The following is a 57,671-nucleotide window of genomic DNA, read 5'->3' as shown; positions in this document are numbered from 1 at the left end:
CTGGAACAGCAACCACTCGCGCTGGATCACGCTATAGGGCACGAATACGCTCAGGCGTGACATACCGGCCAGCTCCGGTCGGTTCGCCGGCGGCCGGAAGCCTGCCTGGAAGCCGATGTTGATCCCCAGCACGCTGCCGTCACTGCCGATCAGCGGCCCGCCGGACATGCCCTTCGCAATAGCCGCGTCGTGCACGCCGTAGCGTTCGCCGCTGGCGGAACCGTCATCGACGAAGGGCACCGGCCAGACCTTGCCCCTGCTGCTCATCGGAATCAGCAAAGAACTGCTGCCCAGCGCCGTGACCACCTCGCCTGCGCGGAACTGGCGCCATTGCGGCAGGGCACCGTCAGCCTTGTGCGCGATGAACAGCAGGTCGCAGCCGGTGCTGCAGCGATAGGCCTGGTTGCGCAGGAAAGGCGTATGAGCGGCGGTCACGGCGTAATCGGCATTCCATTGCACCGCCGAGGCGACGATGAAGCCCGGAATCGGTGGTCCGGAGAGGACAGTGAAGTAGCGCTCCGTCAGGCGGCCATCGGTTTCCGGTGAGACCCAGCCGTTGCAGCCGGCGAGGGAACACAGCAACAAAATTCCCCACAGATTCTTCATGTGAAAGCTCTCCTCTTTTGTGGGAAAGCTAACTTCTAATCCAGGAAATTTCTTATATAAAAATAAGATTCTTACTTGCGATATTTCATCGGTAATTATCTTGAATAATGAAAACTTCCTACAGTTAATTGCGTAGGAAGTTAAATATGTAAAGGGTCAAGTAACTTCTCTGTTGATTTTAATGTATTCAGATGAATGAGAGCTCTATCGCTAAACACAATCTTCCGACGAACGGGTACGAAGCTTTCGCCAATCTTTCAATCTCAGTAAATATGGGCCTTTCAGCCATTTTCTGATTGTCGAGCCGAGGCTTTTACACATAGGGTTACAAATCAATCGCCCATCCAGTGCCTGCCTGCCGCGGATGGGGATCATCGATTTCCCTGCCGGGAAGTCCCCCGTGTAACAGCCCTGAGTGATGTTCTTATGGCCTCGAACAACTCCAAAGCCAAAGCCGTCTTCCGTGTGGTGAGTGGCAACTTCCTCGAGATGTATGACTTCATGGTGTATGGCTTCTATGCCACCGCCATTGCCAAGACCTTCTTCCCCGGCGATGACCCCTTCGCCTCCCTGATGCTGTCGCTGGCGACCTTCGGCGCCGGCTTCCTGATGCGCCCGCTCGGCGCCATCTTCCTCGGCGCCTATATCGACCGCCACGGTCGCCGCCAGGGTCTGATCATCACCCTCGGCCTCATGGCCATGGGCACCCTGCTGATTGCCTTCGTCCCGGGCTATGCCACGCTCGGAGTGGCGGCGCCGCTGCTGGTGCTGTTCGGCCGGCTGCTGCAGGGCTTCTCCGCGGGCGTCGAGCTGGGCGGCGTGTCGGTGTACCTGGCGGAAATAGCCCCCCCCGGCAAGCGCGGCTTCTTCGTCAGCTGGCAGTCGGCGAGCCAACAGGTCGCCGTGGTCTTCGCCGGCCTGCTGGGAGTGATCCTCAACCACTGGCTGAGCCCGCAGGACATGGGCGAATGGGGCTGGCGCGTGCCCTTCTTCGTCGGCTGCCTGATCGTCCCGGCGCTGTTCATCATCCGCCGCTCGCTGGAGGAAACTCCCGAGTTCCAGCAGCGCAAGCATCGTCCGACCCTGAGCCAGGTGCTGCGCTCCATCGGCCAGAACTTCGGCCTGGTGCTGGCCGGCACCGCCATGGTGGTGATGACCACCGTGTCCTTCTACCTCATCACCGCCTACACCCCGACCTTCGGCAAGAACGAACTGCACCTGTCGGACTTCGACAGCCTGCTGGTGACCATGTGCGTGGGCCTGTCCAACTTCATCTGGTTGCCGCTGATGGGCGCGGTATCCGATCGTATCGGGCGCAAGCCGCTACTGCTGGCCGCCACCGTGCTGGCGCTGGCCACCGCCTACCCGATGCTGTCCTGGCTGGTGGCCGAGCCGAGCTTCGCGCGCCTGCTGGAAGTGGAGCTGTGGCTGTCCTTCCTCTATGGCAGCTACAACGGCGCGATGGTCGTCGCGCTCACCGAGATCATGCCGGCGGACGTGCGCACCACTGGCTTCTCCCTGGCCTACAGCCTGGCGACAGCGACCTTCGGCGGCTTCACCCCGGCGGTCTGCACCTGGCTTATCCACACCCTGGACAACAAGGCTGCGCCGGGTATCTGGCTCAGTGGCGCGGCGGCCCTCGGCCTGCTCGCCACGCTGGTGCTGTTCCGCAAAGGGGCCGCTAGAACAAGGCAGGGATTCGCCGCTCTGGAATCGTCCAGCACTTGATCCAATCGAGCGGGGAAATGAGGTTATCGTCGGTCAAATAAGGTAGAAAATTCCAAGAATAGGGTGTGAATGTCCTGAAACGTTCCTGCGCGCCGGGATAGCCGGATTCTGCGTGATAGCTTTCCGACTTCTTTGCCGGCGCCGCTTCCTGACGGGCCGGCTTTCGTCTTTTCGAGGTCGATTCGGGATGCCTATCAGCCATCTTCACAAGGAATTTCTGCCTGCTGCTCATGGCGCCCCACCCTCCCTGCGCCGCCAGGGCAGGTCGACGGTCAGTGAGCGGATGCCTGCGGATAGCCTGCTGCTGAGTGTGATTATTCCTGCCTATAACTACGCCCGGTTGTTGCCGCGCGCCCTGGCATCGGTGATGAGTCAAGCCGACCTGCGGGTTGAACTCATCGTCGTGGATGACGGCTCCAGCGATGACACGCCGGCCCTGTTGCGCGAAGCCCAAACGCTCTATGGGCCGTCCCTGATCGTGCTTCAGCAGGCTAACGCCGGTGCGGCGTCGGCGCGCAATCACGGGTTGCGGACCTGCCGCGGCAGGCATGTGCTGTTCCTTGATGCCGACGATGAACTGTTACCCAACGCCGTGGCGACCGTCCTCGATATCCTGGCAGCACGTCCCTCGCTGGACCTGCTGTTGGGCGGCAACATCAAGTGCGATCCCGACGGCCGCGAGAAGCGCTTCATGCCCGGCAGCCTGGCGAGGCAGCCGCGGCAACGGCTGAAGGACTATCTGCTGTTCAAGCGTATCGCCATCGGCCACGGTTACATGGTCGCCAGTCGCAGGATGCTGCAGACCCGGTGGTATCCGGAGCATTTCCGCTGCAACGAGGACGTTCCCGTCTTCGCTTACCTGCTGGCCCATGGGCAGGTCGCCAGTGTTCCGTTCGCGCTGGCGCGCATACACAAACACCCGGGCAGCCTGCGCCATCAACTGGCCGCCGACCAGGAAATGGACCTGCAACTGGTGGACGAAGTGTTTATGGGGTTGCCGGAGAATTGCCTCGATCTGCGTTCCCGCTATTGCGCCCAGCGAAGTCTGTCGCTGTTCCGCAGCGCCTGCCTGGCCGGCAAGCGCGACGCGGCCCGTGGCTATTACCGGCGGGCTTTGAGCCAGGATCTTCGCCAGGCATTGCGCCTGACGTACCTGAAAAAGGCTCTGCGTCTCTGGCTGGCACGCTGATGTCGGTCCTGGTGCTGACCGCCGAGAAGAGGCTGCCTGATCTGACGGGGTTCTATCGCTCGCTGGGCAGCCTGCTGGAACTCGATATCCACCGGCTGGACAAGGCACAGCAATCGAATCTGCGCCGGACCCTGCGAGTGATCGATCTCGATCGTTACTCACGCGTTCTGCTTGACCTGCCTTTCCGCCAGGTGCATCGCCAATGGCGGACGTTGCGTCGGCTGCCGGGCTTACTGATCTACGACGAGGACGCCTGTCAGAACTACCTGGCCAACTCCCGCTGGCACGGTGCATTCAGCCAGCTTTATCGGCGCGTGCCAAACGCTCAGGTGGTGGTGACCGGTGCCCGGATCGCCGAGCGACTGGGCGAGGAAGGATTCGATGCGCACTGGTTGCCGAAGGGGTACGACTCGCAGCAGGTGTATTTTCAGGCCGGCGAACGAGATATCGAGCTCGGCTTCATCGGCCGGACCTCCAGCAAGGTCTACAGCGGTCGGCAGGAGCTGCTCGCGGCACTGGCTGCAGAGGAGCACCTGCAGATGTTGCGGACCGAGCCCGGCGCAGACTACCGCGCCGCCCTGAACCGCATCCGCTTCTTCATCAGCGCCGACGTCGGCCTGGGCGAGTACATGGCGAAGAATTTCGAGGCCATGGCCTGCGGCTGCGTTTTGCTGGCCTGGCGCCAGGGTCAGGAAGAGCAACGACTCGGCCTGGAGCACGGGCGTCACTTGCTGCTGTATTCGAGCCTCGCCGAACTGCGGGATCACCTTTCGCGCTTGCGCGGCGACCCGCGCTGGGCTGCGGACATCGCCGATCAGGGCCGGGCCTGGACAGAAGCCCGGTACAGCTACGCCCACATGGCCGCCTGCATGGCAAAACTGCTGATGGATCCCCGCCCGTTCAAACCTGCGGTCATCCGTTCCTCCTGGTGGCGCAGCCTGATACGCAGAGCAGTTCTGAGACCGATATGACCGAAGAATCCCCGATGAACGAACCTCTGGTCAGTGTGATCATCGCCTCATACAACCACGGACCCTACATAGAGGCTTCCATCGCGAGCGTCCTGGCGCAGACTTACCCCCATATTGAGTTGTTGGTCGTTGACGATGGTTCGAGCGATGACAGTGTGCAGCGAGTCCGCCGGCTGCAGGCTCTCCACGGATTCGATTTTCAGGTGCAGGCCAACCAGGGGTTGTCGCGGACGCTCAACGCCGCCATCGCCAGGGCCCGGGGAGGCCTGATCGCCCCGTTCGGGTCGGACGACGTCATGCTGCCCGGGCGTATCGCGGCCCAGGTCGCCTATCTGGCGGACAAGCCCGACGTCGGCATCTGCGCCTGCGGCATCCAGGAGATCGACGCTCAGGGCGCGAATAGAGGACAGGCACAGTGCCATGGAAACCGGCGTCTGGACTTCGAGGATGTCTTCCTCGATCGCAAAAAGGGCGCACCTGCGCCTACGCTGTTGTTCCGCCGCGAGGCGCTGGAGCGGGTGGGAGGCTTCGATCCCGCCATACGCCTGGAGGATCTGCTGATCGAGTTGCGTATCACCCGGGCGGGTTACTTCATCGATGTGCTGGATGAAGTCCTCGCCCTTTACCGGGTGCATGGCGATAACACGTACCTGAACTACCGCTTCATGACTCAGAATATTCTGCAGACCTATGCTCAGTTTGCAGACCATCCGGCGTACGAAACGGTACGCCTGCGTTTCCTGCGATCCATGGCCCTCAAGTGCGCTCGCCGGGACAAGGCACTGGCGCGCGAGCTGCTGGCGAAGCTGCCTCTGCAGGCCTGGAATTCGAAGGCGATCCGGGCGCTGCTGCGCCTGAAGTTTTCCCGCTGATCGCCTTGCTCTGGCGGGCAATCCACAAGCCAGCCAGCATCGCCAGGGGTATCCAGATTAGGAACCAGTGCTCTTTCGGTCGCGAGATGAAGGAGCCCCCCTCGGTCATGCCAGCTGTGAGGCCGAACACCAGCAAGGCTGAAACTCCGCGGACCCTGGCGCATTGGCGCTCGCGAATGCAGTAGGCCAGTGCCACGCCGTACATCAGCGTCCATAGCGCCCAGCCCGCCAGGCCGCCGCAGATGAGGACAGCCAACTGGATGTTGTGAGGTTCGGCGAACGCATCGGGAATGTCTTCAAGCTTGATGCGGATCGGATGCTCCAGACCGTGGCCGAACCAGGGCGATTCCTGGAATTGCCGTAGGGCCTCGCTCCAGATCTGCGGGCGGTAAGAATAGCCTCGCTGCAGCAACGTTTCGGGATGAATGCAGAACACCGCTGCGCTTGCGCAGGCCACGCAGGCCAGCAACAGCAGGCTCTTTCGATTGACATCGAGCAGGGTCAGCCAGAGCAGGGTGACGGCCAGCCCGACCAGGGGTGTCCGCGATCCGGTGGCCAGGATCAGCATCGACAGGATCAAGACCGAGGTGATCGGAATCAGCGGAAGCCTACGTTGATCGGAGAGCCAGCTGGCCAGCCACCACGCTGTGAAAAAACCATAGACATGGGAGGTCAGCAGCGGGTTGTAGAGTGCGCCGTACCCTGCCAGGCGGACCTCCGGGATGCCCTGCTGGAGCAGGTTGTAGTTGCTGTGCAAGAACCATAGCAGCGAGCCCAGAGCGCACAGGCTGCTGGCCAGGGCGGCCAGTTGCGTGGACCTTGTCAGAGCGTCGGAGGAGCGTTGTGTGAGCAGCGCACAGAGGGAAAACAGCAGAAAGATGTACAGCGGGCGCTTGATGATCCCTGCGACCGAGTTGTCTGTGTCGCTCCATTGCAGCGACAGCATCATGTAGGCGGAGAACGCGAGGAAACACTGCACCAGCGGATTGCGCAGCAGGTCGAGCACGGACTGCGGACGACACAGCAGGGCGACGAAGGTGGGAAGCGCGACCAGCAAGTAATAGAGCTTGTGGTAGTGGGTACGATCGGAGGTCCAGAACATTCCTGTCAGCAGGCAGAACCAGCCGAAGGGAAGAATGAAGCCTGTCAGCCAGGCAAAGGTCGTATTTGCGAGCGAGGGGCGTAAAAGGGGCATCGGGTGGGGTTTTCCGGGCGCGGCCATCTGCGCAGGGAGGCGATTGAGACGTTGGCAGGTGCCAGGGTTCGTCGGCTGATGACCTGGGACTGCGCCGCAATCGAAGCGAATCCGCGGGACGGGTGGGCAGACAAAATGGATTGCCCGGAGCCGGACGCCGAGAGTACTGATCCTGTGGGCGCGCGGGCGCCTAGCTGGAGTGCTTGGGAATTTTCTGGCGAAAGATTCGTCTGGAAGGCTGCGACGTTCTGCCCCAGCACGCTTCCGGGCAGCATTGACATAAGTCAGGCTCGACCGGCACTTGCAGGAGAAGGATAGGGTCATCCCAATCCCTCTTCGCCAGCGGAGAACGCGTCATGATGACCCACACCACCGCCGAGCTCGCAGCCCTCGGGGCTGTTGGCGCCGATCACTGGATAGAAACCCTCGACGACGGCAGCCATGTGCTGATCCGCCCGTTGCGCGCGGAAGATCGCGAGCGCGAGCGCCTGTTCCTCGAACGCCTGTCCCCCATGACCCGCAAGTTCCGCTTCCATGGCGAAGTGAAGATCGACGACAAGTTGCTCGATCGCCTCATGGACGTCGACTACCAGACCACCATGGCCTTCATCGCCCTGACCCATGTGGATGGTGAACTGCGCGAAGTCGGCATCAGTCGCTACGCGGCTGTGGATAACCAGCAGTGCGAATGCGCGGTGACCGTCGCCGACGAGTTCAAGCAACTGGGTCTTGGTCTGGCGCTGATGCGCCACCTGATCGACGTGGCCAAGCGCAACGGTTTCCACCAGATGTACTCGATCGACTCGTCCATGGACCGCGACATGCGTGACATGGCCCGCGAACTGGGCTTCCGCGCGCAGGTCGACCCGGACGATTCCTGCCAGGTCATTCGCCGCCTCGCACTCTGAAGTCTGAAGGCAATCCGACGGGGTTTCAGCCCCGTCGGCGCCACAGCGCCAGGCCCAGTAGCACTGCCAGCAACACCGCGCCCAGCGCCGCCAGCGGATAGACCATATCGTCATCCAGCAGCGGCTTCTCGATGCGCAGATAACCCTCGTCCTTGAACAACTGCTTCGCCACGTCGTTGGCGTGGGCCAGGCTGACCTTCGCCAGGCGCTTGTCCTCGTCCGGGAACTTGCCGTCGTCGAAGTCCGCCAGTGCGCCCCAGTAGTAATCCGCCAGTGTCGAATTGCCCGGCGTGCTCCAGGCCAGTTGAGCCCGCGCCACGCGCTGGATGCGGGCGAAGCGCTGAGGGTCGAGGCCGTCGTGGCGGATCTTCTCCACCAGCTCCCTCAGGGCCTTTTGCGCCACCTCCTGCTCATCCCGCTCGACATTCGCGTTGAGGCTCATGAAGCCCTGGTTGGCCCAGGCGGTGCGTTCGCTCCAGGGACCGTACGACAGCTCGCGGCGTACGCGCAGCTCGGTGTAGAGCGCATCGTTCAGGTAGGCCTGCAGCAGGTCCAGCGTGGCGCCGTCGGCATCCTCGGGCTCGGGGAATATCCAGTGCAGGACAGCGCTCTCGCCGAACAACCCGGTGGTCAGGTTTCGCTGGCGCTCGGCGCCTTTCTTCATCTGCGGCAGGTCGCGGCGCTCCGGCGTGTCGTGATCGACGAGAGCGCCATAGGTGCGTCCCAGGTAGACCGGAAGGCGCGGGTCGAGGTCGCCGACGATGATCAGGGTCATGTTGCCGGGGACGTACCAGTCCTTGCGCAACTGCTCCAGCTGGGCCTGGGTGAGGTTATCCACAGGCGCGCGCTCATCGCAGGACAGCCCCAGCTCCACGGCCAGCTGTTCCTGCCCGGCGCGGCTGACGTTCTGGTGATCCAGCCAGCGCTGCAGGTGCGAATAGTGGCCGCCGTCCTCGCGCACCAGCACCTGCTTGGCGGAGGCGATCTTGCGCTGGTCGAGCTGGGTGCGGGTGATGATTTCCAGCAGCAGGTCCAGCACCTGGCGTTGGGTGGCGGCGGGGGATTCGACGACGAAGGCGGTGTCACCCTCGCTGGTATAGGCGTTCCACTGACCGCCCAGGGCCTGCATCCGCGCTTCCAGGTCGGCCTCGTCGCCGCCGTCCAGGCCACTGAAGAACAGGTGTTCCATCAGGTGCGGCAGCTGCCGGTCGCGGCAACTGAAATCGCTGAAGCCGACGCCGACGATCAGGCGGATCGACACGTGGCCCTTCTCGCCGGTGGGCTTGAACAGCACGCCCATGCCGTTCGCCAACTGGTAGGCCTCGACCGTCTGTCGCTGGTCCGCATGGGACCAGGCGCTGAGCAGCAGGGACAGCAGGGGGACGAACAACCAACGCATGAGCGGTGTGCCTGAACGCAAAGCCGTGAGGATAGCGGATTGACCGGCGCGAACCCACCGCGTTCAACCTTTGTCGGGTGGCATCTTCGGTCATGGACGCTGGCTTGCTAGGTCACTGTCGCTGTCGGACCACGACACTACGCTCAGATCATCTAACCTCAGTGATGGACCCGTCGTTCGTTCCGCGCGGAGCGATCTGGAGGCTACATGCGTGTCCTGGTTACCGGCGCCGCGGGAATTCTCGGGCAGAGTCTGCTCAATGAGCTTGCCGTCCAGCATCTGGACTGGACGCTCATTGCCGCCGATATGCAACGGATCAAGTCCCAGGGCCTGCGGCCGAACATCGAGCCGGTAACGCTGGACCTCAGCGTGGCCGCCAATACGCGGGCCTGCGTGGAACACTGGAAGCCCGATGCGATCGTGCACCTGGCCGCGGTGGTGAATCCGCCGCGGGAGATGACGCCGCAGAAGCGCCATGCCATCGAGGTCGGTGGCACCCGCGCGCTAATCGAGGCGGCGCGGGACACCGGCGTCCAGCAACTGATAGTGACCAGTTCCGGCGCCGCTTATGGATTCCACCGCGACAACGCCGAATGGATCGACGAATCGCATCCGCTGCGCGGCCATCCCCACCTGCTCCACGCCCGCTGCAAGCAGGAGATCGAGCAACTGCTGGCCAACGCACGGGAGCGTTATCCACAGCTCAAGCAGCTGATTCTGCGCCCTGGCACCATCCTTGGCCGGCGTGTGCATAACCCGCTGGCCGAACTCTTCGCCCGCCCCACCCTGGTGGGAGTGCTGGGACATCGCAGCCGCTTCGTGTTCATCTGGGACCAGGACGTGGTGAACGTGATCCGCCAGGGACTGGAGCGCGGCAGTGAGGGCATCTACAACCTCGCCGGCGACGGCGCTTTGTCCATGCGCGAGATCGCCGGCCTGCTCAACAAACCTTACCGGTCCATGCCGGCAAGCTTGATGCGCGTGGGCTTGGGACTCCTCAAGCCGCTGGGGCTGTCGCGCTTCGGGCCCGAACAGGTGGACTACCTGCGCTACCGGCCGGTGCTGGACAACCGTCGGTTGAAGGAAGAGTTCGGCTATGAACCGCGCTATTCCAGCCGCGAGGCTTTCCTGGCCTATCTCGCGGCGCGTGGCCCGCACGGTTGATTCCCAAGCTGTGTAAAACCTGTAGATAAGTCTGTTGAAAAGCCTGTGAGCCGCCCACTGGGATCGGCCCTGACGGCGCTCGTCAGTTCTCCGCCTGGCGCCGCCGCTGGCGGTACTCGCCCGGCGTCAGCCCCGTCCAGTGGCGGAAGGCGCGGAAGAACACGCTGGGCTCGGAATAACCGAGCAGGGCGGCGATGTCCGTGGCCGGCAGGTTGCCTTCCCCCAGGTAGCGCTCCGCCAGTTGCCGCCGGGTATCGGCCAACAGCTGTTGATAACTGCTGCCTTCCTCCGCCAGCCGGCGCTGCAGCGTGCGTTCGCTCAGGCCCAGTTCGCTGGCGACAGCGGCACGGCCGGGTTCGCCGCGGGTCAGTTGCTCGCCGAGCAGGGCAACTACCCGCCCACTGACACTGGCGCTGGGCAGGCGGGCGAGCAAGCCCTCCGCGTGCTGGCGCAGCAGGTCGCGCAGTGGTGGGTTGGCCTGCGGCAATGGAGCGTCGATGAGCGCACGGGGTAGGCCCAGGGCGTAGTCCGTTGCTTCGAAGTACAGTGGGCAGTCGAAGGCTTTTTCGTAGTCCGCGAGGCTTTCCGGCTGACTGTGCATGAAACGGCAGCCGGCCAGTTGCAGACCGCTGAGCAGGGCGCGCAATTGCCGCGACCAGAACCCCAGCAGCGCCAGCGCGCGGGCACGGGTGGCCGGCGCCTCCGGGTTCAGCGGGCGGTAGCTCACCCAGATGATCTCGGCCTGGGCCTCGATGGTTACCTGGCCGCCCTCTCCCACCAGGCGCTGGTAGCGCATGGCCGATTCGAGGGCGTCACCCATCGTGGTGCTCGACTGCAGCAGGTAGCCCAGCGCGCTGAAGGATGCCGGCGACAGTGCGCGGCCCATGGCCAGGCCGGGCTCGTCATGCTTCAGGTCGGTCTGGATCACCTGCCACATGCGCTCCTGCAACGCGAAGTCTATGCGCGCGTCCGGGTCGCTGAGCTGGGATTCCTGAATACCGCTGGCGGCGAGCAGGGCGTCGCGGTTCAGACCGAGACGCACAGCCGCCAGCAGGATGGCCTGGGTCAGGCTGGCGCTGACCGAGGGAGGGCGTTGGGATTGAGTGCATGCTTCCATGGCGGCGGATTCTGCCCGAACCCTGGGCGTCGTGATATCAGGACTTTGTAGGGGCTGGCGAAGGTTCCGACGGAACGTTCGCACAGGCCCCCTGGCCATCAACCCGTCGCACTGGAGCCGGGGGGAGCCGGCCGCTGGTGATCCTGTACCGCTTCGACTTCGCGTTCGACGAAGTCCTCGTCTTCCACAGGTTCGCCGATTGCCGAACTGCTGGCATCGGGGTTGTCCAGAACAGCATAGGCGATGGCGCAGAACAGCGAGTTCAAGCGTTTCATGTCGCTGATCAGGTCAAGGTGCAGCGAGCTGGTCTCGATGCTCTGCACCACCTGCTGGCGCAGGCGGTCGACGTGGGAGTGGGCGAACCGCCGTTCCTGCAGGCGGAAGCGCTGCTTGGCGCGGCGCAGGCGCTTGGCGCCTTCCTGGTCGCCATTGAGGAACACCGAGAGCGACAGGCGCAGGTTGGCCACCAGTTGGCCGTGCAGCACGGTGATCTCCTCCAGGCCGTTGTCGGAGAAGGAGCGGCTGCGCGAAGTCTTCTTGTCCTGCACGGCGCCGAGCATGTGCTCGATGATGTCGCCGGCCTGCTCCAGGTTGATCGCCAGCTCGATGATCTCCGCCCAGCGGCGGCTGTCGGCTTCGCTCAGGTCCTCGCGGGGCATGCGCGCCAGGTACAGCTTGATCGCGGTGTAGAGCGCGTCGACATCGTCGTCCTGCTTGCGGATTTCCTTGCCCAGCAGCGGGTCGCCGCTGTGGATAACCTGCATCAGGTTGTTCAGCATCTGCTCGACGATATCGCCCATGCGCAGGGTTTCGCGCACCGCGTTGACCAGCGCCAGGCTCGGCGTATCCAGCGCTGCCGGGTCGAGGTGGCGTGGGCGCACGGTGTCTTCCGGGGAGTGGCGGTCGGGCATGATGCGTGTGCAGAACGCCGCCATCTGCCCGGTCAGCGGCAGGCAGGCGAGGCAGCGGGTGGCGTTGTAGAGCACGTGGAAGGCGATCACCAGTTCGGCGGTGCTGAACTGCCAGTGGTCGATCCACTCGGCCAGCGGGCCCACCAGCGGCAGCACCAGGGCGCAGCCGGCGACCTTGAACAGCAGGCTGCCCAGCGCCACGCGGCGACCGGCGGCGTTCTGCGAGGAAGCACTGATCATCGCCAGGATGCCGCTGCCCAGGTTGGCGCCGACCACCAGGCACAGCGCCACCTTCAGCGAGATCACCTTGGACGCCGCCAATGTCGCCGTGAGCAGCACGGCGGCCAGGCTGGAGTAGGAAATCATCGCGAACAGCGCGCCGGTCAGGGCGTCCAGCATCACGTCGCCGGTGAGGCTGGAGAACAGCACCTTCACGCCCTTGGCCTGGGTCATGGGCTCGGCGGCGGCGACGATCAGCTGCAACGCAAGGATGATCAGCCCCAGGCCGATGAACACGCGGCCGATCTGGCCGAGGCGCGTCTGCTTGCGGCCGAGGAAGAAGATCACCCCGAAGAAGATCAGCAGCGGCGACAGCCAGGACAGGTCCAGGGTCAGCACCCGTGCCATCAGCGCCGTGCCGACGTCGGCGCCGAGCATGATCGCCAGCGCTGGCGCCAGGGCCATCAACCCGGTGGCGACGAAGGAGGTGGCCAGCAGCGCCGTGGCGTTGCTGCTCTGCACCAGAGCGGTGACGCCGATGCCGGCGGCGAAGGCCAGCGGGCGCTTCTCCACGCTGCGGCTGAGGATTTTTCGCAGGTTGCTGCCGTAGACCCTGAGAATGCCGGTGCGGACGATATGTGTGCCCCACACCAACAGGGCGACGGCAGAGAGCAGATCGAGCAGTTTGAGCATGTCGGGCCCCCTCGCACTCAAGCGGGCCCGTGGGCGGTGCGTCCGTCAACGGACCCTGTAACGACCTCGCCCGCGGCTCCGTACAGACAGCGCGGAGGGCCGAGAAGGACACGGCAACGCTCAGGCGATTGTCACAAGACTGTCATGGTAGACCCTCGTTCTTCCTTGAGGGTTCGCCAAATCTCTGATTTGCCGGCAATCCTGTCTGTCAGTAAAGCCGATCAAAAGCGGATGCGAGCGCCTTTGCATCGGTTAATTCGCACGGAATGGCGAGCGGTAATGTCTAGACTGCCTGTCCACTTGCTGAAAGAAACACACCAAGGGTCGAGGAGTAGTCCCATGCGTTGGTCGTTCCCCCTCCTGATTGCGCTGGCGGTTACCGGTTGTGGCGACAAGTCGGCGTTACCATTCACCGCCGGTACCGGGCCGCAACCGCAGCTGCCGGAACCGCAGAGCAGCCTGCTGCCTACCGTCAACATCGCCAATGCCACCGGCTGGCCCGCCGACCAGAAGCCGCGCGCGGCCGAAGGCCTGGAAGTGCAGCGCTTTGCCGAGAAGCTCGAGCACCCGCGCTGGCTCTACGTGCTGCCCAACGGCGACGTGCTGGTGGCGGAAAGCTCGGCGCCACCCAGGGAAGAGTCCGGCGGACTGAAGGACTGGGTCGCCGGCAAGGTGATGGAGAAGGCCGGCGCCAACGTACCTAGCGCCAACCGCATCACCCTGCTGCGCGATGCCGATGGCGACGGCGTGCCGGAGCAGCGCAGCGTGCTGCTCGAGGGTTTGTTCTCGCCCTTCGGCATGGCCCTTGTGGATAACTGGCTGTACGTCGCCAATGCCGACGCGGTGGTGCGTTTCCCCTACAAGACCGGTGAGACGACTATCAGCGCCAAGGCCGAGAAGGTCGTCGACCTGCCGGGCGGGCCGATCAACCACCACTGGACCAAGAACATCCTCGCCAGCCCCGACGGCCGCTACCTCTATGCCACCGTCGGCTCCAACAGCAACGTCGGCGAGAACGGCCTGGATGCGGAGAAGAACCGCGCGGCGATCCTGCAGATCGACCTGTCCAACCGCAACGTGCGGGTGTTCGCCTCCGGCCTGCGCAACCCCAACGGGCTGGATTGGGAGCCCAACAGCGGCGCCCTGTGGACAGCCGTCAACGAACGCGACGAACTGGGCAACGATCTGGTGCCTGACTACATGACCTCGGTGAAGGACGGCGGCTTCTACGGCTGGCCCTGGAGTTATTACGGCCAGCATGTGGATAAACGCGTTGAGCCGCCGCGCCCGGACAGGGTGGCGGAGGCGCTGGTGCCGGATTACGCCCTCGGCGCGCACACCGCTTCCCTAGGCCTTGCCTTCTATCAGGGCAGCCTGCTGCCGGAGCGCTATCGTGGCGGGGTATTTATCGGCCAGCACGGCTCGTGGAACCGCAAGCCGCGCAGCGGCTACCAGGTGGTGTTCATCCCCTTCGGCGGCGGCAAGCCCAACGGCCAGCCGGTGACGGTGCTGGACGGCTTCATCAACGACAACGACGAAGCCATGGGCCGGCCGGTCGGCGTCGCTGTGGATAAGTTCGGCGGCCTGCTGGTGGCCGACGATGTGGGTAACACCGTCTGGCGCCTGCGCCCGGCGACCCTGAAGTGAATCGACAAGGAGAAAGCATGGCGATTGCCCGGCGTATTGCCCTGATGACTTTGCTGCTGGCGCTGGGCGCCTGCAGCAGCCTGTTCGGCACGCGCGACCCGCTGAACATTGATCTGGTCGGCCTGGAGCCGGCCACCGGGCAGGGCATGGAAGCGCGCTTCACGGTCAAGCTGCGGGTGCAGAACCCCAATGACCAGGCCATCGACTACAACGGCATCGCCCTGGACCTGTCGGTGAACGGCCAGCCGTTGGCCAGCGGGGTGAGCGACGCCAGCGGGCAGGTGCCGCGCTTCGGCGAAACAGTGATCAGCGTGCCGGTGAGCATCTCGGCCTTTTCCGCCTTCCGCCAGGCCTGGGGCCTGTCCGGCGGGCCGCCGCGCCAGGGCATGCCCTACGAGATCAACGGCAAGCTGGCGGGTGGCCTGTTCGGCACGGTGCGCTTCAACGACAAGGGCGTGCTGAACTGGCCGGAGCCGGTCGCACGCCCTTGACGTCGAGCTGCTGTGGATAAGCCAGGCTGTGGATAGCCCGGCTTTTTATTGCCCGGCTGTTATTCACCGCCGGTGGATAACACTCGTGAATTACTGCCCCGGAATGTCCTTGCGCAGTTTCACCGGGTCTTCCTTCTTGCCGCGCGCGGTGCGCATGCGAATGTTCAGCGCTTCCACCGCCAGCGAGAAGGCCATGGCGAAGTAGACATAGCCCTTGGGCACGTGGACTTCGAAGGCTTCGGCGATCAGCACGGTGCCGACCACGATGAGGAACGACAGCGCCAGCATCTTCAGCGACGGGTGTTTGTCGATGAAGTCGCTGATGGCGCCGGCCGCCAGCATCATCACCAGCACCGCGACAACGATCGCCGCGACCATCACCGGCACGTTGGAGACCATGCCCACGGCGGTGATCACCGAGTCCAGCGAGAACACGATGTCGATGATGGCAATCTGGATGATGGTGCCGATGAAGCCGCCCATCACGCTCTTGGGTTCGCCCTCGGCTTCATCCTCGCCTTCCAGGCCATGGAAGATCTCGCTGCTGCTTTTCCACAGGAGGAACAGGCCACCGAAGAACAGGATCAGGTCGCGCCCGGAGATGCCCTGGCCGAAGACCTGGAACAGGTCCGCGGTGAGGCGCATGACCCAGGTGATCGACAGCAGCAGCAGGATGCGCGTGACCATCGCCAGCGCCAACCCGAAGAAGCGCGTGCGCGGCTGCATGTGCTTGGGCATGCGGCCGACCAGGATGGAAATCATGATGATGTTGTCGATGCCCAGGACGATCTCCAGGGCGGTCAGGGTAAAGAACGCAATCCAGATTTCAGGGCTGGTGAGCCATTCCATTTAATCGGTACTCGAAGTCAGTCGTTAAGCTGTTCATTTATTGAACAGGGGGAACAGGCCCAGCAGCAGGGCCGCGGCGAGGATCGCCAGGCACACCAGCACGGCCCACTTGAGGGTGAAGCGCTGGTGGTCGCCGAAGTCCACCTTGGCCAGTCCCACCAGCAGGTAGGTGGAGGGCACCAGCGGGCTGAGCAGGTGTACCGGCTGGCCGACGATGGAGGCGCGGGCCATTTCCACCGGGGTGATGCCGTACTGCGCGGCGGCCTGGGAGAGTACCGGGAGCACGCCGTAGTAGAAAGCGTCATTCGACATGAAGAAGGTGAACGGCATGCTCACCAGCGCCGTGATGGTCGCCAGGTACGGCCCCAGCGCCGGCGGGATCACCGCCAGCAGACTTTTCGACATGGCTTCGACCATGCCCGTTCCGGAAAGAATTCCGGTGAAGACCCCGGCGGCGAAGATCAGCGAGACCACCGCGAGGACGTTCTCGGCGTGGGCGCCGATGCGCTTTTTCTGCTCCATGATGCAGGGATAATTCACGATCATCGCGATTCCGAAGGCGATCATGAAGAGAACCGGCATCGGCAACAGGCCGGCGATCAGGGTGCCCATCAGGACCACCGTAAGCACCGCGTTGAACCACAGCAGCTTCGGCCGGCGCGCTTCGGGGAACTGCGAGACGCTGACCTCGGCCATGGCCTCGTGGTCGGTAGGCAGGTGCAGCTCGCCCAGGCGGGCACGCTCGCGTTTGCCGTAGACCCAGGCCAGGCCGAAGATTGCCGCGATGCCGGCAAGCATGGCCGGGATCATCGGCACGAAAATGTCCGCCGGGTCCACGTGCAGTGCGCTGGCCGCGCGGGCAGTCGGGCCGCCCCAGGGAGTCATGTTCAGCACGCCGCTGGAGAGCATGATCAGGCAGGCCATCAACAGCGGGCTCATGCCCAGCCGGCTGTACAGCGGCAGAACGGCCGCCACGCAGATCATGTAGGTGGTCGAGCCGTCGCCATCCAGCGAGACGATCATCGCCAGCGCGGCGGTGCCCATCGATACCTTCAGCGGGTCGCCCTTGACCAGCCGGAGAATGCGCCGCACCGCCGGGTCGAACAGTCCGGAGTCGATCATGATGGCGAAGTAGAGGATGGCGAACATCAGCATCACACCCGTCGGCGCCAGGGTGCGGATGCCGTCCAGCATCATCGGCCCCAGGCCCTTGGCGAAGCCGCCGAGCAGGGCGAAGGCGATCGGGACCAGGATCAGCGCGATCAGCGCCGACAGACGCTTGGTCATGATCAGGAACATGAAGGTCGCCACCATGGCGAAGGCGAGGAAAGTCAGCATGGGGATAACTCCAGGTCGGCGCGGGGATTCAGCAGCGGCTGTGGATAAGCACGTGCGGTGCGGACGGAGTCGGGGCGGGAAGGGACAGGAAGCGGGGCATGGGCAATCACCGATTGTTGTTTTTGTACGCTGCGCGAACGCAGGTCCGGCCGGGAGGACCGAGGCGGCGATGCTAGGGGGTCAAGCTTTCAGCAGGCTTTCGCGGACGATGACCGCTGATCGGAGCGATTTCTCTAGGAGCGGGCCATGCCCGCGACAGCCTGGCAGCGAATCTTCCCCACGCTGATTCAGCGGCGCTGGAAAGCTTTGGCCGGCGGCTGCCAGTCCATCAGCTCGTTCTCCCGCGCATCGGCGTTGGCCTTGAGCCAGGCGCTCATGCTCTCGCCAATCGCCTTGCCGTAGAGCCTGTGGGAGTAGATCACCCCCGTGCCCGTGCCGTTCTCCAGCCTGAGGCGGGTGAACACCGCTTCGATGAAGCTCGGTTGCGGGAACACCGCGGCGATGAAGTAGACCGCGGGCTGACTGCCCCGGGCGGGGCTGGCGTCGACCTTGAGGATCATCGCGCCCTGCTGCTTGTAGTTGTCCAGCACAGCGTTGGCCACGGCCGCCATCTGCTCGGCATTCGTGGCCGCCGTGTAGCGGTGCAGGGTGACCATGTCCTGCCACTTCGCCAGGTCCTCCTGGCTTTGTGGCGTGAACTCGTGCTGATCCTCCCGGGACCAGCGATGGAAGTAGTCGGTGCCGGCGAAGGTGAAGTCCTTCGTCACGCTCGCGGCCCAGGACAGAGGAGCCATCAGAGCCAGCAGGATCAGCCAGAGACGCACGGTGTTGCCTCGTCGTGAGAGAAAACGGTGGCGTCAGCTCAGCTGCCCGACCACGCCAGGATCGCCTGCCTCCATTGTGGATCACTGCGTTGGCGATAGCGGCCCGCCAGGCGAAATTGCCTGCGGGACGGCCGTGTCGGTGATGGAGGGGGTTCGATCGGGCCAGCAGACAATTCCCGAGAACGATCAGCCGAGCGTCTGGATCAATCCCATCACCACCAGCAGGCTGGCGCCGGCGAGCAACGTCTGCAGGGTAATGATTCCGGCCATCAGCCCGCTCTCGCCACCCAGTTGGCGTGTCAGCACATAGGCGGTCGGGGCTGTCGGCAGGGCGAAGAACAGCACCAGCAGCGCGCTTTCCAGCGGCGGCAGGGCCAGCAGGCGGGTGATGGCGAAGGCCAGTAGCGGCATGGCCAGCAGGCGGATCGCGCAGTTCCAGCCCAGTGCCGAGGCTTCCGCGCGCAGTTCCTGGGGCTGCAGCGCGGCGCCGACACAGAGCAGGCCCAGCGGCAGGCTGGCCACGGCAAGCAGGTTGAACAGCCGGTCGGTGCCGCCAGGCAGGCCGATGCCCGTGACATTGAGCAGAGCGCCGGCCACGCAGGCGAGGATCAGCGGGTTCTTCACGATCGGCAGCAGCAGCGAGCGCAGGCTGATGCCGCGCTCGGCGGTCAGCGCCCACACCGACATCACGTTCACCGTCGGCACCATCAGCGCCAGCATCAGCGCGGCCAAGGTCAGCCCCGGCTTGCCGTACAGACTGCCGACGGCGGCAAGCCCCAGGTAGGTGTTGAAGCGCAAAACGCCCTGGGCGATGGCGCCGAAACGTGCGGCGTTCCAGCCGCGCAGGCGCTTGACGACCAGCAGGGCGACCCAGGCGATGCCCAGGCCCAGCACCACCGCCAGTGCCTGGCGGGCGAGGCCGGGGTCGTTCAGCGGTGCACTGGCCAGGCTGCTGGCGAGCAGCGCGGGGAACAGGATGAAGTAGTTGAGCCGCTCAGCTGCCGGCCAGAAGGCGTCGCCGGGGAAACCTTTGCGGCGCAGCACGAAGCCGCCGACGATCAGCGCGAACAACGGCCAGAGGGCCTGGAACAGAGCGGTCACGGCAACCCCGCGATGGTGGTGGGAGCGGGCATCTTGCCGAGGGCGTGCGGGAAAGGGCAAGGCGTGTGGATAAGTTTCTCACCTTGCCCGAAGCGGTTTTCCACAGCCACCAGCGCTGTGGAAAACCTTGTCCACAGGATCAGCGGCGGAAGCCGCCTCCACCGAAATGACCCCCGCCGAAATGCCCGCCACCGAAGCCGCCACCGCCCCACTGCCGCTGGGTCTGGTTGAAGCGCTGCTGGCCGATCTGCCGCGACTGGTATTGCTGGTCCAGCTGGCTGCGGACATTGGCCTGGTTCTGCTGCACCGGTTGCCAGCCGTTGCTGGTGTGCTGCTGCCAGCCGCTGTCGGTGTGCTGGTAGACGTTGCCGTCGTGGCCGGCGTAGACGTCGCCGTTCTTCCAGGCCACGGCGTTGCCAGTGCGCCGGTTGTAGCTGATGCCCTGGTTCTGCTTGTCGTAGCTGCCGCGTCCGTCGTCCACGTCGCCGGAGACGCCCCGCTCGGCGATGGTGGTGCGGCCGGTCTGGGCGTTGTGCTGGATGCCCTGCTGGCCGGCCTTGAAGTCACCGCTGTCGGCGTCGTAGGCCACGCCGCTGCGGCCCGCGCCGGACATTCCGGTGGAAGCATTGGAGTAAGCCCCGCGCCGCCCGGCCACGCCCTCGTCGGTGTAGGGATTGAAGGCCGAACCCTGGGCGCCCTGGAAGTGCGTCCCGGTGCGCGGGTTGTAGCCCACCGCTGAGCTGCCCTGCCACTGGGTGCCGGTCCAGCCGTTGTAGCCATAGGCGTGGGTGACCGTGCCCTGGCCCCAGCGGCCGTAGAAGTTCGCCTGGTTCACGTTGGCGTAGCTCCAGCCTCCGTGCGGATAGGGGCCCCAGTACGGGCCCCAATAGGGTTCCGGGGAACCCCAGTAGGCGCCCGCCGCGTAACCGAAGGCGAAGCCGGTCAGCGCGCCCACGGCAAAGCCTGCGCCGTAGCCGTAGGTCGGCGGATAGCCGTAGTAGACGGTCTGGCTGACGTAGGCCGGGTAGGTGTAGCCGGTGCCGTAGACCACCGTGCCGTCGCTGCTCACCACCACGCCCAGGTAGCCGGGCGTGTAGCCCACCACCACGGTCTGCGGGGTGACCGAGTAGATGTGCACGTAGGTCACGTAGTACACCGGCGAGCTGGGCGGGATGCCGTAGATCGCCGCCGGCACCTCGGTTGCCACCTGCCAGGGCCCGGTGGGGCTGGGGGCAACGAACCAGACGCCGTTGGTGACGGCGAAGAACTGGTTGGCGGCGACCTCGATCACCGGCGTCGGCGTGTTCACCGCGTACTGCAGGCTGGTGCCGCTGATGGGCTGGAAGCTGGGCGCACCGTCGTAGCTGACCTTCATGGTCGCCTTGCTGCGCGAGACCGAGGCCGTCTGCGGGATGCTCGCGGCGATGGCCGCTTCCTTCGCCTGCGGGGTGCCGGGCACGGATACCAGTACGTTGGCCTTCGGGTCCTTGGGCGAGATTTTCGCGAAGTCGGCGGGCAGGTCCTTGCCCTCGACGAACTGCCACGGTCCCTGCTCGCCGGGGCCGCTGAACCAGCGGCCGGAGAGCAGCACGTACCAGGTGTTGTGGGTCGGATCGACGAACACCGCGTGGTCGGCATTCTTCATCGTCAGCAGGCTGACGCCGTCCACCGGCTGCATCTGTGCGGTGCCGTCGCTGACGATCAGCTCGGTGGGCCGGGTCGCCACCAGAATCGCTGGCGCCTTGCCCGGCACCTTGCCGTCCTTGGGCAGCAGGGCGTCCACCGGGCCGGCTTTCTCCGCCACCTGCTGCGCATTGAGCAACGCCTTGGGTGGCTGGCTCAGCACCAGCCAGCTGCCATCCAGTGCCTGGGCCGTGTACCAGTTGCCGGCGGCATTGAGGTAGTGGTTGCCCTGGGCGTCGCGCAGGACCAGTACGCGGCTGTTGAGTACGCGCTGGAAGTCGCTGCTCGGCAGTGCCTGCCAGTTCGGCTGGCCATCGATCATCACCAGCACCGTCGGGGTCGCGGCGAAGACAATCTGCGGCGCGTCGTTCTTCACCTGCACATGGCGCAGCTGGTCGAGCTGCTGGTTCACCGCATAGGAAGCCTGCAGCTCATCGAGGGAGACGGTCAGACCGTCCCTGGGCAGGCGCGCTACCAGCGCGTCGCGCACCTTGCCGGCGCTGTCCGGGGCGGTGGGCACTTCCACCTTGTCGATGCGCAGGTCGGTGAGCTGCACCAGCCCCGTGGCCTTGTCGATGGCGGCGGCAGCGGAGAACTGCGCCACGCCGTAGGTCGGTGCGCCGTTGGCGGGGCCGATGGCGATGGCCGCGCGGCCACTCATGCGGGTGCCGTCCCAGCCCTCGATCTGCGGCTGGAAGATCTGCACGTGCTGCTCGCCCAGGGCGAAATCCCGCGGCCATTTCAGCTCGGTGACGGCGGGGGCCTGGGGATCGGCGGCGACGGAAAGAGCGGGGTGCAGCGACAGCCCGATGGCGAGCGCCAGGGACGACAGAACGGGACGTAAAGCCATGTTGGAAACCTTCCTTGAGGAGAGCTGCGTTCAACCTTAGTGCAGCGCGAAACAACCCGCGCGTGTCCGAGTTCTCCCCTGCGCCATGCTGGTGCAATTTCGCCGGCAAGGCAGCTTTTTCTTATGGTGCAACGACATATTTAATAATTTTCCGAGCCTCCCGCTTCGGCGACCATCGGTCTGTCAGACATGTCGCGAGACAAAGCCTTCAGACGCTGAGCCATAGAGCTCGATGCCGCGCATGTCCCGGTTTTACCGGCCTTCTGGCCACTGCCGCAGTAAATCAACAAAAAAGCCAAACGGCTGTGGGAGTGCTTCATGATCAAGTCCTTGCTCGTGCGTTCCATCGCGTGTTCCGCCCTGGCTCTCGCCGCCGTTTCTGGCGCGCAGGCCGGCACCCTGTCCATCGGCCACACCACCTGGGTCGGCTACGGCACCCTGTACCTCGCCCGTGACCTGGGCTACTTCAAGGAGCAGGGCCTGGACCTGCAGCTGACCACCATCGAGGAAGCCTCGATGTACATGGCGGCCCAGGCTTCCGGCCAGCTCTCCGGCTCCGCCTCCACCATCGACGAAATCCTCAAGTACCGGCCCAAGTTCTGCTTCAAGGCCGTGGCCGCGCTGGACGACAGCCATGGCGGCGACGGCGTGCTGGTGGGCAAGGACGTCACCTCGCTGGCCCAGCTCAAGGGCCAGGAAGTGGCGGTCAACGAAGGCTCAGTCTCGCAATTCTGGCTGGCCTACCTGCTCAAGCACGCCGGTATGAACATGAGTGACATCAAGGTGCAGAACATGACCGCCGATGACGCCGCCAGCGCCTTCATCGCCGGCCGCGTGCCCGCCGCCGTGACTTGGGAGCCGCATCTCTCGCTGGTGCGCGAGAAGCAGCAGGGCAAGGTGCTGGTGGACAGCTCCACCACCCCCGGCGTGATCGTCGACGTGGTCGCCCTCAACTGCGACGTCATCGAGAAGCAGCCCGAGGACGTGAAGGCCCTGGTGAAAGGCCTGTACAAGGCCGTGCAATACACCAAGGAGCACCCGGACGAGGCCTACGCGATCATGGCCAAGGGCGTCGGCGGCTACCTCTCCGATCCCAAGGCCCTGGCCGATGCCGCCAAGGGCGTGCGCTTCTACGACAAGGCGATGAGTGAGCAGCTCATTGGCACCCCCGGCAAGCCTGGTGACATCAAGGGTTTGATCCGTCTCGCCAACGAGACCTGGAGCGGCCTGCAGGGCAAGCGCCTGGAAGTCAGCTACGACGACCTGGTCGACCCGCGTTTCGTCTCCGAGTAACCGTCTCACTCTCTGTCCCCGTGGGCGGCCCCGTGCCGCTCGCCTGGAGGAACCCGCGATGCCTCGTCGTTCGCAATCCTGGCTCAGCCGTTGCCTGACGCCCAAGGTCGACCTGCCGTTGAAGCTGGTCTGGTCCGCCGGCACTTTGTGCTGGCTGCTCGTGTTCGGCCTGTGGGCCGGGCTTTCCTACGGCGGCGTGGTGCCGGCGATGTTCTTGCCGACCCCGGACGCGGTGCTCGCGGCCGGCGTGCGCCTGGCCAGCGACGGCACCCTCGCCACCCACGTGATGGCCAGCGTCAAGGTGGTGATGATCGGCTTCATCATCTCCTCGCTGGTGGCGGTGCCGCTGGGGCTGCTGATGGGCAGCTTCCGCATCGTCCAGGCCTTCCTCGAACCGCTGGTGAACTTCATCCGCTACCTGCCGGTGACCTCCTTCGTACCGCTGTTCATCCTGTGGATCGGCATCGGCCTGGAACAGCGCGTCACCGTGATCATCTTCGGCGTGTTCTTCCAGCAGTTGGTGATGATCGCCGACGTCTCCCGCGGCGTCGCCAAGGACCTGGTGAACGCCTCCTACACCCTGGGCTGCAACCGCCGCGACGTGGTCCTCCACGTGCTCGGCCCGGCCTCGCTGCCCGGCGTGCTCGACACCCTGCGCGTGACCATGGGCTGGGCCTGGACCTACCTGGTGGTCGCCGAACTGGTCGCCGCCTCCAGTGGCCTGGGCTACATCAGCCTGAAGGCCATGCGTGGCTTCCAGGTCGACGTGATCTTCCTGGCCATCGCCATCATCGGCCTGCTGGGCCTGATCACCGACCAACTCTTCCGATTCATCCGACTGAAGGTGGCGTCATGGGCGCAGTAGCGATCAAGCAGGAAGAACCCGCCGTGACCGGTCAGCAACCTGCCAACCCGGCCCGCCTTCGGGTCGAAAACGTCAGCCTGCGCTACCGCACCCCGGACGGTGGCACCTTCAGCGCGCTGGAGAACGTCTCCTTCGAGGTGCCGGACCAGCAGTTCGCGGTCATCGTCGGGCCGTCGGGCTGCGGCAAGTCGAGTCTGCTCTACCTCACCGCCGGCCTGTCCGAGCCCACCGAGGGCGATATCTACGTCGGCGGCCAACTGGTAGACGGCCCCGGCGCCGACCGTGGCATGGTGTTCCAGAGTTACACCCTGTTCCCCTGGCTCACCGTGCGCCAAAACGTCGAATTCGGCCTCAAGCGCCGTGGCATGCCGGCGGCCGAGCGCCGCGAGATCGTCGACTACTACCTCGACGAAGTCGGCCTGCGGCGCTTCGAGAACAACTACCCCAAGCAGCTCTCCGGCGGAATGATGCAGCGCGTGGCGATTGCCCGCGCGCTGGCCAACGACCCGCAGATCCTGCTGATGGACGAGCCCTTCGGCGCGCTCGACAGCCAGACCCGCATGCAGATGCAGCAACTGCTGCTGCGCGTATGGGACCACAGCAAGAAGACCGTGGTGTTCGTCACCCACGACATCGACGAGGCCATCCTGCTGGGCGACCGCGTTTACGTCATGGGCGCGCGCCCCGGCCGCATCAAGCAGATCCTCGACGTGCCCATCGAGCGTCCGCGCTCGCTGGACATGGTCATGGACCGCCAGTTCATCGAGATGAAGCGCGAGATCCTCGGGCTGCTGCACGACGACCTGGAAGAAGCGCACTGACCTGCCGCCGGCTGGCGCCTCCTGCAGGGCGCCGGCCGATGCGGTGATCCGCTGCAGCACCGTTCGGCCCCCTCTTCCCTCGGGAGAGGGTTGGGGTGAGGGGTTCTGCGATTCACGCAAGACTCACTGGGAGAGCCCCCTTGTCTTCGAACCATGACTCCACCCAAGATGCCACCTACGACTACCTCATCGTCGGTGCTGGCTCCGCCGGCTGCGTGCTGGCCAACCGCCTGAGCGCCGACCCGTCGGTGCGCGTCTGCCTGCTGGAAGCCGGCGGCAGCGACGCCAGCCCGCGAGTGCAGACCCCGGCCGGCACCATCACCCTGTACAAGAGCAAGGTGTTCAGCTGGAACTTCTACTCCGCACCGCAGAAGCGCCTGAACAACCGCTCGCTGCACTGCCCGCGCGGCAAGGCGCTGGGCGGCTCCAGCTCGATGAACAGCATGATCTACATCCGCGGCCACGCTTCCGACTACGACCGCTGGGAAGCCGAAGGCTGCCCGGGCTGGGGCTGGAAGGACGTGCTGCCGTTCTTCAGGAAATCCGAGCGCAACCTGCTCGGCCAGGACCCGGCGCTGCACGGTACCCTGGGCGAACTGGTGGTGGACAAGCCGCGCGACCCCAACCCGCTGTCGCACCTGTTCATCAAGGCTGCCGCGCACCTGGGCCTGCGCCGCAACGATGACTTCAATGGCCGCGAGTTCGAAGGCGTCGGCATCTACAACGTGACCCAGAAGGACGCCAAGCGCCTGAGCAGCTACCGCGCCTTCGTCGCGCCGCTGCAACGCCCGAACCTCACCGTGCTGACCGAGCGCCAGGTGGGCCGCCTGCTGCTCGAAGGCGAGCGCGTCACCGGCATCGAACTGCGCAGCGGCGAACGTCTGCAGGCGCGTCGCGAGGTAATCCTCACCGCCGGCGCCCTCGGCTCGCCGCAGATCCTGCTGGCCTCCGGCATCGGCCCGGCGGCTGAGCTGAAAGCCGCCGGCATCCCGGTGCAACACGACCTGCCCGGCGTGGGCAAGAACCTCCAGGACCACCTCGACGGCCTGGTCACCGTGCGCTCGCCGAGCCCGCTGAGCCTGGGCTTCTCCCTCGGCTCGCTGCCGCAGATCCTGCTCTCGCCGTTCAAGTACCTGCTGGCGAAAAAGGGCTGGCTGACCACCAACTACGTCGAGGCCGGCGGATTCGCACGGACACCTCTCGCGCAATCGCTGGCTGACGTGCAGTTCCACTTCGTGCCCGGCTACCGCAGCCACCGTGGCCGACTGTTCGAATGGGGCCATGGCTACGCCGTGCACACCTGCGTGCTGCGGCCGAAAAGCATCGGCGAGTTGCGGGTGAAGCCCGGTGGCGACATCGAGATCGACTACAACTTCCTCGCCAACGAGGAAGACGGCCGCGTGCTGGTGGAAGGCGTGAAGCTGGCGCGCAAGATCCTCGCCCAGCCAGAGTTCGACAGCATCCGTGGCGCCGAGATGCTCCCCGGTCCGCAGGTGCAGACCGATGAGCAACTGATGGAACACCTGCGCGAATACGCCGCCACCGTGTTCCACCCGGTGGGCACCTGCAAGATGGGCGAAGACCCTCAGGCGGTGGTCGACCTGCGCCTGCGCGTTCACGGGCTGAAGGGCCTGCGCGTGGTGGACGCGTCGATCATGCCGACACTCATCAGCGGCAACACCAACGCACCCTGCATCATGCTCGGCGAGCGCGCAGCGGCGATGATCCTGGAAGAGAGCAGCGCGACGTCGGCCGCTCCCGCCCAGGCAGTCCCGGCCTGATAGCGGAGTGGTAGGGCGAATAACCTGGAACAGGTTATCCGCCGTTTTCTGCGCCCTACGACGGCACCCCCATTGGCTCTGCCGTCACCGGGAAGCTCATTCGTAGGAGGGGTGGAGCTTGCGATACCCATCGGCGAGTTTGCCGGTGATCGATGGGCATCGCTTCGCTCCACGCCATCCGACGCGGTGCCCCAGTCAATCTTGTGGATAACGGATCTAGAGCCCCAGATCGCTGAGCGACGGATGATCGTCCGGCCGGCGGCCCTGCGGCCAGCGGAAAAGGCGCTCGTCCTCGCTGATCGGCAGGTCGTTTATGCTGGCGTGACGCTCGAACATCAGGCCGTTCTCGTCGAAGGCCCAGTTCTCGTTGCCGTAGGAACGGAACCAGTTGCCCGAGTCGTCGTGCCACTCGTAGGCGAAGCGCACGGCGATGCGGTTGTCGGTGAAGGCCCAGAGTTCCTTGATCAGCCGGTACTGCTGTTCGCGCACCCACTTGGCAGTGAGGAACTGGACGATCTGCTCGCGGCCCTGGACGAAGGTCGCGCGGTTGCGCCAGCGACTGTCCGGCGTGTAAGCCAGCGACACGCGATGCGGATCGCGGCTGTTCCAGCCGTCCTCGGCGAGACGGACTTTCTGGATGGCGGTTTCGCGGGTGAAGGGCGGCAGAGGGGGACGGGCTTCGCTCATGGTGGTCTCCAAAGGCAGTGAGGGGTTTGAACCTGATCTCCATACTCCGCCCGGCCCCGGATGGGGTAAATGACGGTAATCCCACAGATATTGCCAACTTGCTTTTCGTAGCAGCGGAACTCCAGAAACGCAGGGTGCATAACCTGGAACGGGTTACCCGCCATGGCGGCGGATAACGCCGTAGGCGTTATGCGCCCTACAGGTTTCAGGCTTTGGCAGCGACCTTGCGCAACCCCACGCGGTCCTGGCTCGGGCACACCCCGAACTTCGCCCGGTAGCTGCGCGACAGGTACGAGGGCGTCTCGAAGCCGCAGGCCACGCCGATCTCCAGCACGCTCATGTCGGTCTGGCGTAGCAGCTGGCGCGCCTTGTCCAGGCGCAGGCCGAGGTAGAAGTTCGATGGCGTGTCGTTGAGGTGCAGGCGGAACAGGCGCTCGAGCTGGCGCCGGGTCACCTGGATGCGTTCGGCCAGCTCCAGCGTCGACAGCGGTGGCTCGGTGTGACGCTCCATTTCTCCGATCACCTGCACCAGCTTGCGGTTGCTCACCCCGTAGCGGCTGGCGACCTGCAGGCGCTGGTGGTCCTGGCGGGTACGGATGCGCCCGACCACGAACTGCTCCGAGACCTGCACCGCCAGCTCCGGCCCGTGGGCCTGGGCGATCAGGTCGAGCATCAGGTCGATGGATGCAGTGCCGCCGGCGGAGGTGATGCGCGGCCCGTCGATCTCGAACAGCTCCTGGGTCGCCTGCACCTGTGGATAAGTCTCCCGGAAGGCATCCAGCGCCTCCCAGTGCACCGTGCAGCGCTGGCGCTGCAGCAGCCCGGCCTCGGCCAGCACGAAGCTGCCGGTGTCGATGCCGCCCAGGGTCACGCCGTCGCGGTCCAGGCGCTTGAGCCAGTGCAGCAGCGCCGGGGTGCAGGCGCGCAGCGGTTCGAAGCCGGCCACCACCAGCAGGGTGTCGCCCTCGCGCAGCGCTTCCAGGCCACTGTCGGCGTTCATCGACATGCCGTTGCTGGCCAGCACCGGCCCACCGTCCAGGCTCATCAGGTGCCAGCGATACAGCTCGCCGCGAAAACGGTTGGCCACCCGCAGCGGCTCCACGGCGGAGACGAAACCCATCACCGAAAAACCGGGCAACAGCAGGAACCAGAAGTCTTGGGACATGGCGGGTACCGTGCAATTGGGGGCAGCGTAGTGGCAGCTGAGCCCATGCTTATGAACCAAGGACGTCGCCCTGGCAATCGGGGAGGTCGCTGCTGTGCAAGAGCTGGTCGCCGCAGTGCGATCCACCACCCCTGCGGCTGCGTAACTTGATCACCACAGCCCCCCGTGAGGGGCCGCATGACACACAACAACGATAACCAATGCCGCAAAGGCCTTGAGGGAGAAGTCATGAAGCTATCGATCCAAGCGCTCGGCTGTGCCGCGCTCATGCTCGTCGCCAGCACCAGCTGGGCCGCAGAGCCCGCCCAGTGCCAGAACGTGCGCATGGGCACGGTGAACTGGACCGACGTGGTGGCCAGCAGCGCCGTGGCCGAGGCCGTGCTCGACGGCCTGGGCTACAAGGTCAAGCAGACCAGCGCCTCGCAGCAGATCATCCTGGCCGGCATGGCCGACAAGCAGCTCGACGTCTTCCTCGGCTACTGGCAACCGACCATGCAGCCGGTGGCCAAACCCTACCTCGACAAGCAGCAGATCGACGTGATCACCCCGCCGACCCTGCCCGACGCGCAGTCCACCTACGCCGTGCCCAGCTATGTCTACGACGGCGGACTGAAGACCTTCGCCGACATCGCCAAGTTCAAGGACAAGCTGAGCAACAAGATCTACCTGATCGAGCCCGGCAGCGGCTCCAACCGCATCACCGCGAAGATGATCGCCGACGACAAGTTCGGCCTGAAGGGCTTCCAGATCGTCGAGTCCAGCGAGGCCGGCATGCTCACCGCGGTCAAGCGCGCCATCAAGCGCAAGCAGTGGGTGGTGTTCTTCGGCTGGAAGCCGCACCCGATGAACCTGCAGATCGACATGAAATACCTCACCGGCAGCGACGACGTATTCGGCCCCGACGAAGGCTCCGCCACCGTCTCGATCATGACCGCCGGCGGCTACCAGGCGCAGTGCGGCAACGTCGCCAAGCTGCTGCACAACCTCAAGTTCAGCAGCGAGCAGGTGAGCCAGGTGATGGTGCCGATCCTCGACCGCAGCCAGCCGGTGGACGCCGCCAAGGCCTGGCTGAAACAGAACCCTGAGCCGCTCAAGGCCTGGCTCGACGGCGTGACCACCTATGACGGCAAGGACGGCCTCGCCGCCGTCCAGGCCTCGCTGAAATAGCGCCCGGACAAACACCTCCCACCAGCAACTCCCTGCGCGTCCTCCGGCGCGCAGCGGGTTCGTTCGACCCGAAGAAGGACAGCCACCGTGAACCATGAAGTGATCGTCACCTGCGCGGTGACCGGCGCCGGCGATACCGTCGGCAAGCACCCGGCCATTCCCGTCACCCCCAAGGAAATCGCCGCCGCCGCCATCGAGGCCGCCAAGGCCGGCGCCACCGTCGCCCACTGCCACGTCCGCGACCCGCAGACCGGCAAGCCCAGCCGCGACGTGAACCTCTACCGCGAAGTGGTCGAACGCATCCGCGAGAGCGACACCGACATCATCATCAACCTCACCGCCGGCATGGGCGGCGACCTGCAGATCGGCCAGGGCGAGCAGCCGCTGGAGTTCGGCGCCGGCACCGACCTGGTCGGCCCGCTGGAGCGCCTCAAGCACGTCGAGGAGCTGCTGCCGGAAATCTGCACCCTGGACTGCGGCACCCTGAACTTCGGCGACGGCGACTTCATTTATGTCTCCACCCCGGCGCAGCTGCGCGCCGGCGCCAAGCGCATCACCGAGCTGGGGGTGAAGGCCGAGCTCGAAATCTTCGACACCGGCCACCTCTGGTTCGCCAAACAGATGCTCAAGGAAGGCCTGCTGGAAGACCCGCTGATCCAGATCTGCCTCGGCATCCCGTGGGGCGCCCCGGCGGACACCACCACCATGAAGGCCATGGCCGACAACATTCCCGACGGCCTGACCTGGGCCGGCTTCGGCATCGGCCGCTCGCAGATGCCCATGGTCGCCCAGGCCATGCTGCTGGGCGGCAACGTGCGGGTCGGCCTGGAGGACAACATCTGGCTGGACCGTGGCGTACACGCCACGAATGGCCAACTGGTCGAGCGCGCTATCGAGATCATCGAGCGCCTGGGCGGCCGCGCCCTGAGCCCGGCCGAGGGGCGCAGGAAGATGAGCCTCAAGGCCCGCTGATTGCGAACCGCAGGGCGAATAACCCGGAACGGGTTATCCGCCGCCGAACAGGATCGGCGGATAACGCTGCGCGTTATGCGCCCTACGAAGAACCCGACGCCCCGCCACCTTTCCGGAGCCATCCATGTCCTTCATCACCCAAATCAAGACCTTCGCCGCCCTCGGCAGCGGCGTCATCGGCAGCGGCTGGGTCGCCCGCGCCCTGGCCCACGGCCTCGACGTCATTGCCTGGGATCCGGCGCCCGGTGCCGAAGCCGCGCTGCGCGCGCGTGTCGCCAACGCCTGGCCGGCGCTGGAAAAGGCCGGCCTCGCCCCCGGCGCCTCGCCGGATCGCCTGCGCTTCGTCGCCACCATCGAGGAGTGCGTGCGCGATGCCGACTTCATCCAGGAGAGCGCCCCCGAACGCCTCGACCTGAAATGCGAGCTGCACGCGAAGATCAGTGCCGCCGCCAAGCCCGACGCCCTGATCGGCTCCAGCACCTCGGGCCTGCTGCCCAGCGAGTTCTACGCCGACGCCACGCACCCCGAGCGCTGCGTGGTCGGCCACCCGTTCAACCCGGTCTACCTGCTGCCTCTGGTCGAAGTGGTGGGCGGCGCGAAGACCGCGCCGGAAGCCGTCCAGGCCGCCATCCAGGTCTACGAATCCCTCGGTATGCGCCCGCTGCACGTGCGCAAGGAAGTCCCCGGCTTCATCGCAGACCGCCTGCTCGAAGCGCTCTGGCGCGAGGCGCTGCACCTGGTCAACGACGGCGTCGCCAGCACCGGCGAGATCGACGATGCGATCCGTTTCGGCGCCGGCCTGCGCTGGTCCTTCATGGGCACCTTCCTCACCTACACCCTGGCCGGCGGCAATGCCGGGATGCGCCACTTCATGGCCCAGTTCGGCCCGGCGCTGCAGCTGCCCTGGACCTACCTGCCCGCCCCGGAACTGACCGACACCCTGATCGACCGCGTGGTGGAAGGCACCGCCGAGCAGCAGGGCAGCCGCAGCATCGCCGAGCTGGAGCGCTACCGTGACGACTGCCTGCTGGCGGTGCTCGGGGCGATCAAGGAGACCAAGTCCAGGCACGGCTTCGCCTTCGCCGACTAACCTCACGGTTCATCATTCGCTCCAAACCACCCCCTCTCCCTTCAGGGAGAGGGCCGGGGAGAGGGGCTCTTCGGACGCGAACATGACCCACGCCCTGAAAACCTACGAAACCCCCATCCTCGCCGAGTGGACCGACTACAACGGCCACCTGCGCGATGCCTTCTACCTGCTGCTGTTCAGCTACGCCACCGACGCCCTGATGGACCACCTCGGCCTCGACGCCGAGCACCGCGCGGCGACCAACGATTCACTGTTCACCCTCGAGGTGCACCTCAACTACCTGCACGAGGTGAAGGAGGGTGAGAAGGTCGAAGTGCGCACCCAACTGATCGCCCACGACCGCAAGCGCCTGCAGGTTTTCCACAGCCTGCACCGCGCCAACGAAGACCTCGCCCTGGCCGCCAGCGAGCAGATGCTGCTGCACGTGAACCTCGAAGGCGGCGCGCGCTCGGCACCCTTCGAAGGCGTGGTGCTCGAGCGCGTGCTGGCGCTGGCCGAGGCTCATCGCTCGCTGCCGCGCCCGGATTACGTGGGCCGCGTCATCGGCCTGCCGGGCTGAGCGGGCATGAGCCGGCGTTATCCGCTGTCCGATGCCATGCAGGCCTTCGTCACAGAGACGGAGGCTCACCCACTGGAAGGCCCCACGCTCGCCGCCCAGCGGGAAAACTACGAGCGCATGGCCGCCGCCTTCGCGCCGCCGGTTCCGCCGGGCCTGCTGGTCCGCGACGTACAGCCTGACGGCCTGGTGGAGCTGCGCCTCTACCGGCCCGAAGGCGCGCCGCCGGCGAATGGCTGGCCGACAATTTTCTACATCCACGGCGGCGGCTGGGTACTGGGCAACGCCCGCACCCACGACATGATCTGCATTCCCCTGGCTGCCGCACTGGGTGCGCTGGTGGTCGCCATCAGCTACCGGCTGGCGCCCGAGCACCCTTATCCCGCGGCCCTCAACGACTGCCTCGACACCTGGCGGCGGATTCACCTGGACGGCCTCGACGAGCCTGTGGATAAAACCCGTATCGCGGTCGCCGGCGACAGCGGCGGCGCCAACCTCGCCGCCGCGCTGTGCCTGGCCCTGCGCGGCAGTGGTGAAGCGCTGCCGCTGGCCCAGGCGCTGATCTACCCCGCGCTGGGCAACCTCGACACACCCTCGCGCACCACCTGCGCCGACGCACCGCTGATGACCAGTGCGGCGGTGGACGAATACCTCGCCGCCTACCTCTCGCGCCCTGCCGATCGGCGCGACCCGCTGGCGCTGCCGCTGCTCGCCGAAGACCTCGGCGGCCTGCCGCCGGCCTTCATCGCCGTCGCCCAGTTCGACCCGTTGCGCGACGACGGCGCGCTGTACCGCGACCGCCTGCGTGAGGCCGGCGTGGCGGTGGATTACTTCCCCGGTGCCGGGCTCGTCCACGGCTGCCTGCGCGCCCGGCGCGTGGCGGAAGTGGATGCCCTGCGCGGCGCCCTGATCGCGGCCCTGCGCCGCAGCCTGAGCTGACAAGGAGAAGAGCATGGAAACGACGCTGGAACGTCCCACCATCGCCGACTGGCGTACTTATCCACAGACCGCCGCGCTGACCTCGCTGCGCCCGCAGGCCAACCGCCTCGACCTGGTATGGGACGACGGCCGCGTCAGTCCCTTCCATCACCAGTGGCTGCGCGACAACTGTCCGTGCGGCGAGTGCGTCTACGCGATCACCCGTGAGCAGGTGCTGGAGATCATCGACGTGCCCGCCGATCTTGCGCCCGAGCGGGCCGCCATCGAACTGGGCTATCTGTGTGTGCACTGGAGCGATGGTCACCGTAGTCAGTACGACCCGGGCTGGCTGCGCGCCCACGCCTATGATGACGAGTCCCGCGCCGAACGCCTCGCCGCACACCAGACCACCCGCGTCTGGCGCCGCGACTTCGAGGCGCCGGTGTTCCAGCACGACCAGTTGATGGATGACGACTCGGCACTGCTGGAATGGATGCTCGCCCTGCGCGACCTCGGCCTCAGCCGCGTGGATGGCGTGCCCACTGCGCCCGGCTCCTTGCATCGCATCGCCCAACGCATCGCCTTCATTCGCGAGACCAATTTCGGCGTGCTGTTCGACGTGAAGTCCAAGGCCGCGGCCGCCGACAGCAACGCCTACACCGCCTTCAACCTGCCGCTGCACACCGATTTGCCGACCCGCGAGTTACAACCGGGGCTGCAATTCCTGCATTGCCTGGTGAACAACGCCGACGGCGGCGACAGCGTGTTCGTCGACGGCTTCGCCATCGCCCAGGCGCTGCGCGACGAAGCGCCGGAAGACTTCCGCACGCTCTGCGAGATGCCCATCGAGTTCCGCAACAAGGACCGTCGCAGCGACTACCGCTGCCTGGCGCCGGTGATTGCCCTGGACGCGCGGGGCGAGATCAGCGAAATCCGCATCGCCAACTTCCTGCGCGGCCCCTTCGACGCCCCGGCCGAGCGCATGGATGCGCTGTACCACGCCTGGCGCGCCTTCCTCACGCTCACCCGTGACCCGCGCTTCCGCCTGCAACAGAAGCTGCGCGCCGGGCAGATGTGGTGCTTCGATAACCGCCGCACCCTGCACGCCCGCACCGCCTTCGACCCGGCCAGCGGCGAACGCCACCTGCAGGGCTGCTACATCGACCGCGACGAACTGCTGTCACGCATCCTGGTGTTGCAGCGCGAGCAGTGAAGCGGCGCAAGCCGGACAAAAAAATCCCCTGCGGCGCCCGACGCGCGGCAGGGGACAAATCGAGCCGGTTCGGGCTCTCAGTGTGCGAGGCCCCGCAGCTGGCGCCGGTGCCGGCCGCAGGGTATGGAAGCCAGTCTGCGCGTCGCGCCGCCGCCTCGGTTAGTCGAAAACGACCTGCGCTTGCCCGCCGCGGACATTCCGTCGGACAGATGCTTGCCGCGCCCCGCCGGGCTTACCAGAATCGATGCAGACCCCTGCCGCTCCCAAGGAGACCCGCGATGATGCACGCCGACCTGATCGACCAGGACGATTTCCGCGAACGCCTGCAAGCGCTGGGTTTCGCCGTGCCGCCGGGTATCACCGCCGAGCAGGCCTGCGAATACGCCGTGCGCGGCCTGACCCCGGAGCGCTCGCTGGCGCTGCGCCGCCTGGTGGAGGAAATGCTCGCCGGGAATGCGACCCTGCTGCCCGCCGTGCGCGAGGCGATCTCCCGGCAATTGCTGCCGGCGCTGGTACCCAAAGTGTGACAATCAGGCGCACAGGCAAGCGTCGTTTGTGCGCCGCATCTCCCAGAAATTGGGAAATGGCGTACAGTTCGTCGGGGTAATGGCCTAAGGGCATCATGTATCAAATATGATCCAATTCGTCTTTTTGGATGAACTGGCCGCACGGCCAGACGACAGGGATCGTAAGGATGCATGCTCTCTACCGTGGCTGGATGCCCGTCCTGGCATTCTGCTGTGCCTCGGCAAGCTTTGCCGCGCCACTCCCCTCGCCGGGCGACAACGACCTTCAGCGCCAGCGCCAGGAACAATTGCTGCGCGAACAGCGCCAGCGCCTGGAAGAGCTCCAGCAGCTCCCCGGCAAGGCGCCGACCGAGGCGCCGCCGACCACCGCGCCGGACACCCGTTGCTTCACTGTCCGCAGCATCAGCCTCGAAGGCGCCGAGCACCTCGACGCGCGTTCGCGCGAAGCGCTGCTGGCGCCGTACCAGGGTCAATGCCTGGGCGTAAACCAGCTCAACGAGCTGCTCAAGGGCATCACCGACCATTACCTCTCGCGCGGCTTCGTCACTACCCGCGCCTACCTGCCGCAGCAGGACCTCTCCAGTGGCGAGCTGAAGATCATCGTCGTCGAGGGCCGCCTCGAGGGCTTCGACCAGTCCGAGCTGGCCAGCGAACGCGAGCTGGCCATGACCTTCCCCGGCACAACCGGCGAAGTTCTGAACCTGCGTGACCTGGAACAGCTGGTCGACCAGATCAACCGCCTGCCCTCGCGCCAGGCACAGATGGAACTGGTGCCGGGCAAGGAAGTGGGCGGCAGCCGAGTGCAGCTCAAGGGCGAGCGCAGCAAACCCTGGCGCGTCTCCGCCAGCCGCGACAACAACGGCGACGCGACCTCCGGCGAACAGCAGGCCGGCGTCGGCCTCGACTGGGACAGCCCGCTGGGCCTGGCCGACCAGTTCGGCCTGCGCTACGGCGAGGACGTGGTCAGCGACCACTGGAAGCACTCCGACAACCAGAGCCTGTGGTATAGCGTTCCCTACGGCTGGTGGACCTTCAACTACAGCTACAGCCGCAACTACTACCGCACCCGCAACGAAGACGCCGGCTTCGCCTTCAAGTACGACGGCGACAACGAGACCCACCAGCTGGGCGCCGAGCGCGTGCTGCACCGCGACGACGTGAGCAAGACCGGGGTGAACTTCGGCCTCAGCCACCAGCGCACGCGCAACTACATCGACGACACCCTGCTCGACGTCTCCAGCACCCACCTCAGCGAATTCAACCTGGGCTTCAACCATGGCCGGCGCATCGGCAGCGCCTTCGTCAACGCCGACATCGGCTGGCAGCGCGGCATCGGTGCTTTCGGCGCGCAGGATGACGACCACGACGCCCCGCACGGCAGCCCCACCGCCCGCTACAACAAATACAGCCTGACCCTGAGCTACCTGCAGCCGTTCACGCTGTGGGAGCAAGCCTTCAGCTTCGAAAGCCTCGCTACCGGCCAGCACAGCGAAGACGTGCTCTACAGCCCGCAGCGCATCAGCCTGGGCGGCCTCAGCTCGATCCGCGGCTTCAAGGACCAGACCCTCTCCGGGGACTCCGGCTACTACTGGCGCAACCAGCTGCGCTGGCGCCGCGCCGTGACCTGGGAGCCGCTGCTGCCCTGGGTGCAGGAGTACGGCGTGGCCTACGCCTACGATTTCGGCGCCATCGAGCACGGCCAATACAACCCGGGCCTCTCCGGACGCATGAGCGGCCATGGCGTGGAGTTCAGCGCGCGCGGGCAGTACGCCGCCGCCTCCGTGACCCTGGCGCGCTCCCTGGAGCGCCCGGACATCATCGAGCGACGCGAGCACCCGGTGTATTTCCGCGTCGACCTCTTCTTCTGAACCGATTCGCTCTTTAGCTAGTAGCTGGCATCTGCCGGCACTTGGGAGATTCCCACATGGACGTACGCCACCCGTTGTACCAGGCCATTGCCAGCGTGCTTGCCGGCATCCTGATCCTCAACCCCATCGTCGCGGCAGCGGCCGAGCTGGCGGTGGACGCGGCAGCCGGTGGCAATACGCACCTGGGCGCGGCGGGCAATGGCGTGCCCGTGGTGAACATCGCCACGCCCAACGGCGCGGGCCTCTCCCACAACAAGTTTAGCGACTACAACGTCGGGCAGAACGGCCTGATCCTCAACAACGCCACCGGCAAGACCCAGTCCACCCAGCTGGGCGGGATCATCGTCGGCAACCCGAACCTCAAGGGCGGCGCGGCCAACAAGATCCTCAACGAAGTCACCGGGGCCAACCCCTCGCAACTGCGCGGTTATACCGAAGTGGCCGGCCAGGCCGCCCACGTCATCGTCGCCAACCCCCATGGCATCACCTGCAACGGTTGCGGTTTCATCAATACCCCGCGCGCCACCCTGACCACCGGCAAGCCGCTGATGGATGGCGAGCGCCTGCGTGGCTACGACGTCGACGGCGGCGAGATCAGCGTCGAAGGCGCCGGCCTGAATGCCAGCAACCTCGACCAGTTCGAGCTGATCACCCGCAGCGCCAAGCTCAACGCCGACCTCTACGCACAGCAACTCGCCGTGGTGACCGGCCGCAACCAGGTGGACGCCGAGACTCTCGCCGCCACCGCCAAGGCCGACGACGGCAGCGCCAAGCCGCAACTGGCCATCGACAGCTCCGCGCTGGGCGGCATGTACGCCGGCGCCATCCGCCTGGTAGGTACCGAGCAGGGCGTGGGCGTAAAACTCGCTGGCAACATGGCCGCCAGCGGCGGCGACATTCAGATCGACGCCAACGGCCAGCTGACCCTGGCCCGCACCAGCGCCGCCGGCAACCTGCGCGCCAAGGCCAGCGACATTGCCGTCACCGGCCCGGCCTATGCCGGCGGCGTCGCCGAGCTGAACGCCAGCGGCCAGTTGAGCAACAGCCAGAGCCTCGCGGCTGGCCAGCGTGTCGCGCTCACCGCCGCACAGGTCAGCAACAGCGGCGTCGTCGAAGCCGGCGTCAACCCGGACAACAGCCGCAACGCCCAGGGCGACGTGGCGATCACCGCGCAGACCCTGCGCAACAGCGGCAGCGTGGTCGCCAGCCGCAACCTGGACGCCAACGCCAGCGGCACCCTGGACAACCAGGGCGGCGCGCTCAAGGGCGCCACCACCCGCGTCAGCGCTGCCAGCCTGGACAACCGCCAGGGCCGCCTGCTCGCCAGCGATCAACTGACGCTGAACGCCGCGCGCCTGGACAACCGCAACGGCCAGGCCGTCGCCAACCGCCTGCAAGTCAGCGGCGGCGCGCTGGACAACCGCCTCGGCCTGTTCTCCGCCGAGCAGTCGCTGGACTTCACCCTCGACAGCCTCGACAACAGCGGCAAGGGCACTCTGGTCAGCAACGGCACCCTGCAGGCCCGCGTCCAGCACAAGCTCGACAACCAGGCCGATGGCCTGCTCTCGGCCAAGGGCGCGCTCGGCGTGCAGGCCGGCAACCTCGACAACCGTGGCGGGCTGGTGGTCGGCGATGCCGGCGTGACCCTTTCCGTGGCCAGCCTGAACAACAGCGCGCTGGGCGTGATCAGCAGCCTGGGCGACCTGAAGCTCGACGTCGGCCAGCTGGACAACAGCCAGGGCGGCGCCCTCGACAGCGGCGCGGCACTGCGCCTGACGGCCAGCCAGGTGAACAACGCCCAGGGCAGCGTGAGTGCCAAGGGCGACCTGCAGGCCAAGGCCGACAGCTTCAGCCAGCAGGGCGGCGAACTGCTCGCCCAGGGCGCGCTGAACCTCGACGCCGGGCAGCTCGACAACCGCAACGGCGGCCTCATCGCCGCCAACAACGGCGTCAGCGTCAAAGGCACCGACCTGCTCAACCAGGGCGGCGAAATCTCCAGCCGCGCCAAGGTCGCTGTGCAGGCTGCCAGCCTGGACAACGGCGCCGGCAAGGTCATCGGCGACGCCGGCCTCGACCTGCAGGTGCAGCGCATCGCCAACCGCGCCGGCACCCTGGCCGGCCGCGACGGCCTGAGCATCACCGGGCAGAGCCTGGACAACAGCCAGGGCGGCCGGGTGAACAGCCAGAACAGCCTCTGGCTGCAACTGGCCGGCGCGCTCGACAACAGTGGTAATGGCGCCCTGCTCAGCCAGGGCAGCCTGACCCTCAACGCCGGCAGCCTGGACAACCGTGGGGGCGCGGTCTCCAGTGCCGGCCTGCTGTTCTCCCATCTCGCCGGTGCGCTCGACAACCGCGGCGGCAAGCTGCTCAGCGACGGCAGCATCGACCTCGCCGGCGCCGACTTGAACAACGCCGGCGGCATCCTCAGCGCCGCCGGCGATATCCGCCTGCAAGGCGCAAAGCTCGACAACAGCCAGCAGGGCCGCATCGTCACCGACGCCGCCATCCACCTCGCCACCGCCCAGCTGGACAACAGCCAGGGCGGCAGCCTCTCCGCGCGCGGCGTCATCGACGGCCGCATCGCTGGCCTCGACCAGCACGGCGGCGGCCAGCTGATCGGCCAGGGCGGCGTCGACCTCGACCTCCAGGGCGGCGCCCTGAACAACGCCGGCGGCCTGCTCGGCAGCCCCGGCCAGTTGGCGCTGCGCAACGTCGCCAGCCTCGACAACCGGGGCGGCGAAATCTCCAGCGACCGCGGCTTTGCCCTCACCACCGGGGCCTTGCTCAACCAGGGCGGCAAGATTCTCTCCGGCGACCGCCTGACCCTCACCAGCGGCGCACTGAACAACAGCAACGCCGGGGTGCTCTCCGGCAGCAACGGCCTCAGCGTCAACGCCGCCAGCCTCGACAACAGCCAGGGCGGCACCCTCGCCAGCCGCAGTGACATGCTCGTTCGCAGCCAGGGCGCGCTGGACAACCACGGCGAGGGCGCACTGGTCGCCAGCGGCAAGCTCGATGTTGGCAGCGCCAGCCTGAACAACCAGGGTGGCCTGCTGTCCGCCACCGGCGACCTGCTGCTGGCCACCGGCACCACCGACAACCGCGACGGCCGCCTGCTCGCCCAGGGCCGTCTCGACGCCAACACCGCCGACCTCGACAACCGCGATGGCGTAATCAGCGGTGCGCAGGGCCTCGACCTCGGCGCCGGCAACGTCCTCAACGGCGCCAGCGCCACCGGCAAACCCGGTGGCCTGATCACCAGCCAGGGCGCGCTGACCCTGCGCGGCGGCAAGCTCGAATCCACCGGCGGCGGGGAAATCTCCGCCAAGGGCGACCTGCACCTGATCGTCGCCCAGCTCATCCAGCGCCAGGCCGCGCTGATCGGCGAAGGCAAGGTCACCCTCGACCTGGGCAACGGCGCCCTGCGCGGCGACTTCGACAACCGTGGCGGCCTGCTCAGCGCCACCGGCGCCCTGCAGATCAACGGCCTGCGCAACCTCGACAACCGTGGCGGGGAAATCTCCGCCAGCCAGGGCTTCGCGCTCACGGCCAGCGGCCAGCTCGACAACGGCGACAGCGGCCGGATCATCAGCGCCGGCCAGCTCGAACTGAACGCCGGCGCCCTGCGCAACGTAAGCCAGGGCCTGCTCTCCGGCTGGCAAGGCCTGGTGGTCAACGCCGCCAGCCTGGACAACAGCAGCAGCGGCACGCTCTCCAGCCGCGATGGCGCGCTGACCCTGACGGTCAGCGGCGCGCTCGACAACCACGGCGCCGGCGCGCTGGTCAGCAAGGGCAACCTCGGCCTTGGCGCCGGCAGCCTGAACAACGCCGGCGGCATCGTCTCCACCCAGGGCGGGCTCGGCCTGACCGTGGGCGGCGATGTGGACAACAGCAACGGCGGCCTGCTCAGCGCCCAGGGCAGCCTGACCGGTAGTGCCAAGGCTGTGGATAACCGCGCCGGGCAGATCAGCGCCGCCCGTGTCGACTACGACGCCAGCAGCCTGAACAACAGCGGTGGCAGCCTGGTCAGCCAGGGCGCGCTGCGCCTGGGCCTGCTCGGCGCCCTGCTGAACAACGGCGCCGGCTCGAAAATCGCCAGCGGCGGCCCGCTCAACCTGAGCGTCGGCAGCCTGGAAAACCGTGGCGGCCAGCTCGCCAGCCAGGGGCTGCTCAAGGTCCTCGCCGGGCGCTTCGACAACAGCGTCAGTGGCACCGTGGCCGCGCAGGACGACCTGACCCTGCAACTCACCGCCGAACTGCTCAACGGCCAGGACGGCCTGGTCTTCAGCAAGGCCGGCCAGCTCAACGTCAGCGCCGCCAGCATCGCCAACGGCGGCGGCACCCTGCAGGGCCAGGGTGATACCACCCTCAGGGCCACCGGCGCCCTCGGCAACCAGAACGGCCGCATCATCAGCCAGACCGGCCAGCTCGACCTGGGCAGCGCCAGCCTCGACAACAGCGGCGGCGGCGTCATCAACGCCGCCAACGGCAACCTCAAGCTTGTCACCGGCCAGTTCAGCAACAACGCCGGCACCACCCAGGCGAAGGGTCTCGATATCACCGCCACGGGCGGCATCGACAACCGCGCCGGCCACCTCTCGGCGGTCAGCGGCGACAACCGCATCAGCACCACCGACCTGAACAACCAGGGTGGCGGCCTCTACGCCGGCAGCCTGCTCTACCTGCGCGGCAACCAGCTGCTCAACGACGGCGCAGCACTTGGCCAAGGCGGCAAGATCGGCGCCGGCCACATCGACGCCAGCCTGAACGGCGCACTGAACAACCAGTTCGGCCTGATCGAAAGCAGCGGCAACCTGACCCTCGGCGCGGCCAGCATCAACAACGTGGTCGGCGCCATTCGCGCACTCGGCCAGACGCCCGTCAGCCTGCTGCGCGCAGCCAGCCCCAGCCAGATGAAGATCGTCAGCGGCGGCCTGCTCAACAACAACCTCGGCCGCATCGAAGGCGCCACCCAGGACCTGATCCTGCAGACCGGCGCCCTGCAGAACGGCGGCGGCAACGTGCTGCACGTCGGCACCGGCACCTTTGGCGTCGACCTCGCCCAGGCCGGCCAGGCCGGTGGCAACTTCACCTCCAACGGCAGCCTCACCTACCAGGCCGCCAGCTGGACCAACAACGCCATCATCCAGGCGCGCAACCTGGACCTGGACATCGGCCAGCTCGACCAGGGGCAGTACGGCCAGCTGCTGGCCGCGCAGAGCCTCATCGGCCGCGGCGGCAACTGGGCCAACGTCGGCCTGATCGCCAGCGATGGCAGCCTCGACATCCAGCTGGGCGGCACCTACAGCGGTGCGGGGCGCACCACCAGCGTCGGCAGCTTCAACCTCGGCGCCGACGTGATCGACCTGACCGGCAGCCTTGCCGGCGGCCAGGGCGTCACCCTGAACGCCAACACCCTGAACAACCGTGGCCGCATCACCACCGGCGGCAACCTCACCGCCAGCGCCGGCACCCTCAACAACTACGGCACCCTCGGCGGCGCCGGCGACGTGCGCCTCAGCGCCTGGAACCTGCGCAACGACGGCGAGCCAAACGGCGCGCTGATCTTCAGCGGCGGCAATATGCAGCTGCGCGCGCAGAACTTCACCAACCGCTACGCCAACGTCTACAGCCTCGGCGGCCTCGATTTCGCCGCCGACGACAACGGCGGCCGCGCCGCCAGCCTGGACAACCTCTCCGCCACCCTCGAAAGCCAGGGCGACATGCGCCTGAACGTCGGCGCGCTGAACAACCAGCGTGTGGTGCTGGTGGTCAACAACGCCGGCAAGTACACCGCGCAGATCATCGAAGTCAGCTGCTACAAGTACTTCAACGACGGCAACGCCGACTGCAGCGGCGGCAAGGAAAACCAGGTCTGGGAAGTCACCGAGCGCGACAAGCTCGAAGTGCTCCAGGCCAGCGCCGCGTCCTCCATCAGCGCCGGCGGCAACTTGAACCTGCTGGGCGACTCGATCAACAACGCCAGCAGCGTCATCAGCGCCGGGCAGAACCTCTACGCCAATGTCGCCAGCCTGAGCAACGAAGGTGTCGTCACCGGCGAGACCGAAACGCTGCGCGTGCTGCGCTCCGAACGTACCCGCGACCACGCCAGCCGCAGCAACGAAGCCAAGGCCTTCACCGACCAGTACTGGGTCGACAGCCCCAACTACGTCAACGACCCGGCCGCCATGGCTACCGCCTTGAGCCACTTCATCGCCCGTACCGAAAAGGAATACCCGCAGTACGGCTCGACCACCCAGCTCAACAGCGGCGACCAGAGCTACGCCGGCATCATCCAGGCCGCCGGCAACGTCAGCATCACCGCCAGCAGCGAGATCAACAACAGCGTCATCCGCAACAACTACACCTTCGTCAATCCGGGTCAGAAGACCGGCGACACCGCCATCGGCGCCAGCCCGGTCGCCACCGTGGTGCCGATCAACTCGCAACTGCCGCCCGACCTCGCCCAGCAACAGGTCAACCCCATCACCCTGCCGGGCTTCAGCCTGCCCACCGGCAGCAACGGCCTGTTCCGCCTGAGCGGCGAGCAGGGCAGCGGCGGCGCGGCCGGTAGCGTGCAGGGCGGCGGTGACCTCACCTTCAACGGCCAGAGCCTCGGCACCGGCCAGCGCGAACAGGCGCTGGGCGGCGCTGTCGGCAAGGCCGACAACGTCGCCCTGGGTGGCGGCGCGTCCACCGCCAATGCCACCTCCGGCAACGGCTTCGACATCCCCCGCGTGCAGGGCCTGCCCAGCAGCGCAACCCCGAGCAACAGCCACAAATACCTGATCGAGACCAACCCCGAACTGACCAGCCTGAAGAGCTTCCTCAGCTCCGACTACCTGCTCGGCCAGCTCGGCTACGACCCGGACAAATCCCAGAAGCGCCTCGGCGACGGCCTCTACGAACAGCGCCTGATCCAGCAGGCGGTGGCCGCGCGCACCGGCCAGCGCTTCATCGACGGCATGGCCAGCGACGAAGCCCTGTTCCGCTACCTGATGGACAACGCCATCGCCTACAAGGACAGCCTGCAGCTCTCCGTCGGCGTCGGCCTCTCCGCCGAACAGGTCGCGGCCCTGACCCACGACATCGTCTGGCTCGAAGAAGCCGAAGTGAACGGCGAGAAGGTCCTCGTCCCGGTGCTCTACCTCGCCCAGGCGGAAAACCGCCTCGGCCCCACCGGCGCGCTGATCCAGGGCCAGGACGTCAGCCTCATCAGCGGCGGCGAACTCAACAACGCCGGCACCCTGCGCGCCAGCAACAACCTCAGCGCCAGTGCCAGCAACCTGAGCAACAGCGGGCTGATCCAGGCCGGCAACCGCCTCGACCTACTCGCCGACGACAGCATCCGCAACGCCGCCGGCGGCATCATCGCCGGGCGCGACGTCAGCCTCACCGCACTGACCGGCGATGTGATCAACGAACGCAGCGTCACCCGCATCGACAGCGCGCAGAGCGCCAACCGCACCTGGACCACCAGCTTCGCCGACAGCGCCGCCCGCATCGAGGCCGCCAACAGCCTCGACATCAGTGCCGGCCGTGACGTCAGCAACCTCGGTGGCGTGCTGCAGAGCCGTGGCGACCTGTTCATCGGCGCCGACCGCGACGTCAACATCGCCTCGGTGGAAGTCACCAATGGCCAGCTCAACGGCCGCCGCTACTACAGCGAAACCACCACCCAGCTGGGCGCCGAAGCCAGCGCCGGGCGCGACCTCGACATCAGCGCCGGGCGCGACCTCAACGCCGTCGCCAGCCGCCTCGACGCCGCTCGCGACGCCGCCCTGAGCGCCGGCCGCGACGTCACCCTCGCCTCGGCGGCGGATGAGAGCCACAGCTATAGCAACACGCGCAAGATCAGTAGCCAGAAGGACCACGTCGAACAGCAGGGCACCGAGCTGACCGCTGGCGGCGACGTCAGCATTGCCGCCGGGCAGGACCTGGCGCTCAAGGCCAGCAGCGTCAGTGCCTCCGGCGAGGCCTACCTCTACGCCGGGCGCGATGTCAGCCTGGTCTCCGAGCAGGACAGCGACTACAGCTACTACCGCAAGACCAAGACCAGCAGCTCCGGGCTCTCCAGCACCACCAAGACCCGCGTCGACAGCAGCAGTAGCACCACCCAGGCCGGCTCCCTGGTCAGTGCCGACAAGATCGCCATCCGCGCCGGCCAGGACATCGCCGTGCAAGGTAGCGACGTCGCCTCCACCAACGGCACCAGCCTGCTGGCCGGGCGCAACGTGCTCATCGATGGCGCTACCGAAAGCTTCGAGACCAGCCACGCCGAGTCCAAGAAGAAATCCGGCCTCATGAGCAGCGGCGGGATCGGTTTGACCCTCGGTTCCAGCAGCCTGAAAACCACCCAGGACGATCACACCGAACAGACCCGTGGCAGCACCATCGGCAGCGTGCTCGGCAATGTCGACATCCAGGCCGGCAAGGACCTCACCATCCGTGGCTCCGACCTCGTCGCCGGCAAGGACATCAACCTCATCGGGCAGAACGTCAGCATCCTCGAGGCGCAGAACCGCAACCGCAGCGAGGAAACCCGCGAGCAGAAGAAAAGCGGCCTGACCCTGGCCCTGTCCGGCAGTGTCGGCAGCGCGGTCAATACCGCCTACCAGTCGTCCAAGGAAGCACGCCATGAAGACGACAGCCGTCTCGCCGCGCTCAAGGGCATCCAGGCTGGCCTGACTGGCTACCAGGCCTGGCAGGCCTCCCAGCAGGGCGGCGGCATGAGCGGTGACACAACCGGGCAATTTGTCGGCATCGCACTCTCTCTGGGAACACAGCAGTCCAAATCGAAAACTACCCAGGAGCAGAGCATCGGCCAGGGCAGCACCCTGACCGCCGGCAACAACCTCAGTATCCTCGCTACTGGCGCGGGCAAGGTCGGTGAAGACGGAGATATCCGCATCCAGGGCAGCCAGCTCAAGGCCGGCCAGGACGTCATGCTGGCCGCCAACCGCGACCTCATTCTCGAAGCCGCCTCCAACACCCAGAAACTCGACGGCAAAAACAGCAGCAGCGGCGGCAATATCGGAGCGAGCATTGGTGTCGGGTCCGGGGGCGCGGGTATCAGCATCTTCGCCAACGGCAACAAGGGCACCGGCTTCGAACACGGCAACGGCACCACCTGGACCGAAACCACCGTCGACGCTGGCCGCCAGGTCACCTTGATCAGTGGCCGCGACACCAGCCTCATCGGCGCCCAGGTCAATGGCGAGCAGATCACTGCCAAGGTCGGCCGTGACCTAACCCTGCGCAGCCTGCAGGACACCGACGAGTACAAGTCCGAGCAGAAGAACGTCAGCGGCGGCGCCAGCTTCACGCTCGGCACCATGACCGGCAGTGCTTACGTCTCGGTCGACAAGAGCAAGATGCACTCCAACTACGACAGTGTGCAGGAGCAGACCGGGCTCTATGCCGGCAAGGGCGGCTACGACATCGAAGTGGGCAAGCACACCCAACTCGACGGCGCCGTCATCTCCAGCACCGCCAACGCCGACAAGAACCGCCTGAGCACCGACACCCTCGGCTGGCGCGACATCCGCAATGAGGCCGACTACAAGACCCAGCAACAGGGCATCAGCGCGAGCACTGGCGGCAACGAAGGCAGCGCCTTCTTCGGCAACATGCCCAACGGCATGGTCACCGCCTACACCCATAGCGATAGCGACAGCGGCACCACTCGCTCGGCCATCTCCGCCGGCACCGTCGATATCCGCAATGGCGAAGCCCAGCAGCAGGACGTCGCCAGCCTGAGCCGCGACGTCGAGCACGCCAACGGCAGCATCAGCCCCATCTTCGACAAGGAGAAGGAACAGCGCCGCCTGCAGGAAGTACAGCTGATCGCGCAGATCGGCAGCCAGTCGATGGACATCATCCGCACCAATGGGGAGATCAAGGCGACCAAGGCAGGGCAGGAAGAACTGGACGAGAAGGGCACACCGCGTCCGGGCGCTAATGCAACTGCCAAAGAGATCCAGGACTACAACGATGCCTTGGCCAATACCAAGGCCTACCAGGATGTGATGCGTGAGTACGGCACGGGCAGCAACTACCAGAAGGCCGCCCAGGCCGTCACGGCAGCACTGCAATACCTGGCCGGTGGTGATATCGGCGGGGCCGTGGCGGGAGCCTCAGCGCCCTATGTGGCAACGCTGATCAAGCAGCAAACCGGCAACAACGACACTGCCCGCATCATGGCCCAGGCGGTGCTTGGCGCCATTGTGGCGAACGCCCAAGGCAACTCCGGCGTGGCCGGTGCAGCGGGTGCTGCGACGGGTGAGCTGATTGCAACCACGGTATACCCCAACAAGAAACCCGAAGACCTGACGGAGAGTGAACGGCAGATCGTCTCGGCCCTCTCCACCCTCGCAGCGGGGATGGCGGGTGGACTGGCGACAGGGGATAGCGCTGGGGTTGTGGCGGCGGCCGGGGCGGGTAAGACGGCGGTTGAGAATAACTACCTTTATCTCGGTGAAATGAAGGAGCGTGAGCGCCGCTTAGCTGCTGCTGAGACAGAAGAAGAGCGTAAGCAGATTCGAGATGAATATCGCGATCTTTCTCGGGAGCGAGATCAGGAAATTTCTTCCCTATGCACTAGCGATCCGACTCGTTGTGCAGCGATCAAGCAACAACTGGCTGACGAATCACAAGCTGCGTGGGACTACAACCGGGAAGTCAGGAAGGAAAAAGCGGCCAACGCTCTCTTAATGTGGGGAGATATCCAAGGTAATGAAGAAGCTCGCTTTGCGCTTGGCCGAGAACTCATAATTCAAGGCGGAGACAGTACTGACGCATTTCTAAATGACTTCTCCGAGGCGATAGCGCAATCTGCTGCTGGTGCCGGTGGCCGTGGGGGAATGAGCGCGGTCATAGGTGGTTTGGCTGTCAAGCAAGGGATGACAGCTTCCGCTGCAGGGGCAGCGGCAACTGACGCAAGCTCGGTCTTCAGCCAGCAGAGAAGCTTCTGGTCGAAGGAGCCCGTTCAGTTCAATGGCAATAAGGTTTATCAACGAGATGATTTGTTTGATCCGAGTCTTATGAGTAGCTGGCGTGATGGCGGGAAGGTTGTAAGCGGAACAAATATTGAACGTATGGCTAGTGGTCGAGCGCCAATAGGCGTAGACGGAAAGTCAGTAAATTTACACCATACTACACAAACTCAGACTGGACCTATTGCTGAAATGACGCAAACTTTCCATCAACAAAATAGCTCTGTTATTCATATTAATCCTAATACTATCCCTTCCGGGATCGATCGTGCTGCATTCGATAAATGGAAAGCTCAATATTGGGAGCAGAGAGCTGCTGGCTATGGTGGTGTCCAATGAGTAAAATCGGCTTTCGTGAAGTTGAAGAGTTGGTGGATTTGCATCGAGGAATAGTTAGTTTCGGTGATGAAAGTAGCTCGGTGGGTGATGATTGGGTGGAGAAGGCAGAGCGGGTGCTGGGCGCGGTCTTTGCCGATTCGTATAAATGGTTTTTAAAGAGATATGCTGGTGGGGAAGTTGGCGGTGAAGAAATCTATAGCCTTTACGGAATGGATTTCGATACAGTAAATGGTGGGGATATTGTTTTTCAGCACTTGGTGGGGCTGAAAAACAATACAGTGGATAATTCAAGGTTAGTTATAAGTGAGACGGATTTGGGAGAGGTGTTCTTTTTTGATTTGAACTCCTATGAGGGAGGGGAGTATTCGATAAAAGTCAGAATTCCTTCCGGTGAGTTTCTAAACTATGCAGGTAACTTCTATGAGTTTCTCTGCAAGAGGATATTAGCTCATATTTGATGTTTTTATCCTGTTGTCTGTCCCGTCCAAGTGTCCAAACGAAAAGGGGGCAGATTTATTTTTCTAATCTAAAACTGTCTGGCGAGTCGGGATTAGAGTACAGAAAATAAATCTGTCCCCTTTTTCGCTCTCTAACTTGAACATTCAATTCAAAGAGAGTAGGAAGTATATTACGCCTACGTTAATTGACGATAAAGGTGTTGGCCGAAAGGTAGTCAGCCCATGAAGTTCATATTGTGGATGCTTTTTTTCTTGGAGAGCGTCCTATTGGCTGGATGTTCTAGCCCAGGGCGGCTCGTCTATGAGACCGAGACGGATCGCTCTCTGATGTTGTGCGAGGTGGGTAAAAGTAGAGTCACCATGATGCAGCGCTTCTCGTTTGATATTCCACAAATATTTCAACGAGCTCCCTGTGGGGTGACTTCGGGTGGGTTTGATTATGATAAAGAGGCGGATGCTGTTTATATTGGAACAGCAGGGGTTTTTCAAAGCGGGAATTTTGAATCGCATACTGCTCGGTATTCTATGTCATTTGTAAGTAATGCCCGTCGACTTGACACTCTTGTAGGGAGGGAAACTTTTTCTAAATATATTTTGGCTAGAGGGGTTCACTCACCCGAACTTGGTCGTCCTGACAAGATCGAGAGAGTTCTGGTTGGGGATAATGATTGCGATAGATATAGCTATCTCCCACATAAATCGAATGTCGGCGGATGGGTCGAGAAGATCGAATATTGGTGCTGGGAAAAAAAGAGTGGGTTGTCGATTCCCTTTCACGTCGAAGTTTCGCAAAGACAAGAGCAAGGCTCGGACGGAATTGATATGGGAAAGGAATTTATTCAGCCATTCTTCGATAGTTTGGTCGTGAACCATATGAGTAGCGTCGAGATCGAGTCGGTTCAGAGGAATAGGCAGAAGATATGTGAAGATCAGAAAAATCGGTTCGATGAAAATAGAATGTCAGGAGATGATTATCCCGACAGGCGTTTCTTCAGAACTCGCCTACATTACTGCGGGTACGATTTCCCCTTGCCGGATCTGGGCGGAAATTTATAGATAAATATTGTGCTGAGGTTGAATGGATGATTTCTGCAAATAGGTTGTGGTTGCTAGGTGTTGGTTTGGCTCTTCTGGCAGGCTGTATGACGCTGTCTGGTTATTATCAGCTAACGGCCTACACCGAAAATGGTGACGTGGTGATGGGAGACAGGAAGAATATTGCCGAAGGCTCGGGTATATATACTGTCCGAAGTGCGTTGTGCGGAATTCCTTCTGTAGCGGTTGTTGTTATCAGAGATAACAAAACTGGTGAAGAGTTGAAAGGCGAAAGTCCTTATCGGTGCCGCTGAGATGTACACGCTTTTGCACAGTATAGGTATAGATACCCAAGCCGAGGCCGGGTCAACTGGTAACGTTCGAACAGCATCACGATTCGTTCCTAGTGAAAAGGACGCGCATATTGGTCGCGAGGCTGCGAGCTCTTTAACAAAACAATTTCAAGTTTCTATGGAAAGGGGACAGATTTATTTTTCTACTCTAAAACTGTCTGGTGAGTCGGGATTGTAGTACAGAAAGTAAATCTGTCCCTTTTTTCTTCTAACATCGTGCCGGCGAACCCTAACTGGAGTCAGAAATGAGCACTGGATTTAGCTTGAATGAGTGGAACTTTCAAGTGCTGATGCTTGTTCAAGCTTTGGTTGGTGCGATTTCATCAAACTTCAGAATGGTTTCTTTGTCCTGTGATGATGTTGGATGGATCCTGAGTTTTTATCTGGAAAAAGATCTCGAAGATGATGTGGGTGAGATCGAAGATGTCGTTTCCCAATACACGGCATATCAAGATTCTAACTTGAAATGCCGGTATGAAATTATTATTGGTAATCAGAGTTTGCCTGTGCTCGCTGAGTCGGGGAGAGTGGTTTACCGAAGAAGGGAATAGCTAAGCTGGGGCCGAAAAGGGGACAGATTTATTTTTCTACTCTATAACTGCCTGGTGAATCAGGGTTAGAGTACAGAAAATAAATCTGTCCCCTTTTTCCCCTGGCTCAGCGTTGCCTGCATATCCACCAAAATCAGGAGTTGAATAATGCATAGTGAATTTCAGGACTTTCCTAAGCAGAATTTCTTCTTCTATTTGGCTCAGGATATAGATCAGAAGGTTAAAGAAAGTATTCTGGATTTAATTTCAAAACTCGCTTTGTCAAGAGTGTGGAGTATCTCGCCGCCTTCATTTATTAATGAGGTGGATGAAAGCGGTCAAGAGATGGTTGGTGGTTTGCTAGAAGTTTACTCAGCTTTGCCGCCTAATAATCTTCCGCGTGAGGTAGATTCTAGAAATTTAGAGGAAGTTGAACAGCTTGTCCTCTATGTGAAAGAACTATCCAGTCGGGAAAATCTTTCTTTTGAGCTTCAGTTAGGCTCTACTTATGTCGGAAGTGTTGAGGATGGAGTAATAGATAGAACTCTTCTGGATGGTTTGATTAATCCTTGGCGGGATCATCTTAGTAAGCCCTCTTAGCTCATAAAAACCCAGCTCAATAGCTGGGTTTTTTCTTTGCTCTATCACCGTTTTCGTTTTTGCTCATGATCGGCCTGATACAACGACTGCGCATCGGACACCAGCAACAACAGCGCGCGGCTGATCTGGAACACATTCCGGATGGGTGCATTGTCCTGATCGACCCTTGCCAACACTGCGAGCAGGTCGATGACGGCGCCGAGCCGATCTTCCGCCGCGTCATACAAGGCCTCGGCGGGCGCGTGGGTATTCAGGAACAGCATGGAAAGGGGACAGATTTATTTTTCTACTCTAAAGCTAGATGCAGAGTCAGGATTAGAGCGCCGAAAATAAATCTGTCCCCTTTTTCTTTTTTTCCTTTTACCAGAATATCAGGAACTAAACTTTCAACGCGTGGATGGTTCTAGTATACCTCTCGATACAATGCGGACGATTGTCTTGATTAAGGAGTGATTGATCTTGAAAGTTGTCAAAAATTGTTGGAATTTAATTGAAACATACAATTGTCAGTATGGAGCGCATGTTTTTGATGGGGTAGACGCGAAAATATATGTTAACCACTGGCTGGACGTTGATGATTGCTTGAGAGAAGAATTCTCTAGAAGAAATGATAGTGGTTTTGTGGGGCATTGCTTGCTTGTCTTTCGTGGCGTCAAAGATTTTACTTTTGATATTTCCATGCATACAGGGAAGGATGGCCAAGTAGTATGGGGGCAGCCAGTTAGATTTAATTATTCAGGGAACTCAATGAAGGAAATTAACATGTACTCATTTGAAGGCAGTCTTCACGGTTTTCCAAGTGCGGTTAAAGTAAGTGTGAGAGCTGAGGGGTTTGAGCTTCACATTCTAGGCAAAGATGAGCCAGCCAAAGAAGGGTAAAATGTTGTAAAGGATTGTGGCAAAAGAGGCTCGTGGAAAAATAGCTGCTGGGGATATTGTGACTGCTATTACACCGTCCCCTCAACAGATGAAGAATTTTGGGTTATGAATACAAAGAGTAGTCTCGGAATATACTGGTCCATTGCAGATCCATCCAGCGGGAAGGTTTATCAAGATGAGGTCAGTGGGCTGATTTTTTATGGCTACTGGCGGCGAGGGTGCGCGAGTTCAATTGCAGATAACCTTTCAGAATTTAAAGCGGTTTGGGATGGTGGGGTTGATATAAAGCCTAGGGAGTGGGATGGGGAGGATGTGAGTAATATGTCTATTGAAGTTAAGATTAATGTGTGGCCGGATAAGGTTGGTTGGATTTCATGTGTTGAGAAATCGCTTAGATGGTTTGTAGATGGTGGCGCACTTGTTTCTTGGTGTGGAACAGAGATGTCCAGTCCAGAATTAGATGTCTTTATTCCTGAGGAAAGCTCTGGATCAATATACGCGGCCTACAGCAAAAAGGTTGGCCTACTTGTTGGGTCTGGATTGGAGGAGGAGTTTAGAGAGCTTGATGAAAAGCAAATTAAAGAATTTCAATTGGATGTTTATGGTGCGAGATTTCGATGATTTTCTTGTCTCTGTATCTGCTTGGAGAAAGATGACGAATTTATTTTTTCAAAATTGAGGTGAAATTTAAGTGACGGTATCGATAACTGATGATGAATATAAAAGTGTGCTTGAGTGGAGCTATGGACTTTCGATTGATGCTTTATGGCTGAGCGTTTGCAGTATGTTAGAAGGTGCTACGTTTACAGAGCGCAAGGAAGGTTTTTTGGAAGTTCTTTCGCGAGTATTGAGCGAGGGGCGGGCGAGATTGGCGTGCGGTGTTTTTCTGGAGGGAGAAATTTCTGATCAGATAAAATCCTTTGAGCTGGGCGAAAAGGGGACAGATTTATTTTTCTACTCTAAAGCAGCCCTGCGGGTCAGGACTAGAGTAGTGAAAATAAATCTGTCCCCTTTTTCACTTCGCTTATTCCTGGCGCACTTCCTCCGCCAGCTCGGGGTGCGTCCTAAGGATGCCGAACAATTTGACCAGAGCGACCGGAGGCTCGGTTTCGCCGCGTTCGTAACGGCTGAAAGCGTTCGGGCCTCCACCGAACAGCTCTCCCGCTTCACGCTGGGACAGGTGCAGCAGCTCCTTGCGGACCTCGCGGATCAGCGTCTGGTGGCCGGTAGCCTGATTCACCTGTCGGCGATGCTCCGCCATGGCCTGCATGACACGCTCGCTCTGGGTGGGGCCGGTGATGGACTCGCCGCAGGCATCGCACCACTCAGCCTCGACCTGGGCAATGGTGGTGAACTGCCCCTTGTACGTGTAGGGCAAGTCGCGGATGGCGTGGACCAGGTCGGCCTGGCCGCAGACCGGACATAGCATGGTCACTTCTCCTTGAATGAAACGATGAGCAAGTCGCCCCGCAGGGTGAGCTTTACGTACGCCTGCCGGCCGTTCACCCACGGGCGATAGACGTCTTGCCAGATGCTGTGGTCGGCGTAGGTGGTCATGCTCTTGTAGAAGTCCGCCGCGGTGAGGCGGGTGATGACCGCCAGGACCTGTTCAGTGGACTCCAGCCCCAGTTCGACGGCGCCTTCCAGTGCCACGCGAGTGAAGCGGTATCGCCGCTCGGCAACAGCGAGCCTGATCAGCGGAAGCTTGTAGTGAGGCGTGCGTTTGTCCATCTGACGAAATTAACCTTATAGGTTAATTTCGGCCACGGCAATGCGGTCGTTCCGGAATCGTCCTACCGATATCCTAGACTGCCCCCCTTCCCTCACAGGAGAACCCTCATGACCACAGCCACTCCTTTCCTCATGTTCCAGGACGGTGTCGCGCAGTCGGCGCTGGATTTGTATCTCGCCACTTTCCCCGACTCCCGCGTGGTGCACGTGGAGCGCTATGGCGCCGGTGAGCCGGGGCCGGAGGGCACGATCAAGGTGGCGCGGTTCGAGGTGTGCGGGCAGGCATTCATGTGCTCGGACAGCCCGGTGAAGCACGACTTCGATTTCACGCCGTCCAGTTCGATCTTCGTGGAGTTCGAGTCGGGGGATGTGCTGGAGCGCATCTTCGCGGTGCTGGCCGAGGGCGGGCGCATCTACATGCCGTTGGGCGACTATGGCTTCAGCTCGCGCTTTGGCTGGGTGAGCGACCGCTTCGGGGTGTCATGGCAGCTCAGTCTGGGGCGCTGAGTGTCAATCGGCAGGAGCGCCCCATGGGTGCGGTCGCGGGCATGGCCCGCTTGTGAAGTTCTGCGCGGGGGCGGCCCTCTCCCCCGCCCTCTCCCTGAAGGGCGAGGGAGCTATCCGTGCCGGCTGGCACTGTGGTTTCAGCCGGCACCGAACCAGTCCCCTCTCCCTTCAGGGAGAGGGTTAGGGAGAGGGAAAATCCAAGGGACGAACTATCAGAAGAAGACAGTTGCTCCTACAACGGCTCCGTGGCTCGATAGCCTGGGTAGGGCGAATAACGCCGAAGGCGTTATCCGCCGTCCTGGCGGATAACCCGTTCCGGGTTATGCGCCCTACGCGTCTGTCGGTGGGTTCCTGAGACGGCTTTCACCAGGTGGGGCAATTCCCTGGTTGGGGCGGGTTTCTGCTCCGGTCAACGCGGGAGTTTCCCTACACTGCGCCGGCGTTGCGGTCCTACAAGCCCTCTGCGTAGCGTTCCTCGCACCGCGTTTCGGCGTGGTCAGGTGTGGAAACCTGTACTCATACGAATACACCGCTATAGCAGAAGCGATCAGCCACTCGTGGGCTGTATGGTTCTGGTGGTCTATGGCGGATCGTGTAAGGCGGACTTCGGTCCGGCCGGTTTTCGTTCGTATGAGCTGGTTTTCCACCCTTGCACGGTCCGCCTCCCTTGTTTCGGCTGTTTCGGGCGGCGGCTTCCTGTCTTGAGCAAGGAGCTTCTGCATGATGACGTCGATGTCCTTCCCGGCCGAACATGGCCTGAATACCCAATCTTTCGTGCGCTACAACCGCCAGTTGCGCGGCGTGCTGCTGGATCAGCAGCCGTGGTTCGTGCTGCGCGACCTGACCAAGCTGACCGCGAGCAAGCGCGGCGTGGACCTGGTGCGCAAGCTGGAGCCGGACCAGTCGCGCTGGGAGCGCCTGGCCGGCGCGGCCGAGGATGAGCTGCTGGTGAGCGAGAGCGGGGTGTATGCGCTGTTGTTGCTGCACCTGTACCACCCGGAGAACCGCAGCCTGCGGCAGTGGCTGAGCAACGAGGTAGTGCCGGCGCTGCGCGCGGCGCAGCAGGACAACGCGCTGTTGCCGCGCCACAAGTTCCGGGAGGTGCAGGGGCAGCACATTGCCTTGCTGGATTGGCAGGGGCGGTTGTGGGTGCGGTTTACCGATGCGGCGCGGTTGATGGAGCTGGATGGGCGTGGGTAGGGCCTGCCCGGCGTAGGAGCGGATTTATCCGCGATGGGTGGGCGACGGTGCGAGAGTGGGGCTATCGCGGACGGAGTCCGCTCCTGCGGGGTTGGCCGGAGTTGGGCTGGCCCTCACCCCAACCCTCTCCCAGAGGGAGAGGGGGCTGTTCGGCGCAAGAGGGTGGCCGTGGGTACTCAGGGGTGTCTTAGAGCACCCGCACGCTGGCGAAGGTGGATTCGCCCTGGGCCTGGCTGAGGGCCGAGATGGCCGAGGAGTTGGGCATGAGGGCGAGGTCCTGCGGGATCGGCATGACCATGACCGGCTGGCCGATGGGCTGGCCCTGGCGCTCGTCGCGCGGCGGGATGCCGAAGTATTCGCGGTAGCACTTGGAGAAGTGCGGGGTGGAGACGAAGCCGCACACCGAGGCGACTTCGATGATCGACATCGAGGTCTGCTTGAGCAGCTGGCGCGCGCGGATCAGGCGCAGTTTCAGGTAGTAGCGCGACGGCGAGCAGTGCAGGTACTTCTGGAACAGGCGCTCGAGCTGGCGGCGCGAGACGTTGACGTAGACGGCCAGTTCGTCGAGGTCGATGGGCTCCTCGAGGTTGGCTTCCATCAGCGCGACGATTTCCTGCAGCTTGGGTTGGTTGGTGCCGAGCATGTGCTTGAGCGGCACGCGCTGGTGGTCCTGCTCGTTGCGGATGCGCTCGTAGATGAACATTTCGGAGATCGCCGCCGAGAGTTCGCGGCCGTGCTCGCGGCCGATCAGGTGCAGCATCATGTCCATCGGCGCGGTGCCGCCGGAGGAGGTGAAGCGGTTGCGGTCGATGGAGAACAAGCGGGTGCTCATGGCCACGCGGGGAAAGGCTTCCTGCATGGCGGCCAGGCATTCCCAGTGTACCGAGCAGTCGTAGCCGTCGAGCAGGCCGGCGCGGGCCAGGGCCCAGCTGCCGGTGCACACGGCACCGAGCTTGCGCCCCATGCGCGCCTGGGCCTGGAGGAAGGTGGTGTGTTCGCGGGTGACGCTGCGCTGGATGCCGACGCCGCCGACCACGATCAGCGTGTCCATCTGCGGGGCGCTGTCGCAGGCCGCGTCGGGGGTGATCTGCAGGCCGTCGCTGGCCCAGACCTGGCGGCCGTCGAGGCTCAGGGTGTGCCAGCGGTAGAGTTCGCGTCCGGAGAGCTGGTTGGCCATGCGCAGCGGTTCCACCGCCGAGGCCAGGGAGATCAGGGTGAAGTTGTCCAGCAGCAGGAAGCCGATGGACTGCGGAGCTCGGTTTTGCGGGGGAACTCCGGGGTTGAACGCGTTCATTCAGTCACCTCACGCTAGTCACAGTCGCCTCACGGGAGGCGTTTCTTATGCTTGTTGTTCTGTTCGGGAATCGGCCTCGGGGTTGGCCCGGGCGGTTCCTCTTTTCTCGCTGCCTATGACAAGGCAAGAGCCGTGCCTAGGTTGAATGGGTGTTCAACTAAAAAAGAAAACGGCATGGGAATGCCGTTTTTGCAGGCCTGGATTGCGACGCCTCGAAGGTCGCAAATACGCATGGATCGTGGCCTGGGGTTTTTGGTAGCACTCACCGGTCACGGCGCTGGTGGTGCTGTGCCCGGAACGGTAACGCCCGCTGTCTGGTCGGGACGGGCGTACCGCTTGCGCCATCAGGGGGCGCGCCGGGGCAGGCGTGGTCGATTGGGGGTCAGCACTCGATGATGCTGACGGCCAATCCGCCGCGCGAGGTTTCCTTGTACTTGTCGTGCATGTCGGCGCCGGTGTTGCGCATGGTGCGGATCACCTGGTCGAGGCTGATGAAGTGCTGGCCGTCGCCGCGCAGGGCCATTTGCGCGGCGTTGATGGCCTTCACCGCAGCGATGGCGTTGCGCTCGATGCAGGGCACCTGGACGAGGCCGCCGACCGGGTCGCAGGTGAGGCCCAGGTTGTGTTCCAGGCCGATCTCGGCGGCGTTCTCCACCTGTTCGGGGGAGGCGCCGAGCACTTCGGCGAGACCTGCCGCAGCCATGGCGCAGGCCGAGCCGACCTCACCCTGGCAGCCGACTTCGGCGCCGGAAATGGAGGCGTTCTTCTTGCACAGGATGCCGACGGCGGCGGCAGCCAGCAGGTAGTTGGTGACGTCGTCGTCGCTGGCGTCGGGGTTGAAGCGCATGTAGTAGTGCAGCACCGCCGGAATGATGCCGGCCGCGCCGTTGGTGGGCGCGGTAACCATGCGCCCGCCGGCGGCGTTTTCCTCGTTCACGGCGAGGGCGAAGAGATTGACCCATTCCATGGCGGAGAGGGTCGAGCCGATGACGTTGGGCTTGCCGATTTCCTGCAGGTTGCGGTGCAGGCGCGCGGCGCGGCGCTGCACGTTGAGGCCGCCGGGGAGGATGCCT

Annotated in this window: 48 protein-coding genes (2 of these 48 running past the window's edge); 30 read left to right on the top strand and 18 right to left on the bottom strand. The window is 63.9% G+C overall.

Features of this window, described 5'->3' with window-relative positions:
• Window positions 1-606, bottom strand: the 5' portion of a protein-coding gene (locus IB275_RS30775; protein WP_192294428.1) for a S1C family serine protease. The gene continues 51 nt to the left of window position 1, outside the view; 606 of the gene's 657 nt are visible here — the first part of the coding sequence; it begins with the start codon at window positions 604-606; its stop codon lies beyond the left edge, outside the window.
• Window positions 607-1,032: 426 nt separating this feature from the next.
• Between IB275_RS30775 and IB275_RS30770 the strand changes: the two genes are divergently transcribed.
• From IB275_RS30770 to IB275_RS30755, 4 genes are all read left to right on the top strand, one after another.
• Window positions 1,033-2,334: an MFS transporter gene (locus IB275_RS30770; protein WP_192294430.1), complete on the top strand. Its 1,302-nt coding sequence runs from the start codon at window positions 1,033-1,035 to the stop codon at window positions 2,332-2,334.
• A gap of 187 nt (window positions 2,335-2,521) precedes the next feature.
• Window positions 2,522-3,523 carry a glycosyltransferase family 2 protein gene (locus IB275_RS30765; RefSeq protein ID WP_225607726.1) on the top strand — a complete coding sequence of 334 codons (1,002 nt, stop codon included), beginning with the start codon at window positions 2,522-2,524 and terminating at the stop codon, window positions 3,521-3,523.
• Entirely contained in the window at window positions 3,523-4,494 is a 972-nt protein-coding gene (locus IB275_RS30760; protein ID WP_192294432.1) for a glycosyltransferase, read from the top strand. Before IB275_RS30765 ends, IB275_RS30760 begins: the two co-directional genes overlap by 1 nt.
• A 14-nt stretch (window positions 4,495-4,508) precedes the next feature.
• On the top strand, window positions 4,509-5,366 hold the full coding sequence (locus IB275_RS30755) for a glycosyltransferase (protein ID WP_318653025.1): 858 nt from the start codon (window positions 4,509-4,511) through the stop codon (window positions 5,364-5,366).
• Here IB275_RS30755 and IB275_RS30750 read toward each other — a convergent pair.
• Window positions 5,251-6,561 carry an O-antigen ligase family protein gene (locus IB275_RS30750; RefSeq protein ID WP_192294436.1) on the bottom strand — a complete coding sequence of 437 codons (1,311 nt, stop codon included), beginning with the start codon at window positions 6,559-6,561 and terminating at the stop codon, window positions 5,251-5,253. The genes IB275_RS30755 and IB275_RS30750 overlap by 116 nt on opposite strands.
• A gap of 356 nt (window positions 6,562-6,917) precedes the next feature.
• Here IB275_RS30750 and IB275_RS30745 point away from each other — a divergent pair, with 356 nt between their 5' ends.
• Entirely contained in the window at window positions 6,918-7,469 is a 552-nt protein-coding gene (locus IB275_RS30745) for a GNAT family N-acetyltransferase (RefSeq protein WP_081519008.1), read from the top strand.
• Between the two features lie 25 nt (window positions 7,470-7,494).
• Here IB275_RS30745 and IB275_RS30740 read toward each other — a convergent pair whose 3' ends face one another.
• Window positions 7,495-8,868 carry a M16 family metallopeptidase gene (locus IB275_RS30740; RefSeq protein ID WP_192294437.1) on the bottom strand — a complete coding sequence of 458 codons (1,374 nt, stop codon included), beginning with the start codon at window positions 8,866-8,868 and terminating at the stop codon, window positions 7,495-7,497.
• 207 nt (window positions 8,869-9,075) lie between these two features.
• Between IB275_RS30740 and IB275_RS30735 the strand changes: the two genes are divergently transcribed.
• Window positions 9,076-10,032 carry an NAD-dependent epimerase/dehydratase family protein gene (locus IB275_RS30735; protein ID WP_045213824.1) on the top strand — a complete coding sequence of 319 codons (957 nt, stop codon included), beginning with the start codon at window positions 9,076-9,078 and terminating at the stop codon, window positions 10,030-10,032.
• 82 nt (window positions 10,033-10,114) lie between these two features.
• On the opposite strand, the gene IB275_RS30730 is transcribed toward IB275_RS30735, so the two are convergent.
• Both IB275_RS30730 and IB275_RS30725 read right to left on the bottom strand, forming a co-directional pair.
• Window positions 10,115-11,149 (bottom strand): AraC family transcriptional regulator, encoded by a 1,035-nt coding sequence (locus IB275_RS30730; RefSeq protein WP_192294439.1) that lies wholly within the window; start codon window positions 11,147-11,149, stop codon window positions 10,115-10,117.
• A gap of 98 nt (window positions 11,150-11,247) precedes the next feature.
• Entirely contained in the window at window positions 11,248-12,972 is a 1,725-nt protein-coding gene (locus IB275_RS30725) for a Na/Pi cotransporter family protein (RefSeq protein ID WP_192294441.1), read from the bottom strand.
• Between the two features lie 339 nt (window positions 12,973-13,311).
• Between IB275_RS30725 and IB275_RS30720 the strand changes: the two genes are divergently transcribed.
• Together IB275_RS30720 and IB275_RS30715 are read left to right on the top strand one after the other, a co-directional pair.
• Window positions 13,312-14,619 carry a PQQ-dependent sugar dehydrogenase gene (locus IB275_RS30720; RefSeq protein WP_192294443.1) on the top strand — a complete coding sequence of 436 codons (1,308 nt, stop codon included), beginning with the start codon at window positions 13,312-13,314 and terminating at the stop codon, window positions 14,617-14,619.
• Window positions 14,620-14,636: 17 nt separating this feature from the next.
• Complete coding sequence (locus IB275_RS30715; protein ID WP_081519014.1) at window positions 14,637-15,110, top strand: LEA/WHy family protein; 474 nt, start codon at window positions 14,637-14,639, stop codon at window positions 15,108-15,110.
• 90 nt (window positions 15,111-15,200) lie between these two features.
• Here IB275_RS30715 and IB275_RS30710 read toward each other — a convergent pair whose 3' ends face one another.
• From IB275_RS30710 to IB275_RS30685, 6 genes are all read right to left on the bottom strand, one after another.
• A complete protein-coding gene (locus tag IB275_RS30710; protein ID WP_192294445.1) occupies window positions 15,201-15,959 on the bottom strand; it encodes a TerC family protein in 759 nt (252 codons plus the stop codon).
• A gap of 33 nt (window positions 15,960-15,992) precedes the next feature.
• Window positions 15,993-17,297 (bottom strand): CitMHS family transporter, encoded by a 1,305-nt coding sequence (locus IB275_RS30705; RefSeq protein WP_192294447.1) that lies wholly within the window; start codon window positions 17,295-17,297, stop codon window positions 15,993-15,995.
• Between the two features lie 287 nt (window positions 17,298-17,584).
• Window positions 17,585-18,121, bottom strand: coding sequence for an HI_0983 family protein (locus IB275_RS30700; protein ID WP_225601789.1), 537 nt, complete (start codon window positions 18,119-18,121; stop codon window positions 17,585-17,587).
• Between the two features lie 186 nt (window positions 18,122-18,307).
• A complete protein-coding gene (locus tag IB275_RS30695; protein WP_192294449.1) occupies window positions 18,308-19,282 on the bottom strand; it encodes an AEC family transporter in 975 nt (324 codons plus the stop codon).
• Between the two features lie 79 nt (window positions 19,283-19,361).
• Window positions 19,362-21,755 (bottom strand): carbohydrate-binding family V/XII, encoded by a 2,394-nt coding sequence (locus IB275_RS30690; RefSeq protein WP_192294451.1) that lies wholly within the window; start codon window positions 21,753-21,755, stop codon window positions 19,362-19,364.
• Window positions 21,756-21,895: 140 nt separating this feature from the next.
• A complete protein-coding gene (locus IB275_RS30685) occupies window positions 21,896-22,075 on the bottom strand; it encodes a hypothetical protein (protein WP_139791602.1) in 180 nt (59 codons plus the stop codon).
• Here IB275_RS30685 and IB275_RS30680 point away from each other — a divergent pair.
• The 4 genes from IB275_RS30680 (at window position 22,074) to IB275_RS30665 (ending at window position 26,515) form a co-directional block, all read left to right on the top strand.
• Window positions 22,074-23,048: an ABC transporter substrate-binding protein gene (locus tag IB275_RS30680; protein ID WP_138213492.1), complete on the top strand. Its 975-nt coding sequence runs from the start codon at window positions 22,074-22,076 to the stop codon at window positions 23,046-23,048. The genes IB275_RS30685 and IB275_RS30680 overlap by 2 nt on opposite strands.
• 58 nt (window positions 23,049-23,106) lie before the next feature.
• The gene (locus IB275_RS30675; protein ID WP_024764976.1) at window positions 23,107-23,913 is read left to right on the top strand and encodes an ABC transporter permease; all 807 of its coding nucleotides are present in this window, start codon (window positions 23,107-23,109) and stop codon (window positions 23,911-23,913) included.
• Complete coding sequence (locus IB275_RS30670; RefSeq protein ID WP_192294453.1) at window positions 23,901-24,734, top strand: ABC transporter ATP-binding protein; 834 nt, start codon at window positions 23,901-23,903, stop codon at window positions 24,732-24,734. The genes IB275_RS30675 and IB275_RS30670 overlap by 13 nt, the downstream gene beginning before the upstream one ends.
• A gap of 140 nt (window positions 24,735-24,874) precedes the next feature.
• The gene (locus IB275_RS30665; RefSeq protein WP_192294455.1) at window positions 24,875-26,515 is read left to right on the top strand and encodes a GMC family oxidoreductase; all 1,641 of its coding nucleotides are present in this window, start codon (window positions 24,875-24,877) and stop codon (window positions 26,513-26,515) included.
• A 216-nt stretch (window positions 26,516-26,731) separates the two neighbouring features.
• Here IB275_RS30665 and IB275_RS30660 read toward each other — a convergent pair whose 3' ends face one another.
• Both IB275_RS30660 and IB275_RS30655 read right to left on the bottom strand, forming a co-directional pair.
• Window positions 26,732-27,202: a nuclear transport factor 2 family protein gene (locus IB275_RS30660; RefSeq protein WP_081519022.1), complete on the bottom strand. Its 471-nt coding sequence runs from the start codon at window positions 27,200-27,202 to the stop codon at window positions 26,732-26,734.
• A 205-nt stretch (window positions 27,203-27,407) separates the two neighbouring features.
• Window positions 27,408-28,367 (bottom strand): GlxA family transcriptional regulator, encoded by a 960-nt coding sequence (locus tag IB275_RS30655; protein ID WP_138213499.1) that lies wholly within the window; start codon window positions 28,365-28,367, stop codon window positions 27,408-27,410.
• Window positions 28,368-28,595: 228 nt separating this feature from the next.
• Here IB275_RS30655 and IB275_RS30650 point away from each other — a divergent pair, with 228 nt between their 5' ends.
• The 14 genes from IB275_RS30650 (at window position 28,596) to IB275_RS30585 (ending at window position 50,987) form a co-directional block, all read left to right on the top strand.
• Window positions 28,596-29,534, top strand: coding sequence for a choline ABC transporter substrate-binding protein (locus IB275_RS30650; RefSeq protein WP_192294457.1), 939 nt, complete (start codon window positions 28,596-28,598; stop codon window positions 29,532-29,534).
• A gap of 87 nt (window positions 29,535-29,621) precedes the next feature.
• Entirely contained in the window at window positions 29,622-30,506 is an 885-nt protein-coding gene (gene cdhC, locus IB275_RS30645) for a 3-dehydrocarnitine:acetyl-CoA trimethylamine transferase CdhC (RefSeq protein WP_192294459.1), read from the top strand.
• Window positions 30,507-30,630: 124 nt separating this feature from the next.
• Complete coding sequence (locus IB275_RS30640) at window positions 30,631-31,596, top strand: L-carnitine dehydrogenase (protein WP_192294461.1); 966 nt, start codon at window positions 30,631-30,633, stop codon at window positions 31,594-31,596.
• A gap of 82 nt (window positions 31,597-31,678) precedes the next feature.
• Window positions 31,679-32,155, top strand: coding sequence for a thioesterase family protein (locus tag IB275_RS30635; protein ID WP_192294463.1), 477 nt, complete (start codon window positions 31,679-31,681; stop codon window positions 32,153-32,155).
• A 6-nt stretch (window positions 32,156-32,161) separates the two neighbouring features.
• Window positions 32,162-33,091 (top strand): alpha/beta hydrolase, encoded by a 930-nt coding sequence (locus IB275_RS30630; protein ID WP_192294465.1) that lies wholly within the window; start codon window positions 32,162-32,164, stop codon window positions 33,089-33,091.
• 13 nt (window positions 33,092-33,104) lie between these two features.
• A complete protein-coding gene (locus IB275_RS30625) occupies window positions 33,105-34,283 on the top strand; it encodes a gamma-butyrobetaine dioxygenase (RefSeq protein WP_192294467.1) in 1,179 nt (392 codons plus the stop codon).
• A 278-nt stretch (window positions 34,284-34,561) separates the two neighbouring features.
• A complete protein-coding gene (locus IB275_RS30620) occupies window positions 34,562-34,810 on the top strand; it encodes a hypothetical protein (protein WP_081519030.1) in 249 nt (82 codons plus the stop codon).
• A gap of 191 nt (window positions 34,811-35,001) precedes the next feature.
• Window positions 35,002-36,678 carry a ShlB/FhaC/HecB family hemolysin secretion/activation protein gene (locus tag IB275_RS30615; protein ID WP_192294695.1) on the top strand — a complete coding sequence of 559 codons (1,677 nt, stop codon included), beginning with the start codon at window positions 35,002-35,004 and terminating at the stop codon, window positions 36,676-36,678.
• A 56-nt stretch (window positions 36,679-36,734) separates the two neighbouring features.
• The gene (locus IB275_RS30610; protein ID WP_192294469.1) at window positions 36,735-48,011 is read left to right on the top strand and encodes a hemagglutinin repeat-containing protein; all 11,277 of its coding nucleotides are present in this window, start codon (window positions 36,735-36,737) and stop codon (window positions 48,009-48,011) included.
• Window positions 48,008-48,469 carry an SMI1/KNR4 family protein gene (locus tag IB275_RS30605; protein WP_192294471.1) on the top strand — a complete coding sequence of 154 codons (462 nt, stop codon included), beginning with the start codon at window positions 48,008-48,010 and terminating at the stop codon, window positions 48,467-48,469. The genes IB275_RS30610 and IB275_RS30605 overlap by 4 nt, the downstream gene beginning before the upstream one ends.
• 360 nt (window positions 48,470-48,829) lie before the next feature.
• A complete protein-coding gene (locus IB275_RS30600; protein WP_192294473.1) occupies window positions 48,830-49,525 on the top strand; it encodes a hypothetical protein in 696 nt (231 codons plus the stop codon).
• A gap of 26 nt (window positions 49,526-49,551) precedes the next feature.
• Window positions 49,552-49,818 (top strand): hypothetical protein, encoded by a 267-nt coding sequence (locus tag IB275_RS30595; protein WP_192294475.1) that lies wholly within the window; start codon window positions 49,552-49,554, stop codon window positions 49,816-49,818.
• A 284-nt stretch (window positions 49,819-50,102) separates the two neighbouring features.
• Window positions 50,103-50,408 (top strand): MafI2 family immunity protein, encoded by a 306-nt coding sequence (locus IB275_RS30590; protein WP_192294477.1) that lies wholly within the window; start codon window positions 50,103-50,105, stop codon window positions 50,406-50,408.
• Window positions 50,409-50,555: 147 nt separating this feature from the next.
• Window positions 50,556-50,987, top strand: coding sequence for a hypothetical protein (locus tag IB275_RS30585; RefSeq protein ID WP_192294479.1), 432 nt, complete (start codon window positions 50,556-50,558; stop codon window positions 50,985-50,987).
• Between the two features lie 44 nt (window positions 50,988-51,031).
• On the opposite strand, the gene IB275_RS30580 is transcribed toward IB275_RS30585, so the two are convergent.
• Entirely contained in the window at window positions 51,032-51,250 is a 219-nt protein-coding gene (locus IB275_RS30580; protein WP_192294481.1) for a hypothetical protein, read from the bottom strand.
• Between the two features lie 196 nt (window positions 51,251-51,446).
• Between IB275_RS30580 and IB275_RS30575 the strand changes: the two genes are divergently transcribed.
• Window positions 51,447-51,866: a hypothetical protein gene (locus IB275_RS30575; protein ID WP_192294483.1), complete on the top strand. Its 420-nt coding sequence runs from the start codon at window positions 51,447-51,449 to the stop codon at window positions 51,864-51,866.
• A gap of 105 nt (window positions 51,867-51,971) precedes the next feature.
• Window positions 51,972-52,487: a hypothetical protein gene (locus IB275_RS30570; protein WP_192294485.1), complete on the top strand. Its 516-nt coding sequence runs from the start codon at window positions 51,972-51,974 to the stop codon at window positions 52,485-52,487.
• A gap of 403 nt (window positions 52,488-52,890) precedes the next feature.
• Here the strand turns inward: IB275_RS30570 and IB275_RS30565 are convergent, their stop codons facing one another.
• Both IB275_RS30565 and IB275_RS30560 read right to left on the bottom strand, forming a co-directional pair.
• Window positions 52,891-53,295 carry a type II TA system antitoxin MqsA family protein gene (locus IB275_RS30565; RefSeq protein WP_192294487.1) on the bottom strand — a complete coding sequence of 135 codons (405 nt, stop codon included), beginning with the start codon at window positions 53,293-53,295 and terminating at the stop codon, window positions 52,891-52,893.
• A gap of 2 nt (window positions 53,296-53,297) precedes the next feature.
• Entirely contained in the window at window positions 53,298-53,597 is a 300-nt protein-coding gene (locus IB275_RS30560) for a type II toxin-antitoxin system MqsR family toxin (protein WP_192294490.1), read from the bottom strand.
• A gap of 108 nt (window positions 53,598-53,705) precedes the next feature.
• Between IB275_RS30560 and IB275_RS30555 the strand changes: the two genes are divergently transcribed.
• Together IB275_RS30555 and IB275_RS30550 are read left to right on the top strand one after the other, a co-directional pair.
• The gene (locus IB275_RS30555) at window positions 53,706-54,104 is read left to right on the top strand and encodes a VOC family protein (RefSeq protein WP_192294492.1); all 399 of its coding nucleotides are present in this window, start codon (window positions 53,706-53,708) and stop codon (window positions 54,102-54,104) included.
• 720 nt (window positions 54,105-54,824) lie between these two features.
• On the top strand, window positions 54,825-55,304 hold the full coding sequence (locus tag IB275_RS30550) for a BRO-N domain-containing protein (RefSeq protein WP_225607724.1): 480 nt from the start codon (window positions 54,825-54,827) through the stop codon (window positions 55,302-55,304).
• 187 nt (window positions 55,305-55,491) lie between these two features.
• Here the strand turns inward: IB275_RS30550 and gbdR are convergent, their stop codons facing one another.
• Window positions 55,492-56,598: a choline metabolism transcriptional regulator GbdR gene (gene gbdR / locus IB275_RS30545; protein WP_192294494.1), complete on the bottom strand. Its 1,107-nt coding sequence runs from the start codon at window positions 56,596-56,598 to the stop codon at window positions 55,492-55,494.
• Between the two features lie 382 nt (window positions 56,599-56,980).
• On the bottom strand, window positions 56,981-57,671 hold the 3' portion of the coding sequence (locus tag IB275_RS30540; protein ID WP_192294496.1) for an L-serine ammonia-lyase. 686 nt of this gene lie beyond the right edge of the window; 691 of the gene's 1,377 nt are visible here — the last part of the coding sequence; its start codon lies off the right edge, out of view; it ends in the stop codon at window positions 56,981-56,983.

It is taken from the genome of Pseudomonas sp. PDM21, from assembly GCF_014852505.2.
Classification (GTDB): Bacteria; Pseudomonadota; Gammaproteobacteria; order Pseudomonadales; family Pseudomonadaceae; genus Pseudomonas.
The sequence above is the reverse complement of the archived record's forward strand: the minus strand, read 5'-3'. Positions and strand labels throughout refer to the sequence as shown.

Bases quoted from the DNA above. Each gene is read 5' to 3' on its own strand.
- IB275_RS30770 (WP_192294430.1), top strand. From the start codon at position 1,033: ATGGCCTCGAACAACTCCAAAGCCAAAGCCGTCTTCCGTGTGGTGAGT.
- IB275_RS30600 (WP_192294473.1), top strand. From the start codon at position 48,830: ATGATGCAGCGCTTCTCGTTTGATATTCCACAAATATTTCAACGAGCT.
- gbdR (WP_192294494.1), bottom strand. From the start codon at position 56,598: ATGAACGCGTTCAACCCCGGAGTTCCCCCGCAAAACCGAGCTCCGCAG.
- IB275_RS30740 (WP_192294437.1), bottom strand. From the start codon at position 8,868: ATGCGTTGGTTGTTCGTCCCCCTGCTGTCCCTGCTGCTCAGCGCCTGG.
- IB275_RS30565 (WP_192294487.1), bottom strand. From the start codon at position 53,295: ATGCTATGTCCGGTCTGCGGCCAGGCCGACCTGGTCCACGCCATCCGC.
- IB275_RS30640 (WP_192294461.1), top strand. From the start codon at position 30,631: ATGTCCTTCATCACCCAAATCAAGACCTTCGCCGCCCTCGGCAGCGGC.
- IB275_RS30675 (WP_024764976.1), top strand. From the start codon at position 23,107: ATGCCTCGTCGTTCGCAATCCTGGCTCAGCCGTTGCCTGACGCCCAAG.
- IB275_RS30670 (WP_192294453.1), top strand. From the start codon at position 23,901: ATGGGCGCAGTAGCGATCAAGCAGGAAGAACCCGCCGTGACCGGTCAG.
- IB275_RS30550 (WP_225607724.1), top strand. From the start codon at position 54,825: ATGATGACGTCGATGTCCTTCCCGGCCGAACATGGCCTGAATACCCAA.
- IB275_RS30720 (WP_192294443.1), top strand. From the start codon at position 13,312: ATGCGTTGGTCGTTCCCCCTCCTGATTGCGCTGGCGGTTACCGGTTGT.
- IB275_RS30595 (WP_192294475.1), top strand. From the start codon at position 49,552: ATGATTTCTGCAAATAGGTTGTGGTTGCTAGGTGTTGGTTTGGCTCTT.
- IB275_RS30655 (WP_138213499.1), bottom strand. From the start codon at position 28,367: ATGTCCCAAGACTTCTGGTTCCTGCTGTTGCCCGGTTTTTCGGTGATG.
- IB275_RS30650 (WP_192294457.1), top strand. From the start codon at position 28,596: ATGAAGCTATCGATCCAAGCGCTCGGCTGTGCCGCGCTCATGCTCGTC.
- IB275_RS30660 (WP_081519022.1), bottom strand. From the start codon at position 27,202: ATGAGCGAAGCCCGTCCCCCTCTGCCGCCCTTCACCCGCGAAACCGCC.
- IB275_RS30715 (WP_081519014.1), top strand. From the start codon at position 14,637: ATGGCGATTGCCCGGCGTATTGCCCTGATGACTTTGCTGCTGGCGCTG.
- IB275_RS30680 (WP_138213492.1), top strand. From the start codon at position 22,074: ATGATCAAGTCCTTGCTCGTGCGTTCCATCGCGTGTTCCGCCCTGGCT.
- IB275_RS30580 (WP_192294481.1), bottom strand. From the start codon at position 51,250: ATGCTGTTCCTGAATACCCACGCGCCCGCCGAGGCCTTGTATGACGCG.
- IB275_RS30615 (WP_192294695.1), top strand. From the start codon at position 35,002: ATGCCCGTCCTGGCATTCTGCTGTGCCTCGGCAAGCTTTGCCGCGCCA.
- IB275_RS30585 (WP_192294479.1), top strand. From the start codon at position 50,556: ATGCATAGTGAATTTCAGGACTTTCCTAAGCAGAATTTCTTCTTCTAT.
- IB275_RS30730 (WP_192294439.1), bottom strand. From the start codon at position 11,149: ATGGAAGCATGCACTCAATCCCAACGCCCTCCCTCGGTCAGCGCCAGC.
- IB275_RS30570 (WP_192294485.1), top strand. From the start codon at position 51,972: ATGAATACAAAGAGTAGTCTCGGAATATACTGGTCCATTGCAGATCCA.
- IB275_RS30635 (WP_192294463.1), top strand. From the start codon at position 31,679: ATGACCCACGCCCTGAAAACCTACGAAACCCCCATCCTCGCCGAGTGG.
- IB275_RS30685 (WP_139791602.1), bottom strand. From the start codon at position 22,075: ATGAAGCACTCCCACAGCCGTTTGGCTTTTTTGTTGATTTACTGCGGC.
- IB275_RS30625 (WP_192294467.1), top strand. From the start codon at position 33,105: ATGGAAACGACGCTGGAACGTCCCACCATCGCCGACTGGCGTACTTAT.
- IB275_RS30750 (WP_192294436.1), bottom strand. From the start codon at position 6,561: ATGCCCCTTTTACGCCCCTCGCTCGCAAATACGACCTTTGCCTGGCTG.
- IB275_RS30760 (WP_192294432.1), top strand. From the start codon at position 3,523: ATGTCGGTCCTGGTGCTGACCGCCGAGAAGAGGCTGCCTGATCTGACG.
- IB275_RS30725 (WP_192294441.1), bottom strand. From the start codon at position 12,972: ATGCTCAAACTGCTCGATCTGCTCTCTGCCGTCGCCCTGTTGGTGTGG.
- IB275_RS30735 (WP_045213824.1), top strand. From the start codon at position 9,076: ATGCGTGTCCTGGTTACCGGCGCCGCGGGAATTCTCGGGCAGAGTCTG.
- IB275_RS30705 (WP_192294447.1), bottom strand. From the start codon at position 17,297: ATGCTGACTTTCCTCGCCTTCGCCATGGTGGCGACCTTCATGTTCCTG.
- IB275_RS30610 (WP_192294469.1), top strand. From the start codon at position 36,735: ATGGACGTACGCCACCCGTTGTACCAGGCCATTGCCAGCGTGCTTGCC.
- IB275_RS30560 (WP_192294490.1), bottom strand. From the start codon at position 53,597: ATGGACAAACGCACGCCTCACTACAAGCTTCCGCTGATCAGGCTCGCT.
- IB275_RS30620 (WP_081519030.1), top strand. From the start codon at position 34,562: ATGATGCACGCCGACCTGATCGACCAGGACGATTTCCGCGAACGCCTG.
- IB275_RS30630 (WP_192294465.1), top strand. From the start codon at position 32,162: ATGAGCCGGCGTTATCCGCTGTCCGATGCCATGCAGGCCTTCGTCACA.
- IB275_RS30690 (WP_192294451.1), bottom strand. From the start codon at position 21,755: ATGGCTTTACGTCCCGTTCTGTCGTCCCTGGCGCTCGCCATCGGGCTG.
- IB275_RS30710 (WP_192294445.1), bottom strand. From the start codon at position 15,959: ATGGAATGGCTCACCAGCCCTGAAATCTGGATTGCGTTCTTTACCCTG.
- IB275_RS30605 (WP_192294471.1), top strand. From the start codon at position 48,008: ATGAGTAAAATCGGCTTTCGTGAAGTTGAAGAGTTGGTGGATTTGCAT.
- IB275_RS30590 (WP_192294477.1), top strand. From the start codon at position 50,103: ATGAGCACTGGATTTAGCTTGAATGAGTGGAACTTTCAAGTGCTGATG.
- IB275_RS30755 (WP_318653025.1), top strand. From the start codon at position 4,509: ATGAACGAACCTCTGGTCAGTGTGATCATCGCCTCATACAACCACGGA.
- IB275_RS30745 (WP_081519008.1), top strand. From the start codon at position 6,918: ATGATGACCCACACCACCGCCGAGCTCGCAGCCCTCGGGGCTGTTGGC.
- IB275_RS30765 (WP_225607726.1), top strand. From the start codon at position 2,522: ATGCCTATCAGCCATCTTCACAAGGAATTTCTGCCTGCTGCTCATGGC.
- IB275_RS30555 (WP_192294492.1), top strand. From the start codon at position 53,706: ATGACCACAGCCACTCCTTTCCTCATGTTCCAGGACGGTGTCGCGCAG.